This is a genomic window from Sneathiella glossodoripedis JCM 23214, assembly GCF_000616095.1.
GTDB lineage: Bacteria > Pseudomonadota > Alphaproteobacteria > Sneathiellales > Sneathiellaceae > Sneathiella > Sneathiella glossodoripedis.
Genome location: NZ_BAMS01000004.1, coordinates 115,344 through 173,014 on the forward strand (window position 1 = coordinate 115,344; position 57,671 = coordinate 173,014).

The window sequence follows — 57,671 nt, forward strand, 5'->3', positions numbered from 1 at the left end:
ACAACAAGCATGGTTTCATGCATGGGTACATGCTCATCTGCACTTTCCAGTGCCTCGCGAATGCGGTCACCAGCAGCCCGGATCATTTTCAGATCAATTCCGAGTTCCCGGCCATATGAGATTTTAAGGTCTTCCTTTTTAGCGGCATAGGCATTCAGCACGGACGGAATATCATTTTTGGCGTGACCAGCCGCGAAGAGCATGCCGGGAACTGCAAGAATATGGTTATGTCCACTTTCCACCAGCTTATCCAGGCCAGTTCGGATAATGGGTGTTGCAAATTCAAGAAAACCGGATTCTACTTCATATTGGGGTAAACGCTCGGCTATCCCTTTGGCCACAGATGCAAATTCTCGAACTGCGCCTTCATCGCGGCTCCCATGTCCGCATACCATTACACCAATTTTTTCCGTCATATCCAGCTCCATTTGGCAGCAGTTACTGGGCTTGCAAATATAGATGCAAGCCCTGACTTGCTTTTGAAATATTTGTTGACGCAAGTTTTCCTGCACACCATCCTTGCGCCATGTCTACCCACTTCTATCATTTTGTCGACAACTCTTTTGATCCGTTTGCCATCGCGTTTGTTGCTCTGGTGATTGATCTTTTGATTGGTGATCCGAAGTGGCTGTATAGAAAAATTCCCCATCCTGTTGTTTTGATTGGAAATTTTATTTCGACTTTGGAGAAGCACCTGCTTCTCATGCGATCCTCGTGGATTGTTCAAGTGGTTTTGGGGACCGCCCTCGTTATTGTGGTTGTTTTGATCACCGGCTTTTTGGGAGGCATAATCGCCAGTCTTCTGGGGTCTCTTCCCTTTGGTGGGATTCTGATCGCAGTTGTCGCCAGTACGCTTATTGCCTGCCGTGGCTTGTATGTTGCGGTAAGGCAGGTCCGAGATGGACTTTCCATATCCTTGCAAAAGGCCCGAATGGCAGTTCGTCATATTGTTGGGCGTGATCCCGACAGTCTCAATGAAGCAGCCGTTTGTCGTGCATCTATCGAAAGCCTTGCCGAAAATTTTCTGGATGGCACTGTGGCGCCACTTTTTTGGTTTGTTGTACTGGGTTTGCCGGGGTTGTTTGCTTATAAGGCAATAAATACGCTTGATAGCATGATTGGCCACAGGAATGACCGTTACGAGTATTTTGGCAAATTTGCTGCCCGACTTGACGATGTGGCTAACTATATTCCGGCCAGATTGACCACGGTAATTATCATTTTCGGGGCTGTTTTTGCGCGAAAAGGAGATGTTCGCGGGGCCATAAACGCGACCCTTGCTGATGCTGGAAAACACAAAAGTGTGAATGCGGGGTGGGCAGAAGCTGCGATGGCGGGTGCTCTCGGAATTGCACTCGCGGGCCCCCGTCAGTATGAGGGTAAGGTAACAACAGATCACTGGATGAATGAGGGCGGGAGGAAGGATTGCACGTTGCACGACATATCCGCAGCCCTTGCTCTGTATCGTATTTGCGTTATGGGACTGCTTGCAGGGCTTATTGTGATCGCCAGTCTTGTTACACTTTAGCATTGGGCGATCTCCAGCATTCTGTCGATATCCAAATGCTTTTCCAAATGCTGTGAAAGTTGGTCCAGTGTGTTTTCAATCTCGGTTTCAAAATGACGGACACGACGGGTGTGTGGTTTCAGTTCATTTAAAAAACTCAGGCGAAACTCATCATTTGCAAATAACCCATGAAGGTAAGTCCCCATAATCGAACCGTCAGCAGATTGGCAGCCATCAGGACCGGATTGTAACCTTAAAAAGGGGTGCTTTAGCGCTTCACCGCGGCATTCACCCAGATGCATGTGGTATCCGTTGACAACACATTGACTGGGAATATGCGTACCGTTTTCCTGAAGGAGTTTTTTATTGCCCGACATGGTGGTTTCGAAATCAAGGAGCCCAAGTCCTTCAATTTTCCGTGTGCTTCCTTCAATACCATCAGGGTCACGGATCACCTTGCCCAGCATTTGATATCCACCGCAAATACCTAACAGCTTTCCGCCTCGTCGTAAATGAGCCTTGATATCGATATCCCAACCTTGATCTTTTAGAAATCTCATATCTGCGATTGTGGATTTTGATCCAGGCAAAATGACAAGATCGCTATTGCCCGGGATCGGTTCGCCTGCGGAAACCATGATGAGTTTGACACCGGGCTCACTCCTTAAGGGGTCAAAATCATCAAAATTGGCAATTCTGGAAAAAATGGGAACAGCAATGTGTATGGTCGGTGACTTTTCCTCTGAATTCCAGTTGTGAACGTCTTTGAGCGCACGCGTGGACGGCTCGATTGAGAAAGCATCTTCCGGAGGTAATTTTTTTGCCGCATTGAAAAAGGGAACAACTCCCATACTCTGCCAACCGGTTTTCGCGGTCGTTATTTTCAAACCATCATCAAATAATGTGAGGTCTCCACGAAATTTATTGACGATATAGCCCTGAACGCGTTTCTTTTCGGAGGCACTTAATAAGGCGTGAGTGCCAACTATTTGCGCGATAACACCGCCCCGATCTATATCACCAGCCAGGATCACTGGTATATCCGCAGCTTCAGCAAAACCCATATTGGCAATATCATTTTTGCGTAAATTGACTTCGGCCGGGCTCCCGGCACCTTCAATAATAACAAAATCGTATTTGTTTTTTAACCGGTTAAAACTATCTAGTGAGTGAGGAAGAAGTGTCCGCTTGATTTCCTGATATTCCCTCGCGTCTGCGCTCTTCACCATGTGGCCTTGAACCACAACCTGCGCTCCAATGTCTGATTGGGGTTTTAGTAAAATCGGGTTCATGTGGTTGGATAGAGGAACCCGCGCAGCTCTGGCTTGCAGGGCTTGTGCACGGCCAACTTCACCGCCCTCAACCGTAACTGCTGCATTGTTGGACATATTTTGCGGTTTAAACGGTGCGACGGACAGCCCACGATTAACAAGTGCACGGGCGATGCCAGCGACAAGTAAAGACTTGCCAACATCTGAGCCTGTTCCTTGTATCATCAGGGCGTAGGACATTAAAATTCGATGCCCACCTGAGCTTTCACGCCGGATCGGAACGGATGTTTGATCTGCGTCATTTCGGTCACCAGATCCGCGATCTCAATCAATTCCTCTTTGGCATTACGGCCTGTGACAACTACGTGTAGTTGTTCTGGTTTTCTGGATAGAAAATCTACAACTTCCCCAAGGTCGATGCTGTCGTATCTGAGCACGATATTGAGCTCATCAAGGATGATCATATCAAATTCCGGATTATCACCGCGGCAGGCCTCGATCATGGATTTTGATTTTTCCCATGCCTTTTCGGCAGCGCGAATGTCCCTCTCACGATCCTGTGTCTCCCAGGTGAAACCTTCACCCATAGTGTGGATTTCAATCTGTTCAGGGAATGCCTCTAATACTTTTCTTTCACCAGTTTCCCATTTGCCTTTCACATACTGAACCACGCCAACACGCATATCATTTCCAATCGCGCGCGCTGCAAGTCCGAATGCCGCTGTTGATTTTCCTTTTCCTTTTCCGGTGTGAACAATCAACAATCCCTTTTCTATGGTTTTCGTCGCGAGCATCTTGTCACGAGCCGCCTTTTTTTTGCGTGCTTTTTCGTTTGCGCGAGCGATTTCCTCTTCTGTCAGCTTCGTCTTGCTCATGCATTTGCCTCCTTTTTGAGTTGCTCAATGTCGACACCGAGACTGTTGCGTCGCGGTTGCCATAACCCTCTTTCAATCGCCTCTTCAAAGCGATCGAGTATATCGCGTAGTGCATCAGGGTTATTTGTTTTCAGAAAATCCCAAACCTCTGGGTCACAGATATAGGCATCATACAGGATGTCAAAATGATGATCTTTGACGGCCTTGGCTGTCGCCGCGAACGCAAAAAGATAATCCACTGTGGCGCTCATTTCGAAGGCACCCTTGTATCCATGCCGCATCACGCTTTGTATCCATTTCGGATTGGCCGCACGAGCACGGACCACTCTTCCGATTTCATCTTCGAGTGTTCTGATTTTCGGGTTTTCAGGTCGTGAGTGATCGTTGTGATAAATGTCCGGCTGACTACCTTTCAAATGCCGAATTGCCGCGGTCACTCCCCCTTCAAACTGGTAATAATCATCGCTATCCAACAGGTCATGTTCGCGGTTGTCCTGATTGTGAATAACTGCGTCTACTGATTTAAGCCTTGTTTCAAAAATTCCATGAGCGGCGAGTCCGTCTTCTTTGGAACCATAGGCATATCCTCCCCAGGCCACATAAGCTTTCGCAAGGTCGGCATCATCTGACCAACCTTTTTCATCGATAAGGGCTTGCAGACCCGCTCCGTAGGCACCGGGTTTTGATCCAAACAATCGAAATGCGGCCCGATGTGACGCATCCTCGCTGGCTACTCCTTGCTCAATCAATTTTTGCGCATCTTGGTGAACTCGTGCAGCTATCGGATTGATTTTTTCTGGCTCATCCAGTTTGGATACGGCCCTTACTGCGCTATCAAATAGCGCCATTTGCTGAGGAAAGGCATCTCTGAAAAAACCTGAAATACGGAGTGTCACATCAATTCGGGGACGATCCAGCATGCTTGCAGGAATGATTTCAAATCCAGTTACGCGATTTGAGGCTTTATCCCATTTTGGGCGAACCCCCATCAAGGCAAGTGCTTGAGCGATATCATCACCGCCAGTTCGCATGTTCGAAGTTCCCCATGCACTCAGGATCATGGATTTGGGCCAGCTTCCATTTTGTTGCCGATAGTGATTGATCAATCGTTCTGCTGATTTCCACCCCAAAAGCCATGCTGTGGGGGTTGGTACGGAACGGCTATCAACGGAATAGAAATTTCTGCCAGTTGGCAAGACATCATTTCTACCGCGTGTTGGTGCACCAGAAGGGCCTGCAGGAACAAATCGTCCGTCTAACGCAGTCAGGACAGCATCAAGCTCTTTATCACCGCAACTTTCCACAACTGGTTTAAGATAAGTTCTGACATATTCAAGTACTGATGCTGTGTTTTTCCAGGTGGGATCAATCGGTGTTTCTGCACTGATCAAAGAAGCCGCCAGAATCTCAAGCCTTTCGACCGTATCCGCATTTGTACGCCATTTAGTATTGATATTCTGTAGTGCTGAAGGTTTCTCACCCAACCAAGGGTCGGCCATCACACAATCTAGCGGGTCGAAATCCTCATGTAAGTTAAGATCCTTTGCCAAAGCCCGTATGAGTGACTGGTTCTTATCAACACCATCACCACGGGGAATTCTGACAAGCGCAACCAGAAGGTCGACAAGAGATTTATTCGTGGGTGATTGGCCAAAAACATGCAAGCCGTCGCGGATTTGCAGCTCTTTTAGTTCGCAAAGGTAATTATCCAGTTTGCTTAGCTGTTCTTCTTCCGGATCAATTGGAGCGATCCCGCAATCCTGATCTATGCCGGATAGCTGTGTCATCTCTAGAATTTGGGTTCTAAGTAGTTCCAGCCGTCGTGGGTCAACACCCGCGGCTTCATAATATTCATCGACCAAACGTTCCAGATCAGCCAGCGGCCCATAACTTTCCGCGCGGGTCATAGGGGGTGTTAGGTGATCAATAATAACAGCGGCGCTCCGCCTTTTCGCCTGAGTTCCCTCGCCAGGATCATTGACAATAAACGGATATATATGGGGCAGGGGGCCAAACACAGCTTCCGGATAACATTCAGAGGAAAGTGCAAGCGATTTTCCGGGCAGCCACTCCATATTTCCGTGCTTGCCCATGTGAATTACGGCATGGATACCTGCAATTTCACGTAACCAGATATAAAACGCCAGATACCCATGAGGTGGGACCAAATCGGGATCATGGTAACTTGAGGCGGGGTCTATATTGTATCCACGTGCGGGCTGTATCCCGATAAAAATATTGTCATATTGCACTATAGATAGGTGAAATTCACCATCCACAAAAAAGGGATCGGCGTCTGGTGTCCCCCACCTTTGTGTGATTTCGGTCTGTACTTTGGTAGGCAGAAGAGAAAAATGATGCCGATAATCAGCAAGCGTAAGACTACAGTCACTGAGTTTAATTTTTTCTATGTTGCGGTCATTGGTTGGCCCCGCAAGTAATCGGCTGATCAGATCGCTGCCATTTTCAGGCAGGTCTGACGCCGTGTAACCCGCGCGTTTTAATCGCTTGAGTAACTCAATCGTTCCGGCGGGGGTGTCAAGCCCCACACCATTTCCAAGTCGTCCGTTTTTGTTTGGATAGTTGGCAAGAATGATCGCGACTTTTCGATCTTCAATCATTGTTGTCGAAAGTCGTGCCCAATTGCTCGCAAGTGTTGCGACAAAATCGATGCGATCCACAACTGATTTATAGGACACAAGGTTGGTTTGTGTGTTGGTGTCGAAGCCGGCATCCGCCTTGAACGATACCGCACGGCTCAGGATACGCCCATCCACTTCGGGAAGGGCTACATTCATGGCTATGTCTCGAGCTGATAATCCGTTGAGCCCGTCTCGCCAGCCGTCTTCATTACCGCCTGAAAATATGACCTGCAACACTGGGCAATTTGCATGATCAAAAGGAGTTTCTTTTTGGGCTCCGCCCGGTGTACTGACAGCAAATCCGGTAGCGTTCAGGATAACGGCTGGCATGCATTCATGTATACAGTTCTGCACGACACCAGCGGAAACCGGATCTTTCAAGCTGGAGACAAATATGGGAAGGGGGTTAAGGCCTTTGTTTTGCAGCGCCTTGATCAAATCAATTACGGGCGAGAGATTATTCGCTTGAAAAAGAGCACGATAAAATACGATCAGAGCGACAGGATTGTCATTTACCCATTGTTCTTGGATATGTTTAAGCTCGGTGGCTGCGGTGTCTGGCCAGTATAAACCTGCATTCAATAATGGGCGCGGTTCACGCCAATCGCTTATACCATCCAATAGAAACTGGCAATAGTTCAGGAACTGACGATAATTTTCACCTCCTCCTTGCACTAGATATTGCCACAATCGGTGACTGACTTCCCGAGGCAGAGTGTTAAGCCCTGCAAGTTCTTCATCCGGCTGGTCATCCCCGGGTAAAAAAGCAAGCTTGATACCTTTTTTACGGCAACATTCGGTTATTTGTTCAACGCCATAAGGCCAGTAACCAACACCACCCAAAAGTCGCACGACAACCAGCTTTGCATGAGCGATGATTTCTTCCACATATATATCTACGCTCAAATTGTGAATGAGTTGCATGGAGTTTGCCAGTCGCAGATCATTCAGCGGTTTATGGCTTTCACCATTAACAGTGGCAAGCGATGACAGCTCTGTATCGGCTGCGCTTAAAAATACAATATTCCCGGGGCTCTGACCTAGATCTACAGCTTCGGATCCATCGGAAATACCACCGGGTGTCGCCGCCAGTAAATGCATGATTAATCCATTAACTGGGCTGTGATTGCCGTTTGATCCAAACCATGTTCACCGATAATTACCAGTCGGCTAGTACGATCTTCACCCTCTTTCCAGTCTCTATCAAAATAATGCTGTATACGGTTCCCGACCGCTTGAATTACAAGGCGCATATCCTTGCCCTGGACCGCAATAAACCCTTTAGCTCGTAAAATGTTATGATTAGCAATGGCCGTTTCCAGCTTTGAAATCAAAGAGTCTACATCAGCGGGGTTTGTGAGATTGACGACAAAGCTGTCAAAATCATCGTGCTCGTGGTCATCGCTATCATCGTGGTGTGACTTACGCGCATCCAGATCGTCTTCCGCCATTGCTCCTATACCGAGGAGCACTTTAGCATCCAGTTTTCCATGGCTTGATTTGATGATTTTCACAGACGGGCGTACCCGGTTTTGAATTTCTGTTGCGGCTTTTTCGAAATCCTGCGTCTCTAGCATATCTGATTTGTTCAGCAAGACCATATCCGCACAGTTCAGTTGGTCTTCAAACAGCTCTTCAAGCGGGCTTTCGTGGTCCAGGTTTTCATCAGCCTCACGCTGCGCCTGTACCGCTAACGGGTCCGATGCAAATAATCCATCACGGTAGGCTGGACCATCGATTACGGTGATCACACCATCCACAGTTACCTGAGTGCGGACTTCAGGCCAACCAAATGCTCGAACAAGCGGTTTTGGAAGTGCCAGACCGGATGTTTCGACGATTATGTGATCAGGTCGTTCTTCCCGATCAAGCAGAGCTTGAATGGTAGGAAGAAAATCATCAGCGACAGTACAGCAAATGCAGCCATTCGCCAGTTCGACAATATCCTCTTCGGAGCAGTTTTCATTTCCGCAACCTTTGAGAACTTCGCCGTCAACGCCCAGATCGCCAAATTCATTAATGATAAGCGCAAGTTTTTTACCGCCTGAATTTTCAATAAGATTGCGAATAAGGCTGGTTTTGCCGGCGCCCAGAAATCCAGTGATAACGGTTGCGGGTATTTTTTCCGAGTTACGCATATGAATGCCCTGTATGATGTGAGAAAACTGCAGTTGCAAAGAGGCCTTGCGCTGCCGCATGACGGTTTGCGTATTTTGTATTTTTAAGGCATTTCTGCCAGTCTTTCATGCGGCGCATCATGATCCTCCGTCATGTGGTGAATAACAAATTGATGGCAGGTCTCCTGACTTGCGAATGGCACCGCACTCTGCCTTCCCGTTTCAAACAGTGGCCAATGATTGCGGCTAGTCGCCTACAGTTGCGGGGACAGTCACGGACTAGAGCCAGGCTCGCACCGTGTTCCCTTTTAATCCCGAACCAAAATGTTCTGGAACCATCGGCACAGACGCTACGTGCCTCAGGGGCTTCTGTCAATTCTTTAAGTGACAGCAACGTTCATGAACGGTATTTTACTGGCTTTGAAATAAAAATCGGACGTCATCATGCCCCCATTCCATCTCGCCTTTCCTGTGAAAAATATTGAGGACACTCGACGTTTTTTTGTGAATATATTGGGCTGCACAGTTGGCCGCGAAGCGGAAAAGTGGATTGATTTCAACTTTTTCGGCCATCAGATTTCAGCCCATGTCAAACCGGAAGAGTGTGAAATAGCAAAAACCAATGAGGTAGATGGTGACAATGTTCCTGTCCGGCATTTTGGTGCTGTGCTTGAATGGTCTGAATGGGAAGCGTTGCGCGATAAAATTGCGGCTTCTGAAATTGAGTTCCTGATTTCCCCAAGGATTAGATTCGAAGGGGAAGCCGGTGAACAGGGAATATTTTTTCTGCGTGATCCATCGGGTAATGGTATGGAATTCAAGACGTTCAGGAATATGGAAGACCTTTTTGCGACCGATTAAGCATCTTTGAGCGCGTTTTGCAGCCGATCCCATTCGGCTTCTGTCGCGGGATGTCCAAACCGAAGCTTTTCAGGTGAATGCTCGAAAGGTCTCGTTAAAATATGCGCGCGGCACAGCAGATTGAAAATCTGTTCCGCTTGTGGATGTTGGGCATATGTAAATAAGCTGGTACCGCCTGCTATATTGAAGCCTGACTGGATCAGCAACTGTTCCAAACGTGCGCGATTGTTTGCTAAGGTTTTACGGGTGGAGCTTATCCATTGAGTATCACAAAATGCTTTAATTGCGACTTCCATTGGAATGCCACTAACAGCCCAAGGGCCAAGTGCCGCGTGTAGTTTTGTGATGATTTCCGTATCACCTATTGCGAAACCAAGCCGTAAGCCTGCAAGACCAAAGAACTTTCCAAAAGATTTCAAGGCGACGATACCTTCCAGGCGAAGTCCTGTGGTTGGAGTAGTCTGATCACTCACATCACCAAAGGCCTCATCTAAAACCAGAAAACCATTTCGCGCTTTTAAGTTTTTGGCAAGCCTCAGCAAATCGGTTTTGTCATATTCTTTACCTGTTGGGTTGTTAGGTGACACAACCACGGCAATATCGGTAGTGGAAGGAATTTTATCCAGATCTGATACCTCTATAATTTTATGCCCGTGGTCAGACCAACATTTGGCGTGTTCAGCATAGGTCGGACAAATGATAGCGACTTCAGCACAGTCAATTAGCAGGGGAAGTAACTGAATGATGCTTGTGTTCCAGAAGCTGCCACAAGCGGGGTTTCGCTTGAAATGCCATAGTAGAGGCGGGCGGCATCATGAAGCCTTTTCTCAAGACTGGCTGAAGGAAGTCGCACCCAGGCTTCTGTTGACAGTTCAGGTATCGGGTAGGGATGGGGATTAATGCCTGTACTGAGATCTATCCAGGTGGGCCCGCCACTTCCATAAACACTCATTGCGTGGTCCAGATCACCACCATGAAAGACTTCTCTATTGTAGCTGCCGTTGTTCATTAGCTGGATCCGCGCAAAATTTTTATCAATAGAGCCTGTTTAATAGAATGGCGTTTGAAATTTCAAGTTGATCCTGTAGGTTGTTTAAAAATAACGACGAGACCCAAAACGTGACACAGGCGAACCTAAAGATACGCGTGAGAGAGCTGAACAAAAGTTTCTCTGGCAAACGAGCACTCGACAAAATGTCGCTCGATGTAAGAGACGGAGAGATATTAACTCTGATCGGTCCATCAGGTGCTGGTAAAAGCCTGTTGTTGAAAACCATTTTGGGACTTGTAAAAGCTGACTCTGGTGGCATTTTGGTCAATGGAGAAGATGCTCGCGATTTATCCGGTGAAGAGTATGACACCTATCTGAATCAATTCGGCGTCTCTTATCAGCGTTCAGGTTTGTTTGATGGCTTGCCTGTATGGGAAAATATCGGCTTCAGGTTACTTCAGTTGCCCGGCAATACACGGAAAATTGTACGCGATTTAGCAGCGGATAAGTTGCGGGCTGTGGGGTTGTCTGCCGATTTGGTTGATCATTTCCCGTCCGAATTGTCCGGTGGCATGCAGAAACGGGTTGGGATCGCCCGTGCGCTTGTCGGAGAGCCGTCTATTTTGTTTCTTGACGAGCCTACCGCTGGTCTGGACCCCATCATGAGTAACGTGATTAACGAATTGATTGTCCGCAACGTCAGAGAACTCGGATCAACTGCCATTGTCATTACGAGCAATTTGGTCACAGCGCGTTTTGTCTCTGACCGAATAGCGATGATGCATGAAGGGCGGCAGATTTGGTGTGGTGATACAGACGAAGTATCCCAAACGGATGACCCATATGTGTATCAGTTCTGGCACAAGAAAAAAGATGGTCCTATTCGTATGCCTGTCGCGTCAATGACCGTCTAGAAAACTCCCTCACAAATTGCAGGTAACTCGCGTCCAATCCCACAGTATTCAGACTGTGGAGTTAATGGTGTGCTTGAAGCGGAAAAGACTGAAATAGAATCGATTTTTAATCCGCGCAAAAATATAGACTGGATAGAAGAGAAAAGTCTGAAATCGGTCTGGAGCGGAATTTATGTAATCGAAAATCCGGCATCTCGATCCTTCTGGCAGGATATCTATGACCGTGAAGCGAAAGAACGGCGTCTGCTCCGCGAGGCCGTGGAGGATCTAATTCGGGGCTATCCATCGCAACGATATAGATCATGGATGTCAGATTTCGATTTTATGGCAAAGCTGTTGCGGGCAGAGCAGTTGATGATTTATGCGCCATATTTTTACAGATTAAGTCGTGTGATGCCATTGGAGTTAAAAACTTCTCGTCGCAAAGTTGTTGGAAAGTATATTGAAAACAGACTGTCTTTGGATACACCTTATTTGCGGCGACAGTTTCGTAAATTTGTAAGGAGTAGCGTTATCTTGTACCCGGCAACCGAACTTTTTGAACTGTCGGATGCCTTTATTCGGTTGATAAATATGCATCGGGATCAGTCAGTTGCTAAAACCCGTGAACGGGTCAGATTAATGGTTCGGTATTTACTGATGATGAGTGATGATGATCTGGTTCGTCATTATCAAAGCTATCGAAATTATTGTGAGCATCTCACCTTTTTGCAAGGGCAATGTGAGTATTTACGCTTGTCAGAGAGTGATATTCTGACGTCAAAAATTCCGGACGAAGAATAAGAAATTTTTAAAAGGAGGAACCAGGCGTTTTCAGAAATTCAATCTCCTCCGGAGTGCTTTCGCGACCCAGAGCCGCATTGCGGTGTGGAAAACGCCCAAATTTTTCAATAATGTCCAGATGTTTCTGTGCATATTCTATTTGCAGCTCCGTTCCAAATTGTTTGAACAGCATCAGGGATTGCTGTTGATCCTGCAGATTTTCACTATGCTCAAGAGGAAGTGCGGCAAATGTTTTTTCAAAATCCTTTAATTGATCGAAGAAGCCGCGATCCAGCATGTGACGTGTGATTTCGCGGGCCTTACCGTCCGTTTCAAACGCTTTTTTTGACGCGCGAAACATATTTCGTGGAAATTGATCCAGAAGGATTATCAGGGCAAGTGAACCTTCTTTGTGTTCCGTCCAACTCAAAAGTTCACCAGCGCGTGCCTTTTCATATATCTCAAGAAAACGGGACTTGATTTCGGCGTCAAAGTCGTCATTTTTCTGAAACCACTCATCGCGATTGGTTCCGTAATCGGGATGTGATTTTGGGAAAAACCAAAAATCCAGAATAGCTGCGTGGTCAGTCATATTTCTAACAAATTCATTTATATGGTTAAGGGCTCCTCAATCATATTTGGTTAGGGTAGGTCCAGTCCAGAACTAGTTATTTGTATAGACCTTACATTTGAGAAAGCCGCAGTTATGTTTAGCCGCAGGATTACATATATAGGTGGATTGTTTTTTTGCCTTCTTCTGGGCGGGTGTTTCGACCCCGCGCAAAATGAACTGTTGGAAAAAGTACGCGGTGCCAACACACCGTCGGAGATCGAAACAGCTATCGGTAAGCCTGATGAAATTCATGAGCGAGGGGCATTGAAAATATGGCGCTACTACGCGAGTGGCGGTGATATATGCTTCTCGGCTGTCGGTTCAATTGCATTGAGAATGGTCTGCCCCCAATAACGAATTCAGAAAGTAAAAAGTATGTTCGGAAGTAATTGGAAGCGTGTCACAAGATTGACCGTTACTGCTTTTTTTGTTCTTGCAAGTGCGACTGCTGTGGCGACTGCAAGTCCACAGGATAATAGTGTCAAGCGTGGGATTAAGGGAGTTGACGATCGCTCTCGCATAGATATCACTGCCTATCCATGGCGTGCTATTGGCCGGGTCAATAATGATGGGCGTTTCTGTACAGGTGTACTTGTCGGTGAAAACAAGGTGCTGACGGCCGCACATTGTCTTTGGAACAATCGCACCAATCGCTGGTCCAAAGCGCGCTTTTTTCATTTTGTTCTCGGCTATGAAAAAGGTGAATATGCTGCTCACGCAAAAGGATTGGCATATTTAACGGCTCATGGTAGAAACCCGAAAACCCCTTTTCCGGAGTTCGAGCGCTCAGAAGATTGGGCAATCTTGACAATTGATAAGCCGCTTGGGAAGGAATTTGGTGTCATTCCCGTGGTCAGCGGCCTTGGAGTTCGCACTGATCTGGCGCGGGACCGAAAATCACAGATTTTTCAGGCTGGATATAGTGGGGACTTCGCGCATGTTCTGACGGTCCACAAGAATTGTGAAATAACAGCTCAGGTTCGCTTGGGCAGTTCGCGTGACCCGCTATATACACATCAGTGTGATGCGACCCGTGGGGATTCAGGATCACCATTGTTTTTACGTAAAGGTCGACAATTTGGTCTGGTGGCGATTCATTCAACAACTAACAGAATGATCAATGGTAAAGCTATCGGGGTGGCAATTCCCAGCGAACTTTTTGAAAAAGCAGTCAAGGCGGTTTTTTAGCGCTTTGCTCCTAATGAGTGAGTAATTGCCCAAAAAATTAGCTAAAATTTTAGTAAAAACATCAGAAAATTGATTTTAGTACCTCATTTGGGGGATGTTTTTTTTAATTTTGGTCTCTAACTTAGTAATCATGATGAGTTCACCTTTACCGGCGGCAAGCTTAGTGAATGGGTATACATGTCGGTAAAAGAAAAGCAGGTTGGCTATAATGGCAGGATCAAACGAGCATGAGAAGAGCTCGGTGGAAGATGCGGTAACCTCCTCTTCACGTGAAGTGGAAGAAATTCTGCGCGCGGCCACAGAGGGAAGTTCCGACTCGAAAACATCCTCGGCCGCCAACACAATAGAGAGTGTTGATTTTATGATTGATGACCAGAACGAATTGGTCGATTTGGATGCACTTTTTGACGCCTTGAACGTGGCGGCAAAAGATGGTGTGGATGCGATGAGCTACATTGAAGACCAATCCGGAACCAGCATCCTTACTGTTCCTAGCGAGGCACTTGCGAGCGCTGGTGTCACACCAGCAATGGATGACCTTGGAAAGTCTGGAGAGGATTTGATCGTCGATCCTCTGGTTTCTGACGAATCATAATCAGACACAATTGACTGGAATGAATCAGGGCCCCGCATAGCGAGGCCCTTTTTTTATTGCTTTGCATTTTTGGCGGCTTCTTCCAGCCTGTCCCTGAAAGACAAACCTTCAGGTGACTGCAAGAAGCTATCAAATGCTTCCACAACCGCAGGGTCATATTTTTCAGGATTGGTGCGAAACACCTCCATCGCTTCTTCAACGCTAATGGCCTGCCGGTATGATCTGGGGGATACACGCGCGACCAAAATGTCAGCCATGCCGAGCACGCGAGCCGAAAGATCAATTTCCTCGTCTTTGAGCTGTCTTGGATATCCAGACCCATCGCGGCGTTCATACATCTGGCCAACCGCTGTAATGACAGCCTGATCAATTTCCATTTCGCTCAGCAGGTTTTCTGCCTTGCTGACATGCCCTTGCATAATCTCCATTTCCTTTTTCGTCAGGCGACTTTCTTTCGTTCTGATCTTGGAAGGAATTGAAATTTTTCCGATTTGCGAAAGGTTGGCCCCTGTCAGCAAGGTCTGCTTTGTTTGCTGAGGTAACTTGAGGATGTCTGCGACATTGCCGGCAATCTCGCTCATATGGTGGGAATGGCCCGCCAGATGTGGGTCATTTTCTTCCATCATACGAACCAGAATTGATATGGTCTTACGACCTAATTCATCCTTTTGGCGCTGATTGATTATGTAATCCGTAATGTCACCGCAGACGGTTACAATTCCCATGAATATACCGTCATCATCCAGTAGCCGGGTCTTTTCAACACGCAGAAATTTCTCAATCCCGCCTTTGTCAACTTCAACGATTTCGCTGGTCTTCTGACCGCTGTTCAGCACGCGTTCATCCATTTCTGCGAATTTTCGAGCGACCTTGTCACCAAACAACTCGCGGTCAGATTTGCCCGGAATTGACTGTTCTGGAAGACTAACGAACTCTGCCAGGGATGGATTGGCGTAAACATACTTGCCTGAAACGTCTTTAAGACTGATCAGGTCATGAACTGTATTGTTAATACTGCCAAGGAGGCGTCGCTGAGCATTTATCTGAGTTGCCAGATCCTTGTACTGACCAGCCATATCCTTTGCACTTTGAGTCCGCAATGCGAACCAAATCCCGCTGACTACGCTAACAATTACGATAAACGCACTGGCGGCAAGCCCAAAAACTACATAGCGGTAGGTTTCAAGTTCTTGCAATGCGACATTAACCGGAACAGTTCGCAACAATGTTAGGGCAGTGTTTTCGACATCTGCACCCACTGAAAAAACAGCGAGAGATTGCCCGGGTAGAGTGCGGGCGCCAAATTCCTTGATCCCCTCAAGCGGTAACGCTTCTTCTTCACTGGCGAAATAGGGAGCGTAGTTGGTATTAATTCGAATGAGCTTGTCATTCTGACGCTGATAAAGATGTGTTTGTTCTCCCGGCTCAGACAGTTTTGAATTTCTCGTAAATTCAGATAGCTTTTCAGCCGCAGAAACTGTCATCAGAAAAACACCTACATTCTGCATCTGTGAAGATCCGTTGATTTGAGCGGACCGGACGGGAATTAGAAAGTCAAAAACCAACTCACCATTGGTTTCGCGCAGTGGCGTTGTCCCAACTGTAGCGGCGTCATAACCTTCTTGAGCCAGACGTCGTTGATCATCCGTAAGAGCAGGAGAGCCGGAGGATGCGAGATACGCCCGTCCGTCTTTGCCCACCATATAGGCGGCGACCAGATTATTTTCCTGAACAAATCGCGTGATTGCATTTTGCATGTAAGGAAGCTGTTCCTGTAGCGGAGCTGACAGGTTGTCGCCGTCCAAGCTATTGATTTCGGTGGCAAAAAGTTGAATTAGTGGGTTGCTGGTCAGCACATTGGCTTGCTGGCCGGTTTGTTCAACCCATGTGTTAATGACATCGGCCTTACCATTTATGGTAAGTTCCTGTCTCGTCTGTAATTCTCCGACAATTTCCTGTTGTTTTTCGGAAATTAAAACGCTGGATACCCAATAACAGACAACAAGCAATGCAATCGCCAGAATGCCAGCCGCAATTTTGGATTTTTTGTGTTTCGGGCTTTCCTGTTCAGGAATATCTTTGCCCATATACGTGTTCAGGTTCAGGTTTGACATTGCTTCTGTCATTGTTTTGCCCCCGCTGCGTCACCCAGTTGAGAAAACTGGCTGGGGATATGTGCCCAGCGAGTATTTTCATTTACGGAATAATAGGGGACGTAATAATTGACGAACTCTTCTCTTAGAACTGTGTCGTTCTGAGAATCCAGAATATAGGATTTAGAGCTCAGTTTGACGCTCAATACGGTATGCGTCACTCCGCGTAAAACATCATTTGTGACAACAATCCGCATCTGATCGGCGGAAAAGCCTAATTCACGAAGACTTACATATTTCATGATTGCAAAATCTTCGGAATCTCCTCCATTGGTAATAAATTCCAGTGGGGTTGCCCAGTAATCAGACTGTTTGTACAGATCCTGATCTGCAATATGTTGCCATTTGTTGATGAAACTGTTGATTTGCCTCATCGCGATTGATCTGTCGCTATGTTCCAGTTCCTGAATCTTGGTACGCCAAAGGGTCATCTGTTGGGAGTCGCACTTCAGAATATCCTCATCGCATCGTTTGGACGCTTCGCGCAGTTTGTCGAAACCGGCGAGTGAGCGCTGCCACTGGGGAAGAGCCGACAGATTTCCGGAGGCAATTTCCAGCGAACCAAAGAGACCAGGCTCCTGAGGTGATGCGGTTGATTGGGCCGGAGCTGATAGAATTACAGTTATGCCAAGGGCGGTGATAAAGGCTTTCATCATCTCTCCCTCAGCGCGTTATTTTTGGTTTTCAGAATTGGTTTGAGAATATAATCCAATACTGATTTATGGCCCGTTAGGGTATCCACCGTTGCAATCATACCAGGTTTGATAGGATAAACCTGATCACCACGACGAAGTGAATTCTCTTCAGTACGAACAATGATTTTGTAAAATGTCTCACCCGTTTGTTCATCAACTATAGTATCCGGCTGATTCGCTCCAAAGTTGCAGGTAAACCGCCATAGATGGAAAAGTCATAAGCCGTGATCTTCACTGTTGCCTTTTGTCCAGGCCGAAGGAAGGCAATGTCCGAAGGTCGAATTTTGGCCTCAACTAACAGGCTATCCTCAATCGGAACAATCTCCACAATATCCTGACCCGGGCGAACAACACCTCCAATTGTCTGAATTTTCAGCTCTTTGACCTCACCTTTGAGGGGAGAGCGGACATCGGTTCGTGTAACCCGGTCTTTCGCCGCGAGGATTGATTGGCGCACGCCTTCAAATTCGGCACGTGTTGCACTTAGCTCCTGTGAAGCCAGACTTCTGAAATTCAGGATTTTCTCTTCAATGCGCTGGTTAGCTTCCTGCAATGCACCCTTTGCTCTGGGCAATGCCAGCTCGGACGCTGAAATCTGCCCCTCTAAGTCGTTAATCTCTCTTTTGAGCTGCAGAAGTTGTACTTTTGGAACAATACCTTTTTCGGCCAGCGGTTCCGTAATCGCCAGTTCTTCATTGACGAGCGCTATGCTCGATTTCAGTTGTTTCAGGCGTCCGTTGATTTCCGCAATTTCCTGTTTTCTCTGTTGTGCCTGCTGACGCAGGATTGCAATTTGTGACTGCAATTCGGCCTGCCGTGCATTGAACAGGTTTTGCTCACGGATCGTAATATGCTGCCCTTCCGCGAGAAGTTCAGGCGGAAACTCGATGCCCTTACCTTCACTTTCAGCTTTTAGGCGGGCAATACGCCCGAGAAGATTTAGATAATTTGCTTCGATTTCACCAAAGCGTGCCGCAAATCCTGTATCGTCAATCCTCAATAGAATTTGACCTTTTTCGACGACCTCACCTTCACGCACCATCAACTCTTTCAGGATACCACCTTCCAAATTCTGTATGACCTGAACTTGTGACGATGGAATAACTTTGCCATCTCCGCGTGTCACCTCATCAAGAATTGCATTGTCAGCCCAAATATAAGCTGCGACAAAAAAGGCGATAACACCGAACAGGAGCAGCATGGATTTAGGGTTCGGCCCCTGCATTTTTGCGGCTACCACATCGGATGCAAAATCGGTATCGCTCCACTCTGTTTGACTAGACATTTTATTTCCTGCCATTTTCTATCCGTTAGACTTTGTGGTGCAATTAAGCTGATTTAGTTTTCTTGGAGGGGCGCTGCCCGACCTTGAGGACTTCATCGCGTGGACCATCTGCAACAATTTTGCCATGTCCCAAGACGATAATTCGATCAACAACCGAGAAAAGTGACGTGCGGTGTGTAACGAGCACAAGCGTCTTGTTCTGTGCATAGGTTTTCAAGCGCGTAATGAACTGCCGTTCCGAATTTAGATCCATGGAACTCGTGGGCTCATCAAACATCAGAATAGGAGGGTTGGGCAGTAAAGCTCTCGCAATACCAAGTGATTGACGTTGACCGCCAGAGAGGGTTGCTCCTTTTTCACCAACCTGCAGGTCATACCCATGAGGGTGGCGACTGACGAATTCATGGACGCCCGCAAGTTTGGACGCTTGCAAAATCATTTCGTCATCTGCTTGAGGATGGCCCATAGTAATGTTCTGACGGACTGTTCCGTGAAACAGGGTCACATCCTGCATGACACTACCAACTGCACGACGAATATCCGACGGATCAATCTGACGAATATCTGTGCCATCGATTAGGACCGCACCTTCGTCCGGTTCATATAAGTTGATAAGCAGTCTTGATACTGTTGTTTTACCGGACCCTACCGGGCCGATAATAGCAACCTTCTCGCCTGGACGAATTTTAAAGGAAACATTGGAAAGCGCTGGTAACTCCGTTCCCGGATATTTGAAAGTGACATCTTTAAACTCAATCTCACCTTTAACATTTGGCCGGCTCAGTTGTCGCTTGTCAGCAGAGCGTTCAACCGGTAATGCCATAATTTCGTTCAGGCCTTTCAAGGCCACAATGGCCTGATTAAGACGAGTGAGTAACGCTGCAATCTGACCAAGTGGCGCCATTGTCCGTCCAGTCAGAATTGTTGAAGCAATCAGTGCACCGATGGTCATGGTGGAATCGGGTTGTGACATCAAATAAACACCATAGACCACGACAAATACTGTCACCAATTGCATTGCAGCGGCAGACAGATTGATGCCCAATCCAGCAAAGAAACGGGATTTAACACTTGTTTGAGCGGTCTGCCCTACGAAACGTTCCCATTCTTTTTGCATGTGGCCTTCAACACCGAGGCTTTTTACCGTGTCCAACGCCGAAATGGTTTCGATTATCACACCATGTTTTTGTGAGCTTTCCTCTGTGTTCTTGGCAACAGTTCTGCGCATTGGCAGTTGCAGAAACAGGCCAATACCAATAACCACTGGGATGGCAATGGCAGGGACAATCGCAATTGGTCCTCCGATCATATAGATGATCAGCAAAAAGATACCCAAGAAAGGAAGATCTACAATCGCGGTAACTGTGGCGGACGTGAAGAAGTCACGCAAGGTTTCAAATTCCCGCAAATGGTTTGCAAACGCACCTGAAGAAGAGGGGCGTGCTTTAACCTGAATGTTGAGGACTTGCTCAAAAATGCGACTGGATAAAAGTACATCAGCCCTTTTTCCTGCATTATCAACAAAATAGGATCGCAGCGTTTTTAGAATCAAGTCGAAACAGATCACCGTAATGACACCGAATGCCAAAACAGATAGGGTCTCAAGTGCTTTATTGGGTACGACGCGATCATATACGTTCATTATGAATAGCGGACTGGCGATCGCAAAGCTGTTGATCAGGAATGCCGCAATTATGACCTGCGAATATGTCGGCCAGAATTTCCACATGGTTCCCCAGAACCACGACCCTTGCCGTTGTTCGAGTTCTTCATCTCTATCGACGCGGAATTGAAAGTTGGGCCGAACAAAAATAGCGTATCCCGCGTAAAGCTCTTGCAATTCGGCAAGTGCAATACTCTGAGAACCTTCACCTGTTTCCGGGAAAATAACTTCTGCGCTATTGGCATTTCTTTTTAATAGAATGCAGGCCTTTTTCTCTTTGAGCATGAGTACTGTCGGCAGAACGACATCTGGGATTTTTTCGAGTTTTCTGTTTGTTATTCTGGCGCTGATTCTAACCCGTTCCGCGGCTCGTACGAACAGATTTGGCGTGAGGCGGTTATCCTCCAACGGCAAACCATAGATCAGCGCATCCGGTGTACGGGGGTCTTCGAAAATTTTTGTAAGTGCGACCAGACAACCGAGCAACGGGTCATGATCCGTTCTTGAAACTTCTGACAGGCGAATGTCCCAGCTGGCGGGTTGGGTGTTGTCTTCTGACTTGCGTTGACCGTCAGCCAGGCTATCTTCAATTGTGCCGGCTGCGTTGCGAAGATGTTCGCTGGTTTTCAGATCTATTGCGCTGGTTTGCTCTGAAACCGTGTCCGCATCACTGCGTTTATCTGTCATTATATATTTTCCTGCTGGAAAGCATCTTCATCTGTGAAAGAACACACTGTTCCTTCTTGATGGAGCCCCCTCTTAAACTGCTCTTCTACAAGTTATACAAGCTCACCTCTGACGTGGTGAGTTGTCCCCAAATTTGTTTGTTACCTGTTACTGAACTGATGCATTCATTATTGCGTCCACATCTGCATTGAAGTTCCATTTGATGAAAAACATGTTAATAAAATTCATTCAGATAAAAGATCCCCCCGTTAACCAAGGTTTCGCCAGGTTTTACCAGGCGTTTTCATCGCAGTTTGCTTCCAAAATCCATCAATTGGATCCAAAACAACGCCGTCTGGTCAGAATCACCTGCATTTATCTATCTTGGAAAAAAAATTAACCATATTTATCCGCAGTTTTCCAGCACTCTATATAGCGCTTCATAAAATAAAGACAGAGACGTTGAGCTAATGGCGTGATTTTGAGGCTTCGAATAAACTCCGAAAATTTCGAATCATTTAAGTCATACTTTTATAAAATTTTATGCATGTGAAGATAAACCCAACTGGAAATGACAAAAAGCTGTGGGTTTTGTGTTGAAATTTTATTAGTTTACCTGAAGCTGATAAAAACGTTGCATAAACGACACAAAATTATGGGGGAGCCGAAAATCTGACGCCACTGCCGTATAAATCTTGCTTGTTTGCGGAAAATACAGTTATTTTGTTTATGAAATTTTGATCATTTGCGTTCAAACCCTGTTTGACATAAAACACAGAAACAGGTACTCGGTCTGCAAAATGATTATCAAGTACAAGTACCTTTGAGACATTAAACTTGAATTGGGAGAGGGGCATGAAGTCCAAGTTGAGCTCGCTTAGTGCTCGTAAGCTTATTACAACGAGTGTTATTGCGACTGTTTTCGGCAGTGTTGCGGCAATGCCGGTTCACGCTGGATCGCTCGCGGAAGCCGTTCAGGCAACTGTAACTAATTATCCGGAAATCGGCGAAGCATCTGCTAACCGCCGGGCTATTGATCAGGAGCTGGAGCAGGCTCACGGTCTTTATTATCCTTCAGTCGATCTGGCGCTAGGTGCTGGTAAAGAATGGACCGATACGGTTTCCATCGACGACGAATGGTTGACACGCACAGAAAGCAGCATCTCACTGTCGCAGACATTGTTTGATGGTGGTGCACGCTCAGCCGAGGTTGATCGTCAGGAAAATCGCGTTGACGGTGCCGCCTACCGTGTCCGCGAACGTGCGGAAGCAATCGGTCTGGATGTAGTTCAGGCTTACCTTGATGTTCTACGGAACCTGGAAGTTGTTAATCTGGCTGCAGAAAACGTGGAAATTCACAAGCGGACGTTGAAAGAAATTCAGGATCGTGTAGATGCTGGCCAAAGCGGTGTCGGTGACGTACAGCAGACTGAAGCTCGGGTTTCAGCGGCTGAAGCTGCACTTGTTGAAACACTTCGTCAGCTTGATGCATCTGAAATTGCTTACCGCCGCCTTGTCGGTGAAGCTCCTGTGAATCTGACATTGCCAGAATTTAACGACGGCGTACTTCCTGATACTTTGGAAGACATCATCGCAATTGGCATGGAAAGCAACCCGGATATTCGTTTTGCAAAAGCAGACGTCAGAACTTCTGATGCAGAAATCAAAGCAGCGGAAGCTAACTTCTATCCAACTGTCGCTCTTGAGCTGGACGCAAGTTCTGATCATGACACGGATGGTGTTGAAGGTCACAATGACGACTTCACTGCAATGGTTCGTCTCCGCTATAACCTGTATCGTGGTGGTATTGACATTGGTCGCCAGCAGGAAGCCGTTGAGCGTGCTTCTGAAAGCAAGCAGCGCCAGATGCGTTTTGAGCGTCTAGTTGAAGAAGAAATCCGCGAAAGCTGGAGTATTCTTGCAAGGTCAAAAGCGCGTGCAGCAGCACTGAGCGATCAGGTTGTTGCGAACGGACAGGTTGCAGCAACTTACCGTCAGGAATTTGAAATTGGACAGCGTGATCTTCTGGATATGCTGGACTCAGACAATGAACTGTTCAACTCACGTACAGCGCTGGCAACTGTTGAATATGCAGTTCTGTTCGCCAAGTACCGCCTGTTGGCTACAATGGGTCGTTTGAACAGCACTCTTGGAGTTACACTTCCTGAAGAAGCTTTACCAACTAACGGTTAAGCGTTTCCATCGAAAATTAAAAGCCTCGCTAGTTTTAGCGAGGCTTTTTTGTTCTGTAGACTGATTGCTTCAAAATTTATTATCTGGGTTTGTAACGCCACCAGCCATTTTCGTTGACGGCATAGATTGGGCGATAGTGTCGAATTCGTTTTGAATCGATAACCAAACCAATCTGGTTATCCAAAACCATTTTTTTGTTTTCAAACTCAACTGTTAAAATTGCATGTGCAATACGAAGGTTCATATCCTGCAGAACTAGAATCTGCATTTCCTCTGCTTTCCATCCGAGTGCACGCAACGTGAAATATTTCACAATGGCATAATCTTCACAGTCACCGAATTTCGCAAAAAACTCTTTAGGAATGGCCCAATAGTCTTTTACCCCCCAGTTTATGGGATCCAGAATGTAGCGATAAAGATTGATATAGGAATTGACTTTCGCCAACTGAAATTTCTTGGGCTTATCTTTAAGTTCATCAACCAGTTCCTGCCATTTTTTATAGGCGCAGGCATTTAACTGACCGTTGCCACAGGCCCCAGGTTGGTCCTTGTAGGTATCCAGAACCTTGCGCCATTTTGGAAATGGTTTGAGATCCTTATGCTCATACGCCTTGAAGCCGAAAATACCAACGGCTTCCGCTGAAGGAATATGTGGCACAGCTAACAGCCCGACCGCCAATACGGACGCCTTTAGGAATTTCTGACTACAAACTAGGGTTTTCAATTTCATTGACTGTGTTTGTCTCTGCAATAATCCAGTTTCTAACAGTGTGCCAATATCCCACAAGATGGCTTAAGAACTATTAAATATATAATCAACTGACTATGAATTTATTGTGAGATAAATGCTAAATAGTTACAATAAATAAATTATTTGCCCCGATACTGCCCAAAAACCAGCAGGGAAAACCAGTATGACTGACATTGATCAAGAACTTGGTAATAGCAAAAAAACGCATCGCTTTATCTGGCTTGCAGCGATCACGCTGTTCATTGTCGTGATTGCCGGTATTTGGGGTACGGTTTCATTTGTTGAGCAACAGCGCGAGCGCGATATCCGTGCGTGGGAAATTCAGCTTGGAATTGTTGCGGACAGTCGCCTTGCAAGTGTTGAAGAATGGCTTCGCGAACAGAAAGAAGCAATTGTTGCCCTTGCAGAAAATGAAAGCCTTCAGGTTTATTTGACACAGCTTGTTATTGATACAGGTGAGAATGGTAGCAAAATAACAGAAGTCCCTGAAGCAGGGTATTTGATAAACCTGCTGAATAATCACGCCGTAATTAGCGGTTTTTGGGAGCCACCAGAGCCTGAAATCAGAGCAAATGTAGCTCGGCCTGGTCGGGCAGGGATTGCCTTGACGGACGCGACTGGGCAATTACTGGTTTCCAGTGGAAATATGCCCCCGATGAACCCTGCCATTCGCGCAGGCATGGCGGCTGCAGACAGCGGCGTTTCTGCGGTGATTGATATTTATGAAGGCCTTGACGGTGAGCCTATAATGGGGTTCGTACATCCAGTCTATGCCGTTCAGCAGGATGGAAATGCAGATGAAATTATCGGTTTCATCGTTGGCATCAGAACAGTGTCCAAATCGCTGTTTCCAAGGTTGATGCAGCCGGGGTCAACGCATCAGACCGGTGAGACTTATCTCGTCAGACAAAACGGCAATCTTACCGAATATATTTCGCCACTTGCTGATGGTACACCGCCTTTGAAGCGAAAATTAAGTGCCGATGACGAACGGGCAGGAAGTTTTGTGATCAAAAAACCGGGGCTCTTCGGTCGAAAAATTAATTATATGGGGGATGAGGTTCTGGTGACTGGGCGCGCCGTGACTGGCGCACCATGGTACCTTGTTCGAAGCATAACAACACTTGAGGCGTTATCTGAATCCCAGCAGCGTTTAAATACCATGCTCGGTGTGTTTCTTCTATTAATTCTGGGGGTTACCGGAACAGTCATTGCGGTCTGGCGCCATGGAACTTCCATTCGCGCAGCCGAACTCGCCACCAAATATAAAAAGGCAGCTGAAGACTTACGTCAGAAATCCGAATTCCTCAAAGTGGTAACTGATCGCCAGCCGACAGCAATTGCAGTCTTTGACAAAGAAGATAAATTTACGTTTGCAAACAAGGTTGCTGCTGATAATGCAGAGATGGATCAGGACGAGATTATTGGCCGCCGATTGTCAAATGTCTTTGACCAGGATGTTTCTAAAAATCTGACGACCCTGTTTCATCAGACGCGCAGTGATAACAGCATCCATTCGCAATTGGTAACTGTGCATCAAGAGGGACAGGACAAAATCTGGAAGTCTGACATCATTCCACTTGTTCGGCCCAATGAACAGAGAAGTGATTTGCTGGCGGTATTTCAGGATATAACTGATGTGGTGACGGAGCGCGAACAGCGTGAGATGGTGCTGAGAAATCTGGTATCCACTTGTTGCCTTTTTGGACCGGCGGGATCCATACTCGGCGAACCAGTCCGCTCGGGTTGCCGAGGTAGGGGTCGCAATCGCTGAAGAACTGCAATCTTCTGACAAGGTCATCAGAACCGTTGATATTGCCGGTAATTTGATGAATTTGGGTAAAATTCTGGTTCCTCCCGAAATTCTGACCAAAGCAGGTAATCTGACAGAGGAAGAAAAAACCATTGTAAGAGACAGTCTTTTCGCCAGTGCTGACCTGTTGGAAGGAGTGAAGTTCAATCTTCCCGTGGCCGAAACACTAAGACAATTACAAGAACATTGGGATGGAAGCGGGCAACCTCGTGGTCTGTCTGGAACCGCAATTAATGAAGCTGCCCGCATAATTATGGTGGCAAATGCTTTTGTTGGAATGGTTAGTCCACGTGCTTATCGGGCCGCGCTCGACATGAATAAGGCCATCAGCATTCTTATGGAAGATGCCGATAAGAAATATGACCGCAAGCCCATCAGCGCGCTGGTTAATTTTCTTGATAATCGCGGCGGACGTGAACAATGGGCGCATTTCAGCGATGACCTGGATAACCAGAGCGAACGCTAAATAGTAATTGGATTAGATTATCGGTGCCGCTTTCAGGGCGGCGGGCCCCGTCAAAATGAGCTTCACCAGTTCACTTTGGCGGCTGGTATCCGTTTTTCTGAATATTTGACGAAGCTGAGAGCGAACAGTGTGCATGCTGACCCCCCACTCCTCCGCGAGGTCATCAAGTTTACTGCCATTGGTCAGGCCAAGTGCCAAACGGCCCTCAGCCGGGGTTAGTCCATAAAGCCTGCAAATGGCATCAATGGAAAGTTCCACCGGTTCTACCGGATCTGAAACAAAGAGGACGGCGCCTTTGCCCGCAACGCCAGTACCGATAGGTGCCACCATTACAGTAAGTGGGGCGTCACTATCCTCGCGCGAGACGGACATGGCAAAATCCCCTTCCTGCTTTTCTGTTTTGGAAGGGGTTAAGGCATTTTCCAGAAGTTCACCCAGTTGCTTGTTTTCAGCTGGATTTACGGCACGGCAATATCGATTTGTATCCAGCACCAACCCATCCTTCTTTTCCAGAAAACTCTTGGCTTTTCCATTAAAGAACAGCACTTGTGAAGAAGCGGTCACCAGGATCACGCCCATGGGTAATCTGTTCAGAACCGCAGTTGCAGATTCCAGCAGTGGCGCTGTATCCGCTGGGACTTGTTGGCCTTGTTGGCGCTCAATCGCGCTTATGAGACTGCGCCCAAGACCAGTGGCTGTCAATTGGCTGCGGATAATGTAATCCTGCGCTCCATTGCGAATGGCAAATTGTCCGATATTATCTTCATCGTCCGTTAGCAGGACGACAGGCAGTTCGGGAAAAGTTGCACGTAATGCTTTCAGCGTTTCAAAGTCCGCATCTCCAGTGCTGTCAGCATCCAACAGGATTATGTTGGCATCTGCTGTGCTTCGCTGATTGAGTATGGCTTCAGAATCCGGAACATGCATGACCTCCATCTCCGGCTTTTTAATATTGGAAGTAAGCCACAGCAGTTGCTGGGCGTCACTTTCATTTCTGCCAATAAACAGTATTTTACAAGCCAGTATCTGGTTCATGTAGCCTTGTTGCTCCAATAACGGTACTCTCAAGCTGGAAATAAAATCGCTTTGAGTGCCGTAAATTTAAACTTCGCATTTTGTTGGTCAGCCAATCCCTGTTATTTGAGCGTCAAAACCATATGCCTGCGAACTGTGTTTTGTTGGACTTTAAACTAATGGATTAATAGTAACAAAATCGTTTCTTTTCTGGATGCAAATTTTCATAAAATTTTACGCTGTGTCTTATTCGCAATAGAGCCTTTAGCTTAGACTTGAAAATGTCAAAAAAATCTAAATATGTCGCGTTTCATAAGCCCTACGGGGTTCTTAGCCAATTCACCAGTGAAGGTGGGCATCAGGCTTTATCGGAATTTTCGTTGCCCAAGGAAGTGTATCCCGTTGGCCGGCTGGATCGAGATAGCGAGGGGTTGTTGCTTTTGAGCAATGATGGACCTTTTATCAAACGACTGCTTGACCCTAAATTCGAACATCCCCGAACCTATTGGGTGCAGGTCGAAGGGGAGCCTCAAGACGCGGATCTGCAAAATCTTGCGCGGGGAGTTACGATAAAAGGGTATCGTACAAAGCGCTGCAAAGCTCACTTACTGGTGCCGCAGCCACTGATAGAGGAGCGCGACCCACCTGTTCGCTTTCGAAAAAACATTCCGACAACTTGGATTGAAATGACATTGACTGAGGGGAAAAATCGTCAGGTAAGGCGGATGACGGCGGCAATAGGTTTTCCTACGTTACGTCTGATCCGCAAGTCCATCGGGAAGCTGCAGTTGGGCGATCTTGCTGCGGGGGAATTTAAATTCGTGCGAAAAGAGGATATCCTGCCAGGGCGATGGATGGAGTGGAGATTGGAGGATACCCTCTTTCACGAATGAGGCCTATGCCTCAATTAGTGAGCAAATAGGACCGGCGCGGTCATTTGCTCCAGAACTTCTTTTGTCGCCCCGCCAAGGATCATTTCGCGAATGCGGCTATGTCCGTAAGCCCCCATCACAATCATGTCAGCGCTTAAATCCACCAGAGAATCCAGGAGCGCGCTGCCCACGCTAATATCTTTCCAATGTCCGGATTTCAGATCTGCTTTGACCCCATGCCGGTCCAGGAATTGCAAAATCCGGGCATTTTCATTGGTTAGATCGCTTTGTGGATTGATATTTAACAGGGTCACCTTTTCAGCTTTCGTCAGAAAAGGGATCGCAACTTGAATAGCACGTGCAGCTTCGCGTGTGTTATTCCATCCAACCAATACATGACGTCCAAAATCGCGGAAACTTCCAGCGTAAGGGATGACAAGTACCGGAGTAGGGGAAGCTACCACAAGTTCGTCATTCAGATACAAATAGGGTGAGTCAGAAACTTCATCCGCATCCATTTGTGACACGACAACAAGGTCCGAAGACAGGGCGTACTGGCTCAGAATATCAATTGCATATCCCTCTTCAATGATTGTGCTACAGGAAATGTCAGCTCTTTCCACCAGTTCTTTGAAGAGTTTTATCGTTGTATCGGCGGATTTCTTTTCCTGCTCGCGTGTCTGTTCAACAAACTCTGGGGGAATATATCCCATGAAGGATGTGGATGGTTTCATAGGGGCGATCGTGTATACCGCTGTGATATGGGCGCCATGTTCATTGGCAAGACCCATTGCAGCCTCGATAGATTTTGCTAGAGTGGGGCTGTTTGTTAAGTGCAATAATATTGATTTAATAGTCATGTATCACCCGATTTCCAATCACCATAGTTGATGTATTATCTTTATCCGTTATTTGAATAGGGCGAATTGATTTGCCTCAATTGATTTTCACTTTAACAACCCTGACCTGATGTTGGGTCGTCATATTCTCACCTCAATACGCCATTATTTACCAACAGATCTCTCCTGTTGAATTGGAGGCCTTTTGATTTGAAATCAACGGGTCAGTCCCTTATTGTGCTGAGAAACAATATGCGAGTTGAACTCGCTTACGTCGTTAATTTTGTGGTGGAAAGCCTGTTAATATGGATGCATTGGACGCTTTGCTTAATCGGAAATCGGTGCCACGCCTTATGGAACCGGGGCCGGATGAGCAACAACTGGAAATCCTGTTCAAGGCAGCATTGCGCGCGCCAGACCACGCGGCACTCCGTCCCTGGCAATTCATCGTTTTTGAGGGGGAGAGCAGGGCTGAGTTGGGCGATATTTTCGCGGATGCTCTGGCAGCTCGTGAACCCGGTACTTCCGAAGCCGCTCTGGAAAAGGCTAAAGGTAAAGCCTTGCGCGCGCCTGTGGTAATAGCGGTGATTGCGAAAGTGAGCGAGCATCCAAAAGTTCCTGCAATTGAACAGAAACTTTCCGCAGGTGCCGCTGCACAGAATATCCTGATCGCGGCTCATGCCATGGGGCTCGCTGGAATTTGGCGAACTGGTGCAGCCTGTTTTGACCCATATGTCAGAAAGAAACTCGGTGCCGTGAATGAAGACGAAATTGTCGCGTTCCTGTATATCGGAACATCAAATGGGACACCACCGCTGCCAGAACTCGAAATTTCTGACTATGTTTCACGGTGGGAGCATTTTTCTGGTCCCGAAAATTAAAGTGGCACGGGTAATTGTTGCGAAAAACCTCGCGCATTTGATATTGTATGCCTCAAATTAGCTGACGATGTCAGTTGACCATTATTAACTGGAGCTTTGTGTGACTATCTTTCTCAACCGTTTGAGCCTTTTTTCCGTATTTTTTGGGCTGATGGCAGCCATTTCAACTGTTTCGTTTCAGGCAATTGATGCGCATGCGCAAGAGCAGATCCCGGTCGCAACTGCAGCTGTTGTTGATGTGAACAAGGTTCTCTTGTCTTCAACGCATTGGAAACAGGCGGATAGCACTATGAAGGCTCAAATTCAGAATGTGAACGATCAGATAGAGTTGCGGAACAATGCGCTCAAAGAAAAAGCTGATGAGCTGAAACGCCAGCAGGCTATATTGGCTCCTAATGTATTCCAGCAAAAAGCAGCGCAATTACAGCAGGAACAACGCGATCTGCAACGTGAAATGCAGGTAACGAACGCAAAACTGAATGAAACGCTGCAAAGTGTCAGGGGCCGCCTTAAAAATATTATTGTGGAAATTTCGGCGTCGGTTGCGCGTGACAAAGGGATGAATATCGGATTTGATCGCCCAAATGTTATCTTTTTCAAAGACGCAATTGATATCACTGACGCGGTACTTGAGCGTTTTAATGCTGCTAAAATTGAAATTTCAAGCGAGCCTGCAAAGCAGAATTAAAGCTGCGCCAATAACTGCTCTTTCAAACCTTCATCACAGAATGCTGCTTCTATTGCGTTCTGTGTAATCTGCTGCATTGTGGCTTCATTCCATCCGAAAGCCTTTGCTGTCTGCTCATATTCACGGCCAACCGAAGTTGCAAAAAACGGTGGGTCGTCGGAACTGATGGTGACCCTGCACCCTTTTTCCATTAATCGATTGATTGGGTGTGATTTGTAGTTTTCATAAAGGCCGGTTGCAATATTGCTGCCCGGACAAAGTTCGAGTGTAATGGCTTTTTCCGCGAGTTCTTCAACCAGCTGATCGTCTTCGATAGCGCGGACACCGTGCCCTAAGCGAACAACAGGTAAATGTTCAAGCGTTGCCCGTATACTATCTGGTCCGCCAAATTCACCTGCATGGTTGGTCGTGGGGAGCCCAGCTTCATGTACAATATTAAAGGCGGGTGCAAAATCAGCAGGGTGATGCATGGCCTCATCCCCTCCCATTCCAAAGCCAACAACATATGGATGGGGATTTTGGGCAACCTGCCGGGCAACCTGGGTTGCACTCGAGGCTCCTAAATGGCGCACGCAGGTCACAATAATTCTGCATTCTATTCCAAAGTCACGGCGGGCATCATCAATCCCCGCGCTGATGCCTTCCAAATGATCCACATAGGACATACCAGCGGCAGCGGCATGATCTGGCGATGAAAATGTTTCAACGTAAATTACATCTTCCTCTGCGCACCGCCTGAGATAGTCATAAGTTACAGCTCTGTAGTCATCGATTGACTTGATGGCAGCTGCAGCCTTGTCATAACATTTTAAAAAATCCCAAAAATCATCCCAGCGAAACTCCCCGTCTGAGGCAAAAGTCGTGGGATCCAGCTCTGCACCATTTCGCCCTGCCAATTCGCGGACCAACGCCGGGGTTGCAGTTCCTTCCAGATGCACATGTAGCTCTGCTTTTTTGACCATGCCTCTACCTTAGAAATGAAGTTCCATGTTTGAGTGGTGAAATTTCAAGATGAGCGGCAATCGTTTGCCCGATATCTGCAAAGGTATCTCTCTCGCCAATGTTGCCGGGCGTTATGTTAGGTGAATAGCCTATCACTGGTACAACTTCGCGAGTATGATCGCTTCCCGGCCATGTGGGATCACATCCATGATCTGCACTCAGAATAAGCAAATCATCGTCTTTCATAGCTCCCATGATTTCCGGCAACCGGGCATCAAACTCTTCCAGTGCAGCTGCATATCCACCTACATCACGTCGATGACCATAAGACTGATCGAAATCCACCAGATTGGTAAAGATTAAGCACCGTCTTCAGCCCTTTTCATTGCGTTAAGCGTTTCATCCACTAACGCCATGTTTCCAGCAGCTTTAACAATCTCACCCGTACCTTGATGAGCGAAGATATCGCCAATTTTGCCAACTGATATAACCTGCCGCTTTTCTTCCTGCAGCTTTACGAGCAGTGTGGGCTCCGATGGCGGGACTGCAAGATCTTTTCGGTTGCTGGTTCGGCTATAGTTACCATCTGCGCCAACAAAGGGGCGGGCAATCACGCGGCCGATTTCCAAGTCGTCGACCAGTTCGCGGGCAACAGCGCAGAGGTCATAAAGCCTTTCCAACCCAAAGCTTTCCTCATGGGCAGCGATCTGTAATACACTATCGGCTGATGTATAGAAAATGGGTTTGCCACGCGCTACATGCTCATCACCATGCAGGGCAATAATCTCAGTTCCCGACGCATGACAGTTTCCCAAGATGCCGGGAAGGTCACAACGCTCAATCAGTGTGTCTGTCAGCTCTTTTGGAAAGCAGGGAACTGTTTTGGGAAAATATCCCCAGTCAAACATTACTGGGTAGCCCGCCATTTCCCAGTGACCTGACGGTGTATCTTTGCCTCGGCTTTTTTCCTGTGCATAGCCATATAAGCCCGTAAATTCCCCGCCCGGGACTAGTCCCGTTGTGTTTTGCTTGTGAGCTGCGAGCAGGCCTAGACGTTCCATATTGGGAATTCGAAGTGGGCCTTCTCGATTGTTGGTGTTTGCTTTTCCTTGACTGGCCGCTTCTAAAATATGGCCAAGCGTGTCAGCACCTACGTCGCCAAATTTATCTGCATCCTTTGCAGCACCAAGGCCAAAACTGTCCAATACAATCAGGATTGCACGGCTCATACATCCTCCAGTGTTAATTTGCGCCGGACAATGGGACGGCTCGCTGGGGCTTCATCCACGATTGCGATAGCTGAGAGTATCCGTTTCTGTACAAGATTTGCCGTCTCCTCGTCCCGGGCATAAATTGTTGCGACAGGATTTCGTGGTCCAACCTTGTCGCCAATTCCTTTGATATGGGATAGGCCAACACTGTAATCAATATTATCACTGGCCTTGTGCCTGCCACCACCTAAATCCATTACCGCAACACCCATAGCACGTGTATCCATCGCCCCGATATATCCGCGCCGCGGGGCTATGACATCTTTTCGGACCGGGGCAAGCGGCAGGTATTTATCCGGATTACTCATCAGATCTGAAGGGCCACCTAAAGCGACAACCATCTGTGCAAACCGTTCCGCCGCTGTGCCACTGTTCAGGGCGCCCATAACGGCCATGGGCGCAGTCGTCGTGTCGGCAATTCCGGAAATGATCAACATTTCAGCACAAAGCTCTGTCACGACTTTTAAAAGTCTTGGCTCTTGATAATTTCCCAGCAGGAAATCGATGGTTTCCCGGACTTCGATGGCGTTGCCAGCAGTTGATCCAAGGACCTGATTCATGTCTGTCAGTAGTGCGGTTGTCGGCATACCGGCGCCATTTGCGACACTCACAATACTTTTTGCCAGTTCCTCCGCCTCTTCATAATCCTGTTTGAAAGCACCTGTCCCGTATTTGACATCCATAACCAGTGCATCAAGACCCGCGGATAACTTCTTGGACAGAATTGAGGCTGTTATCAATGCAATGCTTTCCACAGTGGCAGTGACGTCCCTTGTGGCATAAAAACGTTTGTCGGCGGGTGCAAGATCAGCCGTTTGACCAATGATGGCGCATCCAACAGATTTCACCACTTTGCGCAGTAATTCTGGATCGGGTGCTGTATTGTATCCGGGCACGCTGTCCAGTTTGTCCAATGTTCCTCCCGTATGGCCAAGTCCCCGGCCTGAGATCATCGGCACCGCTCCGCCGCAGGCAGCAACAATGGGGGCGAGCATTAAGCTGACCTTGTCGCCAACGCCGCCTGTTGAATGTTTATCAACAACAGGACCCTTAAGGTCCGCCTTCGACCAATCCATGACTTCGCCTGAATGAACCATGGCCTTGGTCAGCCATACCCGTTCCTGCATTGGCATATCACGAAAGAATACCGCCATTGCAAAGGCGGCAATCTGACCTTCGCTAATGCTGTTATCCGTAATGCCTTTGACCATGAAATTAATCTCTGCTTCGGTCAATGGCTGGCCATCCCGCTTTTTACGGATGATTTCCTGGGGGAAGAAATGCTCAGTCATCAGTTTTATTCACCGTACGGAATCCAGATATTTTTTACCTGGGTTGCATGTCTTAGAAACTCACGGCCCTCTGCCTGTTTGGCATCGAACCAGTCATAGGCCCTGCCATGGTTTGTCCAGGTTCGTTTCATATTTCCAGCGGAGGCACGCTCGACAAGTTCACTTCCTGCTTCAGGGCCAAAATACCATACGGACTTTACGTCATCATGTTCGGCCAGTGTTTTGGCAAGCTCGTCTCTGATCCCGGTAACAATGTTGAAGGCTCCAGCAGGCACGTCTGACGTTTCCAGAACCTGATAGAAATCTGTCGCTGATAAAGGATGCGTTGGTGATGGAACAAGCACGATCCGGTTCCCCATGGCAAGTGCAGGCGCTGCCAGTGAAATCATTGATAATAGCGGGTTTTCATCAGGGCACAGAATACCGATTGTCCCGATAGCTTCCTTCATTGCAAGAGTGACCCCTCGCATGGGAGGGGAGTGAACCTGACTTTCATATTTGTCAGCCCATGCACCATAGGAAAACAGGCGGGAGATGGAGAGTTTCACTTCCTCGGCGGCTTTCGCCTTGCTGACGCCAGTGGTCTCAATCAGCCGTGCAGTAAATTCATCCTCTCTGGCTTCCAGATTTTCGGCAATATAGTATAGAACTTGTGCTCGACCATGAGCGGAGTTCTGTGTCCACGCCAAATTTTTACGGGCAGCTTCTACTGCGTTACGAATATCCTTGCGATTGCCGTGACCAACTTCTGCAATTTTTTCACCTTTGGCATTCAAGACTGGCAGGCTGTATCCACTATCTGGACGAGCTTGCTTGCCCCCAATATAGAGTTTTGCCGTCCGATCGAGTGCCGTTTTGAGTCCGGTATTTTCTTTTGCTTTAACAGGTTTTGCATCTTTGTATTTGGCAAGTTTGGAAATAAATTTGGGCCTCAATACCTCATACATTCCTTCAAGGCCGCCTTCACGGCCATACCCGGATTCCCTGTTTCCGCCAAATCCGCAAGCAGCGTCAAACTGATTGGTGGAATTGATCCAGACAACACCACAGTCAAGTTTGGGAGCGACATCCAGAGCCAAATTTATATTTTCACTCCATACAGAAGCTGCGAGACCATACCGGGTGTTGTTGGCGATTTGAACAGCTTCACCTGGCGTGCGGAATGTCATGGTGACAACAACGGGGCCAAAAATTTCTTCCTGTGCGATGGTGCAGGCTGGCTGTACATCTGTAAACAGCGTTGGTGGATAGAAACTGCCATTCTTCGGTTTGGCCCAGTCCGGTTGCCAAAGATTGGCACCTTCTTCTTGCCCTGTTTTAACCAGCGCTTCAATTCGATCCAGCTGCATTGGGGAGACAATTGCGCCCATATCAACGCATTTATCCAGCGGATCACCTAATCGAAGTTTTTCCATTCGGGCTTTTAAGCGACTGATAAACCTGTCATGGATCCCTTCTTGCAGCAAGAGTCGAGATCCTGCACAGCAGACCTGCCCCTGATTAAACCAGATGGCATCAACAACCCCTTCAATGGCACTGTCAATATCGGCATCATCAAACACGATAAAAGGCGATTTACCGCCAAGCTCCAGTGTGAGATGTTTCCCTGATCCCGCTGTGATTTCCCGAATTCTGCGACCCACTCCCGTAGATCCGGTAAAGGCTATTTTATCAATGTCACTATGTTTTACGATCAATTCTCCCGTGCTGCCATCACCTGTGACGATATTGATCACACCATCGGGTAACCCCGCGTCGCGGCAGATTTCAGCAAAGCATAAGGCGCTTAGTGACGTATATTCTGCTGGTTTCAATACAACAGTATTTCCGGCGGCAATTGCAGGAGCGATTTTCCAGGCCAGCATTAACATTGGAAAATTCCACGGAATAACCTGACCAATGACACCCATTGGTTCGAAATCGGTAAATTCAGTTTCCTGAAGCTGCGCCCAACCGGCATGGTGATAGAAATGCCGTGCGACCAACGGAATATCTATGTCTCTGGTCTCGCGGACAGATTTGCCATTATCAAGCGTCTCAAGCACAGCCAGTAATCTGGAATTTCGTTGGACGGCACGGGCAAGCGCATAGAGATGGCGAGCCCGCTGATGTCCTGTAAGTGATCCCCAGCTTTTCTGCGCTTTGCGTGCAGCTATTACGGCCTTGTCCACATCTTGGGCAGATCCTTTAGCAAGAGTTGCCAGTTTTTCGCCTGTTGCAGGGTTTATGGTATCAAAAAAACCGTCGCTTGCCGGGGCGTTCCATTTTCCGTCAATGAAGTGAGCTAAGTGACCTTCATGAGCAGCAATCCAATTGAGTGCCTCCGCTTTGCTTTCCGGAGCCGGGCCATAGTCCATAGTGTCAAAAATCTCTGCAATGTTCATTGGTTGACTCCTTAAGCCATCGGGTGGCGGAAATCGGCTGAGTAGCGTCCGGTCACAAAATGTTCCAGCTGTCGTTCGATATCTCCAAGCAGGCTGGAGGCACCGATACGGAACAAATCCGGCTGCAGCCAATCATTGCCCAATTCCTCTTTCATCAGAATCTGATACCCCAATATGTCTTTGGCGGCGCTGATACCGCCCGCAGGTTTATAACCGATTTTGTACCCGGTCATTTCTTCATAGGCGCGAATGGCTCTGATCATAACAAGGCTCACCGGCAGGGTTGCATTTACACTTTCCTTGCCAGTGGAAGTCTTGATGAAATCAGCTCCAGCCATCATGGCGATCATGCTCGCCTTCGCCACATTGCGAAGTGTAACCAGCTCACCAGTTCCCAAAATGGCTTTCAGATGAGCTTCCCCGCAGGCTTCCCGAAATGCCTTTACCTCGTCATACAGGGCCTGCCAGTTCCCGCTAAGCACATGCCCGCGAGTAATCACAATATCAATTTCCTTGGCGCCAGCCGCGACCGAGGCTTCAATTTCTTTGACCCTAAGTTCAAAAGGGCTAAGACCAGCAGGAAATCCGGTGGATACAGCAGCAACGGGTATATTTGTCCCCTCCAGTGCTTCAACAGCGGTTTCTACCATTGTGTGATAGACACAAACGGCACCTGTGCTCAAATGCCGATCGGACATTCCGAGTGCTTCAAGAATATCCGGGCGTACCGGTTGGCGGGCTTTGGCGCATAACCGTTTGACACGGCCCGGCGTATCATCCCGCTCAGTGTCGTCAGATCGATACAGGAGATCGCTTTTAAGAGCCAGGCAGCCTGATACTCCTTTTTCACAGTACGTCTTCCGCCCAGTGTTTTTGCCCTGCGCTCCACAGCACTTAAATTGACATGGGTATCTTCAACAGCATCCAGTGAAAATTTCAGACCCGGGTTTCGGGCATGGGCATGGCTGTCGGGGGTCAGCTTGCTAATTGTCGCCATCGGCTTCCTCTTTCATGTGGGCTTTAAGAAGCTCACGTTTCAAGGTTTCCAGAAAAATAATGACCAGCTTTTCAAGGTCATTGGCAGCCAGTTTTGCACATTCCAGTGTTTGCTCATGGCTAAGAGCTGTTTTGCTTAAGCCTGCAACCAGATTGGTGATATTTGAAATGGCTGCAACCCTCATCCCGCAGTGGCGGGCGACGAGAACCTCAGGTGTGGTTGACATGCCAACCGCATCGGCGCCCAGTGTTTTAAAGGCTCGGATTTCTGCCGGAGTTTCAAAATTAGGGCCGGGATAATGCAAGTATACACCTTCGCTCAGATCAATGCTGAGCTCTTTTGCCACTGCTTTCAAATGTTCTCGCAAAATCGGATCATAGGCATCTTCCATTGAGAAAAACCTTGGACCAAATCGCTCATCATTTTCACCAATTAGCGGATTGCGTGATGTGAAATTGATATGATCACTTATCAGCATCAAGCGGCCGGGGCCGACCTCTTCGTGAAAACTTCCTGCTGCGTTGGTTACGAGCAGTATTTCCACGCCAAGCAATTTCATGACCCGGACCGGAACCGCCAGATCTTGGGGGTCGACACCCTCATACAGATGAATACGGCCTTGCATACAAATAACGGGCATTCCGCCAAGGCGCCCCAAAACCAGTTTTCCTTGATGCCCCTCGACCGAAGAGCGGGGAAAGTCTGGAATATCCGTAAAATTCAGACTGGCAACTGCGTCGATTTTGTCCGCAAGACCACCAAGGCCGGAACCCAGTACGATGCCGACACGGGGCATGAAACCGGGAGCTTGCTCTTTTATGAAATCGGCTGCTTTTTGAGGATCTAGAGGCATTACTTTTCCTTGATATAGGGTTGGCCGATCGCTTTTGGAGGCATAGCCCGCCCAACAAACCCAGCCAGCAAAATAACAGTCAGAATATAAGGCAGCGCCTGAATGAACTGCACTGGGATCACACCGACGACAGGTAATTCAACACCCTGAAGTCTCGCCTGTACCGCGTCGGTAAAGGCAAAGAGCAAACAGGCCAGCAAAGTTGGGACTGGCTTCCATTTTCCGAATATGAGGCAGCAAGTGCCAGATACCCTTTACCTGCAGTCATGTCGCGAATGAAACCGGCACCGTGAGCGGTCGAAAGGTATGTTCCAGCAATGCCGCATAGAAAACCTGTGACAGCCAAAGCTTTATAGCGGAGAATTTCAACTGAAATACCCGCAGTATCAACAGCATGTGGGTTTTCACCGACTGCTCGCACACGTAGCCCGAAACGGGTTCTGAAAAGGACATAAGCCACAATTGGTACCGCAGCGGCGGCCATATAAACGATTATATTGTGACCAGAAATAAGCTCTGCATAAATATAGCCGATAACGGGGATATTTCCGATTGCATCCGCAAAAGGCAGGGTAATGGAGGAAAAGCGCTCATCTCCATTCAGCGCCGGTGTACGCCCACCAAGTTTGAACCAGGCAAATCCCAGCGTTGGGGTAAGTCCAGCAACCACAATATTAATCGCCATTCCAGACACAACCTGATTTCCATTATGTGTAACGCAGGCATATGCATGCAATGACGACAGGGCGAGGGAGGCGGCAATTCCCGCCATCAGTCCCAGCCAGGCTGAACCGGTTGTGGTCGCAACAGCCGCCGCCGCAAACGCAGCGCCCAGCATTTTTCCTTCAAGTCCAATATCAACGACCCCTGCACGCTCTGAAAACATGCCGGCAAGTGCTGCCAGCACAAGTGGTGTCGCTACTCGAAATGTTGCATCAAGCAAGAGGATTGTGACTTCAAAAATTTCCATCAGTTATACCTCCGCCGTTGAAAGAGACTGTCGCTTCTTGAAAAAGCCTTCAATTTTTGGGCGGAACATATTCTCCAGAGCACCGGAGAACAGAATAATAAGTCCTTGAATGACAATAACCATTTCCTTGTTGATATTGCTCATTTCGAAGGAAAGTTCTGTACCTCCTTGATAGATAGCTCCAAATAGCAATGCGGCCATAAAAATACCAATTGGGTGGTTTCTTCCCATAAGAGCGACCGCAATACCAACAAATCCATATCCACCGGTGAAGTCCATCAAGACACGGTGATGCACACCCAGCAGTTCATTCACTGCAACGAACCCAGCAAGGCCGCCTGAGATTATCATTGCAAGAATTATGTTTTTTGAGGGAGAGATTCCCGCATATCTGGCTGCAGATTCGTTTTGCCCAACAACGCGAATTTCATACCCCCAACGTGTATGCCAGACGAAGTAATAAAATACGCCACTTAACAAAAGGGCGAGTATGAAACTAAAATTAAGGGGGCTGTCCGCCATTCCGGTAAATTCTGGCGCGCGGGCAAGCCAGGTGTGATCAGAAAATTCTCTCGTCTCGGGAGAGCCGCCAGCACTGGGGTTAATCATCACTTCAACCAGCAAATAGGTCATGACGGAAAAAGCAATGAAATTAAACATGATCGTGGTAATCACGATATGACTGCCCCGTTTCGCCTGCAGATATGCAGGCACATATGCCCATCCTGCGCCAAATACTGCGCCTAGCATGATTGCGAGCGGGATTACGGCCCAAAAGGGCAGAAAATCAAAGTAAAGCGCAGCTATTCCAACGCCAAGGCCACCTATGAAAGCCTGACCTTCCGCTCCAATATTGAACAGCCCGCAATGAAAGGCGATGGCAACCGCAAGCCCGGTGAAGATGAAATTTGTTGTGTAGTATAACGTATAACCAACGGCTTCGGGGTAGCCGAAAGCTCCGTAAACAAGAACTTCAAGTGCTTTAATCGGATCATCACCAACGATTAAAATTACCACCCCGGAAATCAGGAAGGCGGCAACAAGGTTTATCAGGGGAATAAGCCCCAGACTTACCCATGCAGGCACCTTTGACGGGGCACCGAATTTTGATTTTGTCTCAGACATTAAGATACTGCCTCACCCTCAGGATCCGATACATGCAACTCCTGATCGGAAATGCCTGCCATCATCAGACCAAGCCTTTGCTCAGTTGCTTCACTGGCATCCAGCTCACCAACGATCGCACCATCGAACATGACGGCAATCCGGTCAGCCAACGACATTACTTCATCAATCTCTACAGAAACGACCAAAATTGCTTTGCCCTGATCGCGCATGTGAATGAGCTGTTTGTGAATGAACTCAATAGCACCAATGTCAACACCACGGGTTGGTTGTCCAACCAAAAGCACATCCGGGTCTTGTTCCATTTCTCGCGCTAGTACAAGTTTCTGCTGGTTTCCACCGGAAAAACCTGATGCTTTCAATGTGGCATCTGGCGGGCGAACATCGAACTTTTCGATATAGGTTTCACAAGCCGACACCATTTTGGTGCGATCCAGCGTAGCACCTTTGTTAAACATGGGCAGATCGTGATAGCCAAGAGCCGTATTTTCATTGGCGCTAAAACTCAGGACCAGTCCTGCTTTATGGCGATCTTCGGGAACATGCCCCAGACCAATTTTACGAAGATCACGGGCGTTGAATTTGGGGTTCTTGACCAATTCTTCCCCTTTATATCGAATGCTCCCTGACGTGGGTGAAATTATACCGCCCAAGACTTCAAGCAATTCGGACTGCCCATTTCCCGATACGCCAGCGATACCGAGTATCTCTCCTGCACGTAAGGTGAGGCCAATATTTTTCAGGCGAGCAACCCCATCCTCATCAATATAATTGAGGCCTTCAATGGTCATTAAATCTGCGCCAGGTGTCGCTTTTTCCTTCTCCACTCTAAGAAGGACACTTCTGCCAACCATCAGTTCTGCGAGTTTTTCCCGGTCGGTATCTTTCGTCGCGACATGAGCGACCATCTCGCCTCTGCGCATAACGGATACATGATCTGTGATGGCCATTATTTCGCGCAATTTATGGGTAATCAGGATCACCGTCTTACCCTGTTCACGCAACGTATTTAAAATTCGAAACAGGTGGTCCGCTTCCTGCGGTGTCAGAACCCCGGTGGGCTCATCGAGAATAAGTATCTCCGCGCCGCGATACAGGGCTTTTAGAATTTCAACCCGCTGGCGAAGTCCAACGGGTAAATCACCGACCAGTGCATCTACATCCACTTCCAGTGTGTATTCCCGCTCCAGCCTTTCAAGTTCAATTCGGGCTTTTTCAATACCGCCGGCCAAGCGATTCCCGCCTTCAACTCCGAGGATAATATTTTCAAGTACCGTGAAGGTATCCACAAGCATGAAATGCTGATGGACCATTCCGATACCGGCTTCGATGGAGGCTTGCGGATTGTCAATGTCACACAAGGCGCCATTCACATAAATTTCGCCTTCATCCGCCTCATAGAAGCCATATACGATACTCATCAACGTGGATTTACCAGCTCCATTTTCGCCGATAATACCGTGAATTGTGCCGCGGCCCACGGACAGGGAAATATCCCTGTTTGCGTGGACCGCGCCAAACCACTTGTTGACTCGGCGCAATTCAAGCGCCGGGGCATTAGTCGTCATATCAGTCAATCAAATTACTTGTATTCAGTGACTTTGATTTTACCGGAAATAATATCTGCTTTGGCAGCTTCCAGTTTTTCAATCATTTCAGCAGTCAGCAGACCTTTGTTATGCTCATCGACAGCATATCCAACACCACCTTCTTTCAGGCCAAGGACTTTAATGCCTGGTTTCCAAGTGCCGTTTTTAGCTGATGTAAAAGCGTCTTCTACAGCGACATCAACCCGTTTGAGCATAGATGTCAGCATAGTGCCTGGCTGTAAATGGTTCTGGTTGCTATCAACACCAATTGCAAGCTTTCCGCTGTCCTTTGCTGCTTGGTAAACACCCATTCCTGTACCGCCAGCGGCTGCATAGACAACATCTGCACCGCGGTCAAACTGGCTTTTTGCAAGCTCACCACCTTTTGTTGGATCATTCCAGGCAGCAGGTGTTGTTCCAGTCATGTTTTCAAAAACTTCAGCATTAGGATTGGCAAATTTTGCACCTTCCTTGTAACCCAGTGCAAATTTGCGGATGAGGGGAATATCCATTCCGCCCACAAATCCGACTTTACCTGTTTTGGATGCCATGGCTGCGGCCATTCCAACAAGGAATGAGCCTTCATGTTCTTTAAAGACTACAGACTGAACATTTGGCAGATCCACAACCATATCAATGATGGTGAATTTTGTGTCCGGATTTGCTTTTGCAGCTTTTTCAACCGCAGCTGCCTGTGCAAATCCCATGGCAACCACAATATCTGCTCCTTTGCGGGCCATGCGTTTTGTCGCCTGCTCGCGCTGGGATACTTGAGTTACTTCAAACTCCATATATTCAATGCCAGTCTTTTTCTTGAAAGCCTCGGCTCCGTTATAGCCAGCTTCGTTAAAAGACTTGTCAAACTTGCCGCCCATATCAAAAATGATGGCTGGTTTGAAATCGTCAGCCTTGGCGATGCCAGTGACGGCGACTACAGCTGCCGCAATGGCAGTCAGCTTAAGTTGTTTGAACATTCTTGACTTCTCCCTGTCATGTTTCGAACGCTTACAGATAATTCCCTCTAACAGAACTAACGCAAATACTGACCAAATGGTCAAGTCTTGTTACAAGGGAGCCTAAAGTATAAAACCCTGTTGCAGAATTATACAGTTTTTTGCACGACACGTTTGTGTACCGACTGTATTTATGCTGCTAATTTCGCTAAAATTGGAAAATTCGGGAATGAGAAGAGGTGTTTAATGTCCAAAAGCGGTGAAAAAACAGTCAATTTGAAGGAGCTGGTTGCAGAAAACCTCAATGGTAAAAGGGGATTCGCAAATACTAAGAAGCTTCGTCGGCTTGGCTATGACGCTTATTGTCAGTGGCTGGAAGGTGAACTGGCAAAAAGAGAAGCGGCGAAAGCGGAAAAAAGCGCCAAGTCTGCATGAATAGAGTTCTTTGTATTTTCAATGTTTTGCTGGTTGCAGTTTTTGTGACTGTTATAGGGGGCGGAGTAAAGGCGCAGACCAGCACTGAAGCGCCACCCCAAAAATCGGCTTTACCTGAAACCGTTTTAATTGTGCAGTTGGATGACGGCGTGAAGAATTCTGTATCCGCCGAACTATACAAAACAGTTGTTGCTCGCATTGCGGACCATTTGCAGGCTGCCGGTTTTGAAACCATTCGCTCCAGCGGTAAAACCACTACCGGAGAAAGTGACAGTCAGGCAGATCAACGCCTTTTACAATCTCTTCAGAACGGGGCCCTTCAACAAAATGGAATCGCTGCAGATTTTGTAGCAGTTGTTCAGATACTTGCCGATATGAGCCTTTTGAACGAAGGCACGGAAATCACGGTGGAGATCCGTGGTCGAATGATCAATGTCGCAAGTCGCGACATTCTGGCAAAATTTGATTTGTCGCTACCGCAAACACTCGTAGCCCCAAGCGATTGCGATAGAAACTGCATCATTGGTCTTTTGCAAGCCAACACGGAGCAAATCGCCGATGGTCTCGGCGCTGTGCTGGGGGAGCGGCTCAGAGCAATTGACTAGTCACACCTGACCTTAGCCAAATAACTCATATCGGACATATGGATTTGTATCTGGTGCCCCATCGCTGATTTCCATCGCCCGCTCATCCAGATCCATGATCACGGAGGTTACTGTCATGGTGCGTATTGGTTCTGGATCAGCGGGATTGGGATAGCGGCAAATTGCTTTTGGCTTTCCAAAGCCATCTTTAAGGCAGGCTTTGAAATGATCCATGTCCCATTTTTGACTGTTCTGCCTGATTAGTCTTTCCAGTCTTGGGGTCCGATAAAGGCTGCAAGGTGCGATACGCTCAAACTCAGTCTGAATACCTGTCCGGTTGATAAAATGATTCCCATGTGTGATCAGGCCATCTTCGGGATAGAGGGTATGCGCGACTTTGGCGCTCGTTTCGATATCAAGGACTTCACCGCCCGATTGGGCAATGACCCAATTGGTTGAGCAGACCCGATCAGTTCCGTAGATGGTCTTCAAAGCATCATTGTAAAGGGAGGCTTTCATTATGTCGCGAACACGTATGTGAAAGGGGCGGTGATGCAATTCGGATCCGTCGCCTACAGCAGAAAGGCCATTTACACAAAGGCCAATTCCATGTTCGTTCAGTCCAAACATTCCGGAAACGATCCCCGCCTGGGTCAGTACCATATGATTTGGCCCTTTTTCAGAGTGAACACGAAGCAAATTTACATTTCCGAGCAATCCCTCCAGCCAGTCCCAGTTTTGGCCAATGATGGTGTGACCATTTGCAGTATATTCAGGCTGAGCACCAAAAGATGTACAGCCTTCAGGCTCTAGTGACGGCATGTCATTGGCTGCCGCCGCTTCGGTTGTGTAAAGCGAATAAGCGATTTCATAGCGGGCATTCAAGAGGGCAATGTCAGTGATATTGATCCCCGAGCCTTCAGCAATCCCCTGCATTTCTTCGTAATATTCCGCATCATGCTGCCTGAAACGGTTCAGCCACACCCGCGCCTGTTCGGATATGTCATCGGCGCTTGCCCCGCCAGCCAGAAAACGGCTACGATAGGTTTCAATATTGGCGCGAATACTGGTAGCCATCTCTTCACCATGGTGACGGCCACGGTCGGTTGCATTTCCCTTCAGGTCGAGTAATTTCATGATCAACACCTTTTGTTTTTGTTTTCTTGCATCTTAATCCAGTGGCGGGTCTTTGTATCCAATAATTTCGCTTTCGGGCGTAATGAAATCTTGCCCGTATGGTCAGGCTGGCTATATTCTGTGCCAAACTCAAACGGCAGGTAGTTACACATGGCAATAGATCCCAGATTTCCCAATTTGCATATTCTCGATCACCCTTTAATTGTTCACAAGCTCAGTCATATGCGGATGAAAAAAACATCCACCAAGACTTTCAGGCAGCTTTTGAAAGAGATTGCGTTGTTGATGGGGTATGAAATTACCCGCAATCTGCCGATGGTAAACGAGGATATTGAAACTCCGATCTGTCCCATGAAAGCTCCGGTTCTGGAGGGCAAGAAAGCGGCGATTGTTCCTATCCTGCGCGCCGGTCTGGGTATGGCAGATGGATTGTTGGAACTCATGCCATCAGCCCGTGTTGGCCATATTGGTATGTATCGTGACCCGGAAACCAAGCGCCCGGTTGAGTATCTGAATAAACTGCCAACAGCCAGTGATCGTCTTTTCATTGCAGTCGACCCTATGCTCGCCACAGGTTATACCGCAGCGGCTGGCATTGATATCCTTCTGAAACACGGGGTTAAGGAAGAAAATATCAGTTTTATGGCACTCGTGGCTGCTCCTGAAGGAGTGCAGGTTATGCTTGATGCACATCCCAAGGTGAAGGTTTACGTGGCTGGACTGGATGAGAAGCTGAACGAGAAAGCTTATATTGTACCTGGTCTTGGTGATGCAGGCGATCGACTTTACGGAACTCTTTGATTTCCAAAATTTCACATTAAAAAACCTCCCTGTTCATGCAGGGAGGTTTTTTTGAAAGTTATTCGGGGGAGAAACCGATTAGCTTCCGGGACAATTGCAGCCGTGGCAAGGTTTGATCATCATCATACGGTGCCGCTTTTCCATAAGCGTCTCGATCAGTAACACTGAAAGATTTAGCAAACTGTATCTGAACCGTATCATGACGAACCTCATTTTTGGCTTTCATCGTTTATTTCGAGACTGACGTTACGCCTTTTTGCTTCGCGTGGCTGTGCGCCCAGTCACGTTGCTGTTTTATCGAATGGGTTTTGCAATGCGGTAGAGTGGAAAAAAGAAAAAGGCCCCGATTGGGGGCGGGGCCTTTTAAGAAGTGAGTTGGCAGCCGTATTGAGGGGGATGACTGCCAACAGAAAATTTGAAAACTCCTTTGATTATCAGGTGTTGAGGCAATTGGGGGACCTCAGCACGGGGAGGGGAATTGATAATCCGGAGCTTTTCAAATTGTCAGACGTCTTTAACGTCTTCCCGACACATAATGTGCTGCGCCGCAAAATCCAATAGTTAGTTTTGTGAGCTAAATCACAAATGAAAGACCGCTCCAATTATGGCCATTTCACCTCCGGTGGAAGGGACATCAAAATTGCTTCGGTATTACCACCGGTTTTGAGGCCAAATGTAGTACCGCGGTCGTACAGCAGATTAAATTCTACATATCTGCCGCGTTTTACAAGCTGGGCTTCTCTTTGTTCATCCGTCCAGGGTTTGTTCATATGCTCACGCACAATTTTCGGATAAATATCGGCGAATGCACGTCCGACATCTTGCGTAAAAGCGAAATCGGCCTCCCAGTCCGTTTTGAGCTTGTCGTAAAAAATACCGCCCACACCACGGGCTTCCTCGCGATGGGGTAAATAAAAATACTCATCACACCATTTTTTATATTTCGCGTAATATTCAGGATTATGCCGATCACAAGCTTCTTTCAGCGCGCCATGAAATTTCTCCGTATCAGAATCACGGGGAATCATGGGGGTTAAATCGGCGCCGCCACCGAACCAGGCCTCACCTGTGACAATATGCCGCGTATTCATATGGACTGCAGGAACCAGAGGTGATCGCATATGCGCGACAAGGGAAATGCCACTAGCCCAAAACTGGCCGGAATTTTCTGTTCCGGGGATGGCTTTTCGAAATTCTTCTGAAAATTCCCCAAATACAGTTGAAATATTCACCCCGACTTTTTCAAATACACGGCCTTTCATGATGGACATTTCTCCGCCACCACCGCCGGGCCTCTCCCAGGTTTTCACCTCAAATTTTCCAGCAGGAAGATCACTGAATGTGCCTTCAAGTTCCTCTTCAATAGCCTCAAAACTGGTCCTGATCTGGTCCCTTAGCTGTTGGAACCAATCTCTGGCCTGTTCTTTGCGGTTATCTGTTATTGCATTCATGGGAAATATTCCTGCTTTCCGTAAATTACGAGGGGAATGAGTTGGTTTGGCGCAGCCTTCGGAGAGTACCATTGCCGCAGAAACTGCGACATTGATGGATCTTGCGCTCTTGTGCATGGGAATGGTAACGCGGGCATCTACTTGCTCGTGAACTTCTTCAGGAACACCAGAGCTTTCCCGCCCGAGAAGAAGAATATCCGTCTTCGAAAACGTAAAATCGGTGAAGCGATCCGTAGTTTTAGTGGTCAGTAGCACCACCCTCTTGTTTTCGGAATCAGCGAGGAAATGGTTCCAGGACAGATGCCGCCTTACATCAGCGATGTCGGCATAATCCATTACAGCCCGGCGCATATCTTTTGTTCCAAAGGGAAAACCGCAGGGTTCGATAATATGTACCGGTATCGAGAGGCAGGCCCCAAGACGCATGAGTGTTCCGGCATTTTGGGCAATATCAGGCTGATAAAGTGCTAGTTCCATAAGGTTTTTTAACGGTTTCTGTGTGACATTTATAGGGCAATTCAGCCGTCTTTTGACATATTTCGCACCTTGGGACTAGACATTGTGTGAATATGGTGACAAAAAGCGGTCGCTAGAGATTTTTTTAAGAAAGCTGGGGAAGTTTAATGACTACTACCACCCCTGTAGAAGAAGACGGCGTAAAGCGCCGCGATTTTCTATATGTCGCCGCAGGCGGCGTTGGTGCCGTAGGCACTGCAATGGCAATCTGGCCGTTTGTGGACCAGATGAATCCCTCTGCCGATGTTTTGGCTCTGTCCTCAACTGAAGTGGATCTGAGCGCCATCGACGAAGGGTCTGAAATTACCGCTGTTTGGCAGGGTAAACCGGTTTTTATTCGGCACCGTACGGAAGCCGAGATTGCGGATGCTGTAAATGTTGATGTAACAGCGCTTCCCGATCCTCAGGCAGACGAAGATCGTGCTGAACGGCCTGAATGGCTGATCATGATCGGTGTTTGTACCCATCTTGGCTGTGTTCCGCTCAAAGAAGCGGGTGATTTTAACGGCTGGTTCTGTCCGTGCCACGGATCCCATTATGATACGTCAGGTCGTATCCGTAAGGTCCTGCACCGACCAATCTGGCTGTACCGCCATATGTTTTCCTTGACGAAAACACTGTGAAGATCGGCTAAGGGGGATATAGATATGTCGTTTGAACCGAAAAGTCCGGTTGTAAAATGGGTTGATAGCAGACTGCCGATCATCGGTATGATGCATCACGCTCTATATGACTACCCGACTCCAAAAAATCTGAGCTACTGGTGGACATTTGGCTCACTTGCCGGATTTATGCTGGTTGTGCAGATCGTAACAGGTATCGTCCTGTCCATGCATTACACACCGCATGTGGATTTGGCGTTTAACAGTGTCGAGCATATCATGCGCGATGTGAACTATGGCTGGCTAATTCGCTACATGCATGCGAACGGTGCTCAATGTTCTTTATTGTCGTGTATTTGCATATTTTCCGGGGCCTTTACTATGGCTCCTACAAGGCACCACGTGAATTGTTGTGGTGGCTGGGTTTGGTCATCTTCCTTCTGATGATGGCAACAGCCTTTATGGGCTATGTGCTTCCTTGGGGCCAGATGAGCTTCTGGGGTGCGACAGTGATTACCAACCTGTTCGGTGCAATTCCGGTTGTTGGTGATCCGATCGTAACATGGCTGTGGGGTGGTTTCTCTGTTGATAACCCAACACTGAACCGTTTCTTCAGCTTGCATTACCTGCTGCCATTTGTCATCGTTGGCGTCGTGATCCTGCATATCTGGGCGCTGCATACAAATGGGTCCAACAACCCAACAGGTATCGAAATCAAAGACAAACAGGACAGCATTCCGTTCCATCCTTATTACACAATCAAGGATCTGTTCGGTTTGGGCGTGTTCCTGATTTTCTTCTCAGCATTCCTGTTCTATGCACCAAATTATCTGGGGCATCCGGACAACTACATTCCGGCCAATCCTTTGGTCACACCTGCACATATTGTTCCTGAATGGTACTTCCTGCCTTTCTACGCAATCTTGCGGGCTGTTCCGGACAAGCTGGGCGGAGTTCTGTTGATGTTCGGTGCGATCGCTGTTCTCTTTGCGTTGCCATGGCTTGATAAGAGCCGGGTTCGCTCCGCACGCTATCGCCCAACCTTCAAGCAGTTATTCTGGATTTTCGTTCTTGTTTGTATTGGTTTGACGTATTTTGGTGCGCAAAGTACAGACGGGTGGGTGATTAAATACGTTGAGATGGTACCATCCTTGGATAAAAATGGGGAGCAGATCGTCAAAGACGGTAAAGTCGTAATGGAAGAAAGTATCATTGGCTTGTCAAATGTATGGGCTAGTAGAATTTTGACCTTCTATTACTTCTTCCATCTTCTAATCCTGCTGCCACTGGTGGGACTGTTTGAGAAACACAAACCGTTACCGTCGAGTATTTCTGAAGCGGTTCTGGATAAAAAATCTGGCGCAGAGGAGGCAGGCAATGCTTAAATTAATTAAGTCTTTAGGCGCTGCCGCATTATTCTCGGTAGCAATCGTCTCCGGCGCGTCTGCCGCCGGTAGCGCGGTCGAGCTGAAATCAGCAACTTGGCAGCATACAGGTCTGTTTGGCACATATGATCGTGCCGCAGCTCAGCGTGGGCTTCAGGTGTACCGTGAAGTTTGTGCCGGCTGCCATGGTTTGAATCAGGTTGCTTTCCGCACTCTGGCTGATCTTGGCTTCACCGAAGACGAAGTTAAAGCTCTGGCCAAGGAATACACTTTTGAGGATGGACCAAATGATGACGGGGATATGTTTGAACGCCCCGGTAAGCCATTTGATAAATTCCCTGATCCTTTCCCGAATGAGAAAGCGGCTCGGGCCTCAAATGGGGGTGCATACCCTGTGGATCTGTCTTTGATCGTCAAAGCGCGTCCTGGGTTTGAAAACTACCTTTATTCATTGATGGTCGGTTATACGGACGCACCGGAAGGTTTCGAAATGAACGAAGGCATGAACTACAATGCCTACTTCCCGGGCCACCAGATCGCCATGCCAGCACCTTTGTCAGAAGATGCAGTTGAATATGCGGATGGTACTCCGGCAACTGTTGACCAGATGGCTAAGGATGTAACGGTGTTCTTGGCATGGGCCGCAGAGCCGAAACTGGAAGATCGCAAGCATATGGGACTTCGGGTTATCCTGTTCCTGCTTTTGATGACCGGTATCTTCTATGCCGCCAAGCGCAAAATCTGGTCAGACGTACATTGATTGACCAAAAAATGACTGAAAAGGGCGCCTGAACAGGGCGCCCTTTTTTAATGTGGAAAATCTGCTCAATTTGATGCTGACCGACAATAATCAACTTGGTATTGTAGTCCCCTTGGGAGGCTAATAGTATGAGTAAAACCGTAATTGGAATAATTGGTGGCAGCGGCATCTACGATCTGGAAGGGCTGGAAAATCAGGAGTGGCGAAAAGTCTCTTCTCCCTTCGGGGAGCCGTCCGATGAAGTTCTTTGTGGGACTTTGGGTGATGCTGAACTGGTGTTTTTACCCCGTCATGGTCGCGGGCATAAAATAACGCCTTCTGAAATTAACTATCGTGCCAATATTGATGTGTTGAAACGCTTGGGCGTCACAGAAATTATTTCCGTAAGTGCATGTGGCTCGCTCGATGAAGAGTTAGAGCCGGGAACCTTTGTTCTGGTTGATCAGTTTGTTGATAGAACCGTGGCCCGTGAAAAAAGTTTCTTCACAAGTGGGATGGTTGCGCATGTGAGTATGGCTGATCCTGTCTGCCTGCGGCTTTCGGACAGGCTCGCTCTGGCCGGGGAAGCTGCGGGAATAAACATTGTTCGCGGCGGTACTTATCTGGCGATGGAGGGGCCGCAATTTTCCTCTCGTGCGGAATCGGAAATGTATCGTAAATGGGGCTGTCAGGTTATCGGCATGACAAATATGCCCGAAGCCAAACTCGCTCGCGAAGCTGAAATCTGTTACGCGACAGTGGCCATGGTGACCGATTATGACTGCTGGCATCCCGATCATGACAATGTGGATGTCTCGGCCGTTATTGCAGTTTTGATGGAAAATAGTGCCAAAGCGAAATCCCTGATTGTCGAGCTGTGCCGTATCTGGACATTATGAAACGCCCTTGCCCTCAAGGGTGTCACCATGCGCTTGATAATGCCTTAATTACATCACCTGATGCTCGGGACCCGAAAGTGCTTGCAAAGCTGGATGCTGTAGCGGGTCGAGTATTATCAAATTAGAAACGGAACTTATTGTGGATATTAAACAGTTTATCAGAACCATCCCCGACTACCCTAAAAAGGGGATCATGTTTCGCGATATCACCACCCTCTGGCAGGATGCAACCGGTTTACGCACTGCTATTGACCAGTTGGTCTGGCCATATGCGGGGGTTCGAATTGACAAGGTTGCAGGGATCGAGGCGAGAGGCTTTGTTTTAGGAGGAGCGATAGCCCACCAATTAAGTGTTGGGTTTGTACCGGTTCGAAAGAAGGGGAAGCTTCCCTATGATGTCATCGGTGAAGAATACGAACTTGAATATGGCACCGATACTGTCGAGATTCATACAGATGCCATAAACGAAGGCGATAATATCTTGCTCGTTGATGACTTGATTGCCACTGGCGGCACGGCTGAGGCGGCGATCAAGCTGATCCGCCGGGCAAAAGGAACGGTCATAGGGGCCGCATTTGTGATCGATTTGCCGGATATTGGTGGACGAAAGCGAGTGGAAGATTTGGGCGTCAATGTACGCACCCTGTGTGAATTTGAAGGCGACTGATAATAAGGAAGACCAATGCCACATAGCATAACCGGGCTCGATCATACACTTGTCGCGTTGCCGATCTTGAACAAGCGCGCAAAACATACGAAAAACTCGGTTTTACGACGACACCTCGTGGGTCTCATATCGGCTGGGGAACAGCCAACTACTGCATCATGTTTGATGAGGATTACATCGAACTGCTCGGGATTGTGGATGAAAACAAAGAGACCAATGGTTTGGATACTCTGCTTGCTCAAAGGGGGGAAGGGATGCTTGGCCTTGCATTTTCTTGCTCCGATCCAGACCATACCGTTGAATCTCTTCGCTCTGTGGGTATTCAGGCGACGGGTCCACACGAACTGAAACGTAAGCTGGAATTGCCAGAAGGTGATGTGATTCCGGAATTTAAGCTGATCCGTTTTCCTACAGAAGGGGTGTCAAAACAGGGACTGTTCATTTGTCACCATTTGACGCCCGAGTTGATCCGACGCCCGGAATGGTTGGTCCATAAAAATGGCGTGAAATATATCCAGTCCATGGTTGTTCTGGTTGAAGATCCCAAATCGCTGGTTGAGCATTATGAAAGGCTCTGTGGTCGTCTGAACGTGACCGTCACGGATGCGACCGTATCGGTTCGGGCAGGGCGCATGTCATTGATTTTTGTTGCTGAAAAAGACCTGGACCTGCTTTTCCCCGGCCTCTTTATTTCTGATGATTTTCCAGATCTGCCTCATATTCTTTCGATGACCATGGTTGTTGAAGATCTTAGCAAAACAGCAGGTTGCCTGTCTGACAATGACGTGCAATTTCAGAAAATTGCAGCTGGAAAATCACTGCGGATACAGCCCTCTAATGCGTGCGGTGTTCTGATTGAGTTCACTGACGCTATCTGAGTCCAAATGCTCGTGAGGGGAGGCTTTAAGTTCCCTGAAGGAAGTCCAAACTGCGCTTCAGCGCAAGATCGGCGGCTTCCTTGTTGTAGCTTCCTCTTGCATCGCAATTAAAGCCATGGCCCGCAGAATATACGTGGACTTCCACCTCTGGGTGGCGCGCGATGATGGCTTCAACCTCACTCATCGGGATAGCGCTGTCTTGATCTCCAAAATGAAGTAAGGTTGGTATTTGTGGGTTTTGCTCCATAACGCCTACAATTCCGCCGCCATAATAGCCAACCGCCTTGAACAGGTTCTTGATCTTTCCTGCAGCCAGATAAGCGAGTTTTCCGCCCCAACAATATCCGATGACAGAAACCTTCGGGCCGGTGTCCACATAATCAGCGGCAGCGGCAATGTCTTTAAGGGCAATCTCGTCGGCGATGCGATCCTTGAATTCTCTCCCCTTTGCGACTCCGTCTGCGTCATAAGCCAGCTCGACATTTGGCTCAAGGCGATCAAACAGGGCAGGGGCAATTGTCCTATATCCCAGTTCTGCAAACCGTTCAGCTACGCTTCTTATGTGGGAATTGACGCCAAATATTTCCTGAACAAGCACAATGGCTCCTTTGCATTCTCCCTGTGCTTCGCATAAATAGGCATCCAGTTGATGCCCGTCTTCTGCTGTTAATCTGACTTTCTTGCCCATGATGCCCCCTCAGTTACCTATTTTGTATCTATTTTGCCTTATCAACGATCAGTAACGTCCCGTCATGCCCGGTGACAGTTACCTTGGAGCCAGCGGGCAGCTCAGGGCCGCTTACAGTCCATTGGCTGTCATCTACGTGAATTTTACCGCGTCCGTTATCAATTGCTTCCACCAACGTGAACGTTCGCCCAACATATTGGGCTCCTCGCTGGTTCAGTTTGAAATTATCCTCAACACCCGGATTGCGTTTGAGGAACATTCTCGCCAGCAACAGACTGACAATTGAAAACAGCGCAAACAGACCCCACTGATACTCCCAGCTCATACTTGGGAAGAAGAGGACTGCGAAACCGACAAGAGCGGCAGCCACGCCCAGCCATAAAAGGAAAAAAGTGGGGGCAAAAATTTCCAGAATGACCAGAATTATGGCCAGCGTCCACCAGGACCAGTAACCCAATTCCGCGATCCAGGCGATAACATCATTTACCATTATAGCTACTCGCTTGTGGGCACAGTGCCGGTTGAAATCCTGGTGCGATTGCTTTCGCCTTCCTTATTGAAAACTTCCTTGGCAATTTCACCGATGCCGCCAAGCGTTCCAATCAGCGAAGTTGCCTCCATTGGCATAAGTACGACTTTGGAATTCCGTGCGGAGCCAATTTCCTTCATCGCCTCTACATATTTCTGGGCGACAAAGTAGTTGATGGATTGCATATCACCTTTGGCAATGGCTTCAGATACGTCCTGCGTGGCTTTTGCTTCAGCTTGAGCAAGCCTTTCGCGGGCCTCTGCGTCCCGATATGCAGCTTCACGGCGGCCTTCCGCTTCAAGAATAGCGGACTTCTTCTCCCCTTCGGCTTTCAGAATTTCTGATTGGCGAACACCTTCGGCTTCCAGAATGACGGCTCGTTTTTCGCGTTCCGCTTTCATTTGCCGGGCCATGGCCTCCACCAGATCAGCAGGTGGGGTGATGTCTTTGATTTCGACACGGGTGACCTTGATCCCCCAAGGGTTTGACGCCTGATCAATAACGGTAAGCAATCTGGTATTAATGCCATCGCGCTGACTTAGAGCCTCATCCAGATCCATTGACCCCAGAACGGTTCTTAAGTTGGTTTGCGCCAGATTCTGGATCGCCCGCTGTAAATCCCGAACCTCATATGCGGACTTGGCTGCATCCAGTACCTGAAAGAACAGCACGCCATCAACTTCGACCATGGCGTTGTCTTTGGAAATGACTTCCTGCGTTGGAATGTCGAGGACCTGCTCCATCATGTTGATCTTGGCGCCAATTCGGTCGATGAAGGGAATTAGAAAACCAAGCCCGGGTGTCAGGCTTTTGGTATATCTGCCGAATCTTTCGATAGTGTATTGATAGCCTTGCGGGACCACCGTAACCCCCATAAAGAGGACGACCACCGCAAAGATGACCAAAAAGATAACAAGGATAGCGAAGCCTGACAGCAAATCCATGGGACCCCCCAATAGCGAAGTAGAATAGGAAACAACTTTAGCCTATTTTCGGGGGGAAATGAAAATACTTAAAATAATTAGCAGTTTTATTCAGGCTTATTTGTTCTTGCCAGCGTCATTCCGATTGAGTTGAAACTCATGACAACTTCGTCCTGCTGGTTAATCACTTCCAGTTTTCCAAAGATTGTCCCCATATTGGGGCGGGAGCGGGATCGTTTCTTGTCGATCACTTCAGTTCGCACGCGAAGCGTATCTCCTGGACGAACGGGTTTGTGCCATCGCAGATTATCCACACCCGGTGAGCCCAGTGACGCTTTCGTGTCGATCATGTTGTCAACCATCATGCGCATGGTTACCGCAGCCGTATGCCATCCAGACGCAATAATATCGCCGTAAATGGAACTTTTGGCAGCTTCTTCATCGATGTGAAAAGGCTGCGGATCATATTTTTTTGCAAAAGCGATTATTTCTTCACGGCTAAGCGTTTTGCTTCCAAACTCAGCCGTATCGCCGATTTTGACATCTTCAAAGTAACGCGTTGCCATCAGACGCCCTCCGCAACTGGTTTACAGCCAAAGAGAATGCTGGAGATCATAGTCATTTTAATTTCACCTTCTGCCGTCAAAACGGTGTGGCGAAATTTCACGAACCCGCGATCGCTTTTATATTTGTGAGGCGTCACTTCCAGCACTTCGCTTTTCGCTTTAAGATTTTCTTCAGGGCGAACAGGGCTTATCCAACGTAATTCGTCGATACCCGGTGATCCCATGGATGCTGAATTTCCGATCTGGTGATCTACAATCATTCGCATCAGCATGGAACCCGTATGCCAGCCTGACGCAATAATCCCGCCAAAAAAATGGTCCTTGGCCGCATCTGGGTCGATATGAAAGGGCTGGGGATCAAATTCAGTAGCAAATTCGATAATTTCTTCCTCTGAAGGGACGTGGCAGCCAAACTCCTCCACGTCGCCGACTGAGAAATCCTCGAAATAGCGTTTCGTCATATTATACTCCGGCCTTATGGATGGCGCGTTTGATTTTGATAGAATTAGTTGGCAAATCTAAAATGCAGAACATCTCCGTCCTGCACAACATATTCTTTACCCTCCAGACGCATCTGACCGGCTTCCTTGGCTCCGTTTTCTCCTTTATGCGCTACATAAGCGTCATAAGAGATGGTTTCTGCCCGGATAAATCCCTTTTCGAAATCGGTATGAATTACGCCCGCGGCCTGAGGCGCCTTGGTTCCCTTGGTGATGGTCCAGGCCCGGCATTCTTTGGGGCCAACAGTGAAATAGGTCACCAGGTCCAGCAGGTCATATCCGGCGCGAATAATCCGGCCAAGACCGGTTTCCGAAAGACCCAATTCGTCTAAAAATTCCTGCCGTTCTTCATCGTCAAGCTGTGCAACCTCCGCTTCGATCGCGGCTGAGATGATGACAACCCCGGCATTCTCTGCTGCGGCCTTTTCCTCAATCAGACGCGAATAGGCGTTACCGGTCGCAGCGCTGTCTTCATCCACGTTGCACACATACAGAACCGGCTTTGATGTCAATAACTGAAGCCCTTTGAAGGCTTTGATTTCTTCATCTGCCAGCTCAACCACACGGGCTGGCTTGCCGTCTTTAAGAACGGCCAGTGCCCTGTCGATCAGAGCTGATTGCAAGATGGCTTCTTTATCACCACCGCGCACTTTTTTAACAATGGATTCCGCCCGCTTTTCAAGCTTTCAAGGTCCGCCAGCATCAATTCGGTTTCGATTGTCTCAATATCGGATACCGGATCAACCTTCCCGTCAACATGCGTAATGTCGTCATCCTCAAAACAGCGGATCACCTGTATAATGGCGTCTACTTCCCTGATATGGGCCAGAAACTTGTTGCCAAGCCCTTCACCACTGGCGGCACCGCGAACAAGTCCGGCGATATCAACAAAAGTCAACTGTGTCGGGATCAGCTCCTTCGACTTTGCCAGATCTGCCAAGGCTGTCATGCGCGGATCTGGAACAGGAACCTGACCAAGGTTGGGCTCGATAGTGCAAAACGGATAGTTTTCCGCGGCAGCCTGCGCTGTTTGCGTAAGTGCATTAAACAACGTGGATTTACCAACATTGGGCAAGCCAACAATTCCACACTTAAAGCCCATGTTTAGTCTCCTTTATCCGCTTTCGCCGGTTTTTTGGGTTTTGGCGGCGCCAGATCCAGTGCGACCTTGTTCATAAAGCCGGAACTGTCACCGCGAATAATAAGTTCAATATGTCTGGCAACGCTGTCGGTGATTTGCTCAACCTGCTTTTTCTCGTCTTTTGAAAAATCTTTCAGCACATAGGAAGAGACAAGGCTCTTGTCACCCGGATGCCCAATTCCCAGACGGATGCGGTTGAACTCTTTACCCATATGGGCATCGATAGAGCGAATACCGTTATTGCCCCCATGACCACCGCCTTTTTTGACCCGAACCTTACCGAGCGGCAGATCAAGTTCGTCATGCAGGACAATGATGTTTTCCAAGGGGATTTTGAAAAATCGGGCAGCTTCGCCAACAGCGCGCCCGGATTCGTTCATATATGTATTGGGTTTTAGGGTAATAACTTTTTCACCCGCTATCTGCGCGTCTGCAGTTAGTCCCTGAAATCGAATGCGTTCAGGCGAAAAGGAATGGCGGCGGATGATCTCATCCACCGCCATGAAACCAAAATTGTGCCGATTTTCAGCATACCCTTT

Annotated in this window: 48 protein-coding genes, 10 pseudogenes and 1 riboswitch (2 of these 59 cut by a window edge); of the genes and pseudogenes, 22 read left to right on the top strand and 36 right to left on the bottom strand. The window is 47.9% G+C overall.

The window, feature by feature from the left end; genetic code table 11:
- Positions 1-416, bottom strand: partial view of a sirohydrochlorin chelatase gene (locus tag JCM23214_RS15090; protein ID WP_025899669.1) — the start only. It extends 604 nt beyond the left edge of the window; 416 of the gene's 1,020 nt are visible here — the first part of the coding sequence; it begins with the start codon at positions 414-416; its stop codon lies off the left edge, out of view.
- Between the two features lie 110 nt (positions 417-526).
- On the opposite strand from JCM23214_RS15090, the gene cbiB reads away from it, so the two are divergent.
- Positions 527-1,528: an adenosylcobinamide-phosphate synthase CbiB gene (cbiB, locus tag JCM23214_RS15095; protein WP_025899670.1), complete on the top strand. Its 1,002-nt coding sequence runs from the start codon at positions 527-529 to the stop codon at positions 1,526-1,528.
- Here the strand turns inward: cbiB and JCM23214_RS15100 are convergent.
- The 4 genes from JCM23214_RS15100 to cobW are packed head-to-tail and all read right to left on the bottom strand — an operon-like array spanning position 1,525 to position 8,433.
- Positions 1,525-3,018, bottom strand: coding sequence for a cobyric acid synthase (locus JCM23214_RS15100; RefSeq protein WP_025899671.1), 1,494 nt, complete (start codon positions 3,016-3,018; stop codon positions 1,525-1,527). The two genes, cbiB and JCM23214_RS15100, sit on opposite strands and share 4 nt — an antisense overlap.
- Positions 3,018-3,653, bottom strand: coding sequence for a cob(I)yrinic acid a,c-diamide adenosyltransferase (cobO, locus tag JCM23214_RS15105; RefSeq protein WP_037493717.1), 636 nt, complete (start codon positions 3,651-3,653; stop codon positions 3,018-3,020). The genes JCM23214_RS15100 and cobO overlap by 1 nt, the downstream gene beginning before the upstream one ends.
- Complete coding sequence (gene cobN / locus JCM23214_RS15110; RefSeq protein WP_025899673.1) at positions 3,650-7,396, bottom strand: cobaltochelatase subunit CobN; 3,747 nt, start codon at positions 7,394-7,396, stop codon at positions 3,650-3,652. Before cobN ends, cobO begins: the two co-directional genes overlap by 4 nt.
- 2 nt (positions 7,397-7,398) lie before the next feature.
- Entirely contained in the window at positions 7,399-8,433 is a 1,035-nt protein-coding gene (gene cobW, locus JCM23214_RS15115; RefSeq protein ID WP_025899674.1) for a cobalamin biosynthesis protein CobW, read from the bottom strand.
- Positions 8,434-8,570: 137 nt separating this feature from the next.
- A riboswitch (cobalamin riboswitch) is annotated at positions 8,571-8,767 on the bottom strand.
- Positions 8,768-8,856: 89 nt separating this feature from the next.
- Here cobW and JCM23214_RS15125 point away from each other — a divergent pair.
- A complete protein-coding gene (locus tag JCM23214_RS15125; protein ID WP_025899675.1) occupies positions 8,857-9,273 on the top strand; it encodes a VOC family protein in 417 nt (138 codons plus the stop codon).
- On the opposite strand, the gene JCM23214_RS21235 is transcribed toward JCM23214_RS15125, so the two are convergent.
- Both JCM23214_RS21235 and JCM23214_RS23185 read right to left on the bottom strand, forming a co-directional pair.
- On the bottom strand, positions 9,270-10,019 hold the full coding sequence (locus JCM23214_RS21235) for an aminotransferase class I/II-fold pyridoxal phosphate-dependent enzyme (protein WP_084264868.1): 750 nt from the start codon (positions 10,017-10,019) through the stop codon (positions 9,270-9,272). The two genes, JCM23214_RS15125 and JCM23214_RS21235, sit on opposite strands and share 4 nt — an antisense overlap.
- Complete coding sequence (locus JCM23214_RS23185; RefSeq protein ID WP_084264870.1) at positions 9,995-10,282, bottom strand: aminotransferase class I/II-fold pyridoxal phosphate-dependent enzyme; 288 nt, start codon at positions 10,280-10,282, stop codon at positions 9,995-9,997. The genes JCM23214_RS21235 and JCM23214_RS23185 overlap by 25 nt, the downstream gene beginning before the upstream one ends.
- Positions 10,283-10,392: 110 nt before the next feature.
- Here JCM23214_RS23185 and JCM23214_RS15135 point away from each other — a divergent pair, with 110 nt between their 5' ends.
- On the top strand, positions 10,393-11,178 hold the full coding sequence (locus tag JCM23214_RS15135; protein ID WP_025899676.1) for an ABC transporter ATP-binding protein: 786 nt from the start codon (positions 10,393-10,395) through the stop codon (positions 11,176-11,178).
- Positions 11,179-11,247: 69 nt separating this feature from the next.
- Entirely contained in the window at positions 11,248-11,961 is a 714-nt protein-coding gene (locus tag JCM23214_RS15140) for a hypothetical protein (protein ID WP_025899677.1), read from the top strand.
- Positions 11,962-11,968: 7 nt separating this feature from the next.
- Here JCM23214_RS15140 and JCM23214_RS15145 read toward each other — a convergent pair whose 3' ends face one another.
- On the bottom strand, positions 11,969-12,532 hold the full coding sequence (locus JCM23214_RS15145; protein WP_025899678.1) for a DUF924 family protein: 564 nt from the start codon (positions 12,530-12,532) through the stop codon (positions 11,969-11,971).
- Between the two features lie 114 nt (positions 12,533-12,646).
- Here JCM23214_RS15145 and JCM23214_RS15150 point away from each other — a divergent pair, with 114 nt between their 5' ends.
- The 3 genes from JCM23214_RS15150 to JCM23214_RS15160 all read left to right on the top strand — a co-directional run bounded on the left by JCM23214_RS15150 (position 12,647) and on the right by JCM23214_RS15160 (position 14,336).
- Positions 12,647-12,907: a hypothetical protein gene (locus JCM23214_RS15150; RefSeq protein ID WP_025899679.1), complete on the top strand. Its 261-nt coding sequence runs from the start codon at positions 12,647-12,649 to the stop codon at positions 12,905-12,907.
- A 21-nt stretch (positions 12,908-12,928) separates the two neighbouring features.
- On the top strand, positions 12,929-13,741 hold the full coding sequence (locus tag JCM23214_RS22795) for a trypsin-like serine peptidase (protein ID WP_025899680.1): 813 nt from the start codon (positions 12,929-12,931) through the stop codon (positions 13,739-13,741).
- Positions 13,742-13,949: 208 nt separating this feature from the next.
- Positions 13,950-14,336, top strand: a complete 387-nt coding sequence (locus JCM23214_RS15160) for a hypothetical protein (RefSeq protein WP_025899681.1) — start codon at positions 13,950-13,952, stop codon at positions 14,334-14,336.
- Positions 14,337-14,389: 53 nt separating this feature from the next.
- Here the strand turns inward: JCM23214_RS15160 and JCM23214_RS15165 are convergent, their stop codons facing one another.
- The 4 genes and pseudogenes from JCM23214_RS15165 to JCM23214_RS15180 form a co-directional block, all read right to left on the bottom strand.
- Entirely contained in the window at positions 14,390-16,462 is a 2,073-nt protein-coding gene (locus tag JCM23214_RS15165; protein WP_025899682.1) for an HD domain-containing phosphohydrolase, read from the bottom strand.
- Positions 16,459-17,145, bottom strand: a complete 687-nt coding sequence (locus tag JCM23214_RS15170) for a transglutaminase-like cysteine peptidase (RefSeq protein WP_084264872.1) — start codon at positions 17,143-17,145, stop codon at positions 16,459-16,461. The genes JCM23214_RS15165 and JCM23214_RS15170 overlap by 4 nt, the downstream gene beginning before the upstream one ends.
- Positions 17,142-18,484 (bottom strand): annotated as a pseudogene (locus JCM23214_RS21245) (HlyD family type I secretion periplasmic adaptor subunit). Before JCM23214_RS21245 ends, JCM23214_RS15170 begins: the two are co-directional and overlap by 4 nt.
- 28 nt (positions 18,485-18,512) lie before the next feature.
- The gene (locus JCM23214_RS15180) at positions 18,513-20,819 is read right to left on the bottom strand and encodes a type I secretion system permease/ATPase (protein ID WP_025899684.1); all 2,307 of its coding nucleotides are present in this window, start codon (positions 20,817-20,819) and stop codon (positions 18,513-18,515) included.
- A gap of 834 nt (positions 20,820-21,653) precedes the next feature.
- Here JCM23214_RS15180 and JCM23214_RS15195 point away from each other — a divergent pair.
- The gene (locus JCM23214_RS15195; protein WP_025899686.1) at positions 21,654-22,991 is read left to right on the top strand and encodes a TolC family outer membrane protein; all 1,338 of its coding nucleotides are present in this window, start codon (positions 21,654-21,656) and stop codon (positions 22,989-22,991) included.
- A gap of 79 nt (positions 22,992-23,070) precedes the next feature.
- Here the strand turns inward: JCM23214_RS15195 and JCM23214_RS15200 are convergent, their stop codons facing one another.
- Positions 23,071-23,721 (bottom strand): transglutaminase-like cysteine peptidase, encoded by a 651-nt coding sequence (locus tag JCM23214_RS15200; RefSeq protein WP_025899687.1) that lies wholly within the window; start codon positions 23,719-23,721, stop codon positions 23,071-23,073.
- Between the two features lie 184 nt (positions 23,722-23,905).
- Between JCM23214_RS15200 and JCM23214_RS15205 the strand changes: the two genes are divergently transcribed.
- Positions 23,906-25,516, top strand: coding sequence for a PAS domain-containing protein (locus JCM23214_RS15205; RefSeq protein ID WP_025899688.1), 1,611 nt, complete (start codon positions 23,906-23,908; stop codon positions 25,514-25,516).
- Positions 25,446-26,021 carry an HD-GYP domain-containing protein gene (locus JCM23214_RS15210; RefSeq protein WP_159104376.1) on the top strand — a complete coding sequence of 192 codons (576 nt, stop codon included), beginning with the start codon at positions 25,446-25,448 and terminating at the stop codon, positions 26,019-26,021. The genes JCM23214_RS15205 and JCM23214_RS15210 overlap by 71 nt, the downstream gene beginning before the upstream one ends.
- Positions 26,022-26,033: 12 nt before the next feature.
- Here the strand turns inward: JCM23214_RS15210 and JCM23214_RS15215 are convergent, their stop codons facing one another.
- Positions 26,034-27,056 (bottom strand): DNA-binding response regulator, encoded by a 1,023-nt coding sequence (locus JCM23214_RS15215; RefSeq protein WP_025899690.1) that lies wholly within the window; start codon positions 27,054-27,056, stop codon positions 26,034-26,036.
- A 260-nt stretch (positions 27,057-27,316) separates the two neighbouring features.
- Between JCM23214_RS15215 and JCM23214_RS15220 the strand changes: the two genes are divergently transcribed.
- Entirely contained in the window at positions 27,317-27,928 is a 612-nt protein-coding gene (locus JCM23214_RS15220; protein ID WP_025899691.1) for a pseudouridine synthase, read from the top strand.
- Positions 27,929-27,942: 14 nt separating this feature from the next.
- Here the strand turns inward: JCM23214_RS15220 and JCM23214_RS21250 are convergent, their stop codons facing one another.
- A complete protein-coding gene (locus JCM23214_RS21250; RefSeq protein WP_084264874.1) occupies positions 27,943-28,767 on the bottom strand; it encodes a universal stress protein in 825 nt (274 codons plus the stop codon).
- A 284-nt stretch (positions 28,768-29,051) separates the two neighbouring features.
- On the opposite strand from JCM23214_RS21250, the gene JCM23214_RS15230 reads away from it, so the two are divergent.
- On the top strand, positions 29,052-29,627 hold the full coding sequence (locus JCM23214_RS15230) for a nitroreductase family protein (protein ID WP_025899693.1): 576 nt from the start codon (positions 29,052-29,054) through the stop codon (positions 29,625-29,627).
- Between the two features lie 100 nt (positions 29,628-29,727).
- On the top strand, positions 29,728-30,315 hold the full coding sequence (locus JCM23214_RS15235; RefSeq protein ID WP_025899694.1) for an OmpH/Skp family outer membrane protein: 588 nt from the start codon (positions 29,728-29,730) through the stop codon (positions 30,313-30,315).
- Here JCM23214_RS15235 and JCM23214_RS15240 read toward each other — a convergent pair.
- The 10 genes and pseudogenes from JCM23214_RS15240 to JCM23214_RS15285 form a co-directional block, all read right to left on the bottom strand.
- Positions 30,312-31,277, bottom strand: a complete 966-nt coding sequence (locus tag JCM23214_RS15240) for an adenosine deaminase (protein WP_025899695.1) — start codon at positions 31,275-31,277, stop codon at positions 30,312-30,314. The two genes, JCM23214_RS15235 and JCM23214_RS15240, sit on opposite strands and share 4 nt — an antisense overlap.
- A gap of 4 nt (positions 31,278-31,281) precedes the next feature.
- A pseudogene (locus JCM23214_RS21255) lies at positions 31,282-32,486 on the bottom strand (phosphopentomutase).
- The gene (gene deoA, locus JCM23214_RS15250) at positions 32,483-33,820 is read right to left on the bottom strand and encodes a thymidine phosphorylase (protein WP_025899696.1); all 1,338 of its coding nucleotides are present in this window, start codon (positions 33,818-33,820) and stop codon (positions 32,483-32,485) included. The pseudogene JCM23214_RS21255 and the gene deoA overlap by 4 nt, the downstream one beginning before the upstream one ends.
- Positions 33,821-33,825: 5 nt before the next feature.
- On the bottom strand, positions 33,826-36,204 hold the full coding sequence (locus JCM23214_RS15255; protein ID WP_025899697.1) for an aldehyde dehydrogenase family protein: 2,379 nt from the start codon (positions 36,202-36,204) through the stop codon (positions 33,826-33,828).
- A gap of 11 nt (positions 36,205-36,215) precedes the next feature.
- Positions 36,216-37,201: pseudogene (gene deoC, locus JCM23214_RS21260) on the bottom strand (deoxyribose-phosphate aldolase).
- Positions 37,188-38,054 (bottom strand): purine-nucleoside phosphorylase, encoded by an 867-nt coding sequence (locus tag JCM23214_RS15265; protein ID WP_025899698.1) that lies wholly within the window; start codon positions 38,052-38,054, stop codon positions 37,188-37,190. The pseudogene deoC and the gene JCM23214_RS15265 overlap by 14 nt, the downstream one beginning before the upstream one ends.
- Positions 38,054-39,018 (bottom strand): annotated as a pseudogene (locus JCM23214_RS21265) (ABC transporter permease). Before JCM23214_RS21265 ends, JCM23214_RS15265 begins: the two are co-directional and overlap by 1 nt.
- Before the next feature lie 9 nt (positions 39,019-39,027).
- Entirely contained in the window at positions 39,028-40,149 is a 1,122-nt protein-coding gene (locus JCM23214_RS15275; RefSeq protein WP_025899699.1) for an ABC transporter permease, read from the bottom strand.
- Positions 40,149-41,717 (bottom strand): ABC transporter ATP-binding protein, encoded by a 1,569-nt coding sequence (locus tag JCM23214_RS15280; protein ID WP_025899700.1) that lies wholly within the window; start codon positions 41,715-41,717, stop codon positions 40,149-40,151. The genes JCM23214_RS15275 and JCM23214_RS15280 overlap by 1 nt, the downstream gene beginning before the upstream one ends.
- Positions 41,718-41,731: 14 nt before the next feature.
- Entirely contained in the window at positions 41,732-42,712 is a 981-nt protein-coding gene (locus JCM23214_RS15285) for a BMP family lipoprotein (RefSeq protein ID WP_025899701.1), read from the bottom strand.
- Positions 42,713-42,937: 225 nt separating this feature from the next.
- Between JCM23214_RS15285 and JCM23214_RS15290 the strand changes: the two genes are divergently transcribed.
- Positions 42,938-43,126 carry a hypothetical protein gene (locus JCM23214_RS15290; protein WP_025899702.1) on the top strand — a complete coding sequence of 63 codons (189 nt, stop codon included), beginning with the start codon at positions 42,938-42,940 and terminating at the stop codon, positions 43,124-43,126.
- Positions 43,123-43,731, top strand: a complete 609-nt coding sequence (locus tag JCM23214_RS15295; protein WP_025899703.1) for a hypothetical protein — start codon at positions 43,123-43,125, stop codon at positions 43,729-43,731. The genes JCM23214_RS15290 and JCM23214_RS15295 overlap by 4 nt, the downstream gene beginning before the upstream one ends.
- Before the next feature lie 12 nt (positions 43,732-43,743).
- Here JCM23214_RS15295 and JCM23214_RS15300 read toward each other — a convergent pair whose 3' ends face one another.
- Complete coding sequence (locus JCM23214_RS15300) at positions 43,744-44,847, bottom strand: C45 family autoproteolytic acyltransferase/hydrolase (RefSeq protein WP_037493718.1); 1,104 nt, start codon at positions 44,845-44,847, stop codon at positions 43,744-43,746.
- Between the two features lie 150 nt (positions 44,848-44,997).
- On the opposite strand from JCM23214_RS15300, the gene upp reads away from it, so the two are divergent.
- Positions 44,998-45,648 carry a uracil phosphoribosyltransferase gene (upp, locus tag JCM23214_RS15310; RefSeq protein ID WP_025899705.1) on the top strand — a complete coding sequence of 217 codons (651 nt, stop codon included), beginning with the start codon at positions 44,998-45,000 and terminating at the stop codon, positions 45,646-45,648.
- A 58-nt stretch (positions 45,649-45,706) separates the two neighbouring features.
- On the opposite strand, the gene JCM23214_RS23535 is transcribed toward upp, so the two are convergent.
- From JCM23214_RS23535 to JCM23214_RS26825, 3 genes and pseudogenes are all read right to left on the bottom strand, one after another.
- Positions 45,707-45,874 carry a hypothetical protein gene (locus JCM23214_RS23535; protein WP_159104377.1) on the bottom strand — a complete coding sequence of 56 codons (168 nt, stop codon included), beginning with the start codon at positions 45,872-45,874 and terminating at the stop codon, positions 45,707-45,709.
- A gap of 376 nt (positions 45,875-46,250) precedes the next feature.
- Complete coding sequence (gene hemF / locus JCM23214_RS26820) at positions 46,251-47,099, bottom strand: oxygen-dependent coproporphyrinogen oxidase (protein ID WP_025899706.1); 849 nt, start codon at positions 47,097-47,099, stop codon at positions 46,251-46,253.
- A 75-nt stretch (positions 47,100-47,174) separates the two neighbouring features.
- A pseudogene (locus tag JCM23214_RS26825) lies at positions 47,175-47,576 on the bottom strand (tRNA (cytidine(34)-2'-O)-methyltransferase); the annotation flags it as partial.
- A 146-nt stretch (positions 47,577-47,722) separates the two neighbouring features.
- Here JCM23214_RS26825 and petA point away from each other — a divergent pair.
- The 6 genes and pseudogenes from petA to JCM23214_RS15355 form a co-directional block, all read left to right on the top strand.
- Positions 47,723-48,249: pseudogene (petA, locus tag JCM23214_RS21270) on the top strand (ubiquinol-cytochrome c reductase iron-sulfur subunit).
- Positions 48,250-48,262: 13 nt separating this feature from the next.
- Positions 48,263-49,602: pseudogene (locus tag JCM23214_RS26310) on the top strand (cytochrome b).
- Positions 49,595-50,362, top strand: coding sequence for a cytochrome c1 (locus tag JCM23214_RS15340; RefSeq protein WP_025899707.1), 768 nt, complete (start codon positions 49,595-49,597; stop codon positions 50,360-50,362). The pseudogene JCM23214_RS26310 and the gene JCM23214_RS15340 overlap by 8 nt, the downstream one beginning before the upstream one ends.
- Positions 50,363-50,490: 128 nt before the next feature.
- A pseudogene (locus JCM23214_RS21280) lies at positions 50,491-51,365 on the top strand (S-methyl-5'-thioadenosine phosphorylase).
- Positions 51,366-51,379: 14 nt separating this feature from the next.
- A complete protein-coding gene (locus tag JCM23214_RS15350) occupies positions 51,380-51,907 on the top strand; it encodes an adenine phosphoribosyltransferase (RefSeq protein WP_025899708.1) in 528 nt (175 codons plus the stop codon).
- A 68-nt stretch (positions 51,908-51,975) separates the two neighbouring features.
- Positions 51,976-52,785, top strand: a pseudogene (locus JCM23214_RS15355) (VOC family protein); the annotation flags it as partial.
- A gap of 25 nt (positions 52,786-52,810) precedes the next feature.
- On the opposite strand, the gene JCM23214_RS15360 reads toward JCM23214_RS15355, so the two are convergent.
- The 7 genes and pseudogenes from JCM23214_RS15360 to pth form a co-directional block, all read right to left on the bottom strand.
- Positions 52,811-53,473, bottom strand: a complete 663-nt coding sequence (locus JCM23214_RS15360; protein ID WP_025899710.1) for a dienelactone hydrolase family protein — start codon at positions 53,471-53,473, stop codon at positions 52,811-52,813.
- A gap of 28 nt (positions 53,474-53,501) precedes the next feature.
- Positions 53,502-53,963, bottom strand: coding sequence for an NfeD family protein (locus tag JCM23214_RS15365; RefSeq protein WP_037493720.1), 462 nt, complete (start codon positions 53,961-53,963; stop codon positions 53,502-53,504).
- A gap of 5 nt (positions 53,964-53,968) precedes the next feature.
- Positions 53,969-54,946 carry an SPFH domain-containing protein gene (locus JCM23214_RS15370; protein ID WP_037493721.1) on the bottom strand — a complete coding sequence of 326 codons (978 nt, stop codon included), beginning with the start codon at positions 54,944-54,946 and terminating at the stop codon, positions 53,969-53,971.
- Between the two features lie 86 nt (positions 54,947-55,032).
- Positions 55,033-55,491 (bottom strand): MaoC family dehydratase, encoded by a 459-nt coding sequence (locus JCM23214_RS15375; protein ID WP_025899713.1) that lies wholly within the window; start codon positions 55,489-55,491, stop codon positions 55,033-55,035.
- Entirely contained in the window at positions 55,491-55,952 is a 462-nt protein-coding gene (locus JCM23214_RS15380) for a MaoC family dehydratase (RefSeq protein WP_025899714.1), read from the bottom strand. The genes JCM23214_RS15375 and JCM23214_RS15380 overlap by 1 nt, the downstream gene beginning before the upstream one ends.
- Positions 55,953-55,996: 44 nt before the next feature.
- Positions 55,997-57,093, bottom strand: a pseudogene (gene ychF / locus JCM23214_RS21285) (redox-regulated ATPase YchF).
- A 2-nt stretch (positions 57,094-57,095) separates the two neighbouring features.
- On the bottom strand, positions 57,096-57,671 hold the 3' portion of the coding sequence (gene pth, locus JCM23214_RS15390; protein WP_025899715.1) for an aminoacyl-tRNA hydrolase. The gene runs 33 nt beyond the window's last position; 576 of the gene's 609 nt are visible here — the last part of the coding sequence; its start codon lies beyond the right edge, outside the window — the gene reads right to left on this strand; the stop codon is at positions 57,096-57,098.

What these genes read in the sequence shown, in the direction of transcription:
- JCM23214_RS15290 (WP_025899702.1), top strand. Translation starts at nt 42,938, where the DNA reads ATGTCCAAAAGCGGTGAAAAAACAGTCAATTTGAAGGAGCTGGTTGCA.
- JCM23214_RS15370 (WP_037493721.1), bottom strand. Translation starts at nt 54,946, where the DNA reads ATGGATTTGCTGTCAGGCTTCGCTATCCTTGTTATCTTTTTGGTCATC.
- JCM23214_RS15340 (WP_025899707.1), top strand. Translation starts at nt 49,595, where the DNA reads ATGCTTAAATTAATTAAGTCTTTAGGCGCTGCCGCATTATTCTCGGTA.
- cobW (WP_025899674.1), bottom strand. Translation starts at nt 8,433, where the DNA reads ATGCGTAACTCGGAAAAAATACCCGCAACCGTTATCACTGGATTTCTG.
- JCM23214_RS22795 (WP_025899680.1), top strand. Translation starts at nt 12,929, where the DNA reads ATGTTCGGAAGTAATTGGAAGCGTGTCACAAGATTGACCGTTACTGCT.
- JCM23214_RS15195 (WP_025899686.1), top strand. Translation starts at nt 21,654, where the DNA reads ATGAAGTCCAAGTTGAGCTCGCTTAGTGCTCGTAAGCTTATTACAACG.
- JCM23214_RS15380 (WP_025899714.1), bottom strand. Translation starts at nt 55,952, where the DNA reads ATGACGAAACGCTATTTCGAGGATTTCTCAGTCGGCGACGTGGAGGAG.
- JCM23214_RS15125 (WP_025899675.1), top strand. Translation starts at nt 8,857, where the DNA reads ATGCCCCCATTCCATCTCGCCTTTCCTGTGAAAAATATTGAGGACACT.
- JCM23214_RS15165 (WP_025899682.1), bottom strand. Translation starts at nt 16,462, where the DNA reads ATGACAGAAGCAATGTCAAACCTGAACCTGAACACGTATATGGGCAAA.
- cbiB (WP_025899670.1), top strand. Translation starts at nt 527, where the DNA reads ATGTCTACCCACTTCTATCATTTTGTCGACAACTCTTTTGATCCGTTT.
- upp (WP_025899705.1), top strand. Translation starts at nt 44,998, where the DNA reads ATGGCAATAGATCCCAGATTTCCCAATTTGCATATTCTCGATCACCCT.
- JCM23214_RS23185 (WP_084264870.1), bottom strand. Translation starts at nt 10,282, where the DNA reads ATGAACAACGGCAGCTACAATAGAGAAGTCTTTCATGGTGGTGATCTG.
- JCM23214_RS15295 (WP_025899703.1), top strand. Translation starts at nt 43,123, where the DNA reads ATGAATAGAGTTCTTTGTATTTTCAATGTTTTGCTGGTTGCAGTTTTT.
- cobN (WP_025899673.1), bottom strand. Translation starts at nt 7,396, where the DNA reads ATGCATTTACTGGCGGCGACACCCGGTGGTATTTCCGATGGATCCGAA.
- JCM23214_RS15275 (WP_025899699.1), bottom strand. Translation starts at nt 40,149, where the DNA reads ATGTCTGAGACAAAATCAAAATTCGGTGCCCCGTCAAAGGTGCCTGCA.
- JCM23214_RS15300 (WP_037493718.1), bottom strand. Translation starts at nt 44,847, where the DNA reads ATGAAATTACTCGACCTGAAGGGAAATGCAACCGACCGTGGCCGTCAC.
- JCM23214_RS15150 (WP_025899679.1), top strand. Translation starts at nt 12,647, where the DNA reads ATGTTTAGCCGCAGGATTACATATATAGGTGGATTGTTTTTTTGCCTT.
- JCM23214_RS15180 (WP_025899684.1), bottom strand. Translation starts at nt 20,819, where the DNA reads ATGACAGATAAACGCAGTGATGCGGACACGGTTTCAGAGCAAACCAGC.
- JCM23214_RS15205 (WP_025899688.1), top strand. Translation starts at nt 23,906, where the DNA reads ATGACTGACATTGATCAAGAACTTGGTAATAGCAAAAAAACGCATCGC.
- JCM23214_RS15100 (WP_025899671.1), bottom strand. Translation starts at nt 3,018, where the DNA reads ATGTCCTACGCCCTGATGATACAAGGAACAGGCTCAGATGTTGGCAAG.
- JCM23214_RS15230 (WP_025899693.1), top strand. Translation starts at nt 29,052, where the DNA reads ATGGATGCATTGGACGCTTTGCTTAATCGGAAATCGGTGCCACGCCTT.
- JCM23214_RS15170 (WP_084264872.1), bottom strand. Translation starts at nt 17,145, where the DNA reads ATGATGAAAGCCTTTATCACCGCCCTTGGCATAACTGTAATTCTATCA.
- JCM23214_RS23535 (WP_159104377.1), bottom strand. Translation starts at nt 45,874, where the DNA reads ATGAAAGCCAAAAATGAGGTTCGTCATGATACGGTTCAGATACAGTTT.
- cobO (WP_037493717.1), bottom strand. Translation starts at nt 3,653, where the DNA reads ATGAGCAAGACGAAGCTGACAGAAGAGGAAATCGCTCGCGCAAACGAA.
- JCM23214_RS15200 (WP_025899687.1), bottom strand. Translation starts at nt 23,721, where the DNA reads ATGAAATTGAAAACCCTAGTTTGTAGTCAGAAATTCCTAAAGGCGTCC.
- JCM23214_RS15255 (WP_025899697.1), bottom strand. Translation starts at nt 36,204, where the DNA reads ATGAACATTGCAGAGATTTTTGACACTATGGACTATGGCCCGGCTCCG.
- JCM23214_RS15360 (WP_025899710.1), bottom strand. Translation starts at nt 53,473, where the DNA reads ATGGGCAAGAAAGTCAGATTAACAGCAGAAGACGGGCATCAACTGGAT.
- JCM23214_RS15220 (WP_025899691.1), top strand. Translation starts at nt 27,317, where the DNA reads ATGTCAAAAAAATCTAAATATGTCGCGTTTCATAAGCCCTACGGGGTT.
- JCM23214_RS15285 (WP_025899701.1), bottom strand. Translation starts at nt 42,712, where the DNA reads ATGTTCAAACAACTTAAGCTGACTGCCATTGCGGCAGCTGTAGTCGCC.
- JCM23214_RS15215 (WP_025899690.1), bottom strand. Translation starts at nt 27,056, where the DNA reads ATGAACCAGATACTGGCTTGTAAAATACTGTTTATTGGCAGAAATGAA.
- hemF (WP_025899706.1), bottom strand. Translation starts at nt 47,099, where the DNA reads ATGAATGCAATAACAGATAACCGCAAAGAACAGGCCAGAGATTGGTTC.
- deoA (WP_025899696.1), bottom strand. Translation starts at nt 33,820, where the DNA reads ATGACTGAGCATTTCTTCCCCCAGGAAATCATCCGTAAAAAGCGGGAT.
- JCM23214_RS15280 (WP_025899700.1), bottom strand. Translation starts at nt 41,717, where the DNA reads ATGACGACTAATGCCCCGGCGCTTGAATTGCGCCGAGTCAACAAGTGG.
- JCM23214_RS15145 (WP_025899678.1), bottom strand. Translation starts at nt 12,532, where the DNA reads ATGACTGACCACGCAGCTATTCTGGATTTTTGGTTTTTCCCAAAATCA.
- JCM23214_RS15365 (WP_037493720.1), bottom strand. Translation starts at nt 53,963, where the DNA reads ATGGTAAATGATGTTATCGCCTGGATCGCGGAATTGGGTTACTGGTCC.
- JCM23214_RS15240 (WP_025899695.1), bottom strand. Translation starts at nt 31,277, where the DNA reads ATGGTCAAAAAAGCAGAGCTACATGTGCATCTGGAAGGAACTGCAACC.
- JCM23214_RS21250 (WP_084264874.1), bottom strand. Translation starts at nt 28,767, where the DNA reads ATGACTATTAAATCAATATTATTGCACTTAACAAACAGCCCCACTCTA.
- JCM23214_RS15375 (WP_025899713.1), bottom strand. Translation starts at nt 55,491, where the DNA reads ATGGCAACGCGTTACTTTGAAGATGTCAAAATCGGCGATACGGCTGAG.
- JCM23214_RS15265 (WP_025899698.1), bottom strand. Translation starts at nt 38,054, where the DNA reads ATGCCTCTAGATCCTCAAAAAGCAGCCGATTTCATAAAAGAGCAAGCT.
- JCM23214_RS15160 (WP_025899681.1), top strand. Translation starts at nt 13,950, where the DNA reads ATGGCAGGATCAAACGAGCATGAGAAGAGCTCGGTGGAAGATGCGGTA.